The sequence below is a fragment of the Microbacterium mitrae genome (assembly GCF_008017445.1).
Lineage (GTDB): Bacteria > Actinomycetota > Actinomycetes > Actinomycetales > Microbacteriaceae > Microbacterium > Microbacterium mitrae.
In genome coordinates this window covers 57,672-115,342 of record NZ_VRSW01000004.1, presented here as the reverse complement: position 1 = coordinate 115,342, position 57,671 = coordinate 57,672, and the positions used below count along the sequence as shown (strand labels likewise).

47 protein-coding genes, 1 tRNA gene, 1 pseudogene and 1 riboswitch (2 of these 50 cut by a window edge) are annotated in these 57,671 nt (G+C 64.0%); of the genes and pseudogenes, 19 read left to right on the top strand and 30 right to left on the bottom strand.

Features of this window, described 5'->3' with window-relative positions:
* Window positions 1-84 carry the start of an FHA domain-containing protein gene (locus FVP60_RS11120; protein ID WP_147826360.1) on the bottom strand. The gene continues 651 nt to the left of window position 1, outside the view, so 84 of the gene's 735 nt are visible here — the first part of the coding sequence; its start codon is at window positions 82-84; its stop codon lies off the left edge, out of view.
* A 280-nt stretch (window positions 85-364) separates the two neighbouring features.
* Here FVP60_RS11120 and FVP60_RS11115 point away from each other — a divergent pair.
* A tRNA-Leu gene (locus FVP60_RS11115) sits at window positions 365-448 on the top strand.
* Window positions 449-543: 95 nt separating this feature from the next.
* Window positions 544-1,410 carry a CPBP family intramembrane glutamic endopeptidase gene (locus FVP60_RS11110; protein WP_147826359.1) on the top strand — a complete coding sequence of 289 codons (867 nt, stop codon included), beginning with the start codon at window positions 544-546 and terminating at the stop codon, window positions 1,408-1,410.
* A gap of 5 nt (window positions 1,411-1,415) precedes the next feature.
* Here the strand turns inward: FVP60_RS11110 and FVP60_RS11105 are convergent, their stop codons facing one another.
* On the bottom strand, window positions 1,416-2,678 hold the full coding sequence (locus FVP60_RS11105) for a tyrosine-type recombinase/integrase (protein WP_187240652.1): 1,263 nt from the start codon (window positions 2,676-2,678) through the stop codon (window positions 1,416-1,418).
* Entirely contained in the window at window positions 2,675-3,328 is a 654-nt protein-coding gene (locus FVP60_RS13090; protein ID WP_187240651.1) for a helix-turn-helix domain-containing protein, read from the bottom strand. The genes FVP60_RS11105 and FVP60_RS13090 overlap by 4 nt, the downstream gene beginning before the upstream one ends.
* A 99-nt stretch (window positions 3,329-3,427) precedes the next feature.
* On the opposite strand from FVP60_RS13090, the gene FVP60_RS11100 reads away from it, so the two are divergent.
* The 3 genes from FVP60_RS11100 (at window position 3,428) to FVP60_RS11090 (ending at window position 4,412) form a co-directional block, all read left to right on the top strand.
* Entirely contained in the window at window positions 3,428-3,652 is a 225-nt protein-coding gene (locus tag FVP60_RS11100; RefSeq protein ID WP_147826357.1) for a helix-turn-helix domain-containing protein, read from the top strand.
* Between the two features lie 112 nt (window positions 3,653-3,764).
* Entirely contained in the window at window positions 3,765-3,968 is a 204-nt protein-coding gene (locus tag FVP60_RS11095; RefSeq protein ID WP_147826356.1) for an antitoxin VbhA family protein, read from the top strand.
* 9 nt (window positions 3,969-3,977) lie between these two features.
* Window positions 3,978-4,412, top strand: coding sequence for a Fic/DOC family protein (locus tag FVP60_RS11090; protein ID WP_147826355.1), 435 nt, complete (start codon window positions 3,978-3,980; stop codon window positions 4,410-4,412).
* Between the two features lie 67 nt (window positions 4,413-4,479).
* On the opposite strand, the gene FVP60_RS11085 is transcribed toward FVP60_RS11090, so the two are convergent.
* Genes FVP60_RS11085 through FVP60_RS11070 form a run of 4 tightly spaced genes read right to left on the bottom strand, consistent with a single transcriptional unit; the run spans window position 4,480 to window position 8,989 of the window.
* Window positions 4,480-5,535: a S66 family peptidase gene (locus tag FVP60_RS11085; protein ID WP_147826354.1), complete on the bottom strand. Its 1,056-nt coding sequence runs from the start codon at window positions 5,533-5,535 to the stop codon at window positions 4,480-4,482.
* A 42-nt stretch (window positions 5,536-5,577) separates the two neighbouring features.
* Window positions 5,578-7,560, bottom strand: coding sequence for a hypothetical protein (locus FVP60_RS11080; protein WP_147826353.1), 1,983 nt, complete (start codon window positions 7,558-7,560; stop codon window positions 5,578-5,580).
* Window positions 7,557-7,886 (bottom strand): helix-turn-helix domain-containing protein, encoded by a 330-nt coding sequence (locus FVP60_RS11075; protein ID WP_147826352.1) that lies wholly within the window; start codon window positions 7,884-7,886, stop codon window positions 7,557-7,559. The genes FVP60_RS11080 and FVP60_RS11075 overlap by 4 nt, the downstream gene beginning before the upstream one ends.
* Window positions 7,886-8,989: a tyrosine-type recombinase/integrase gene (locus tag FVP60_RS11070; RefSeq protein WP_147826351.1), complete on the bottom strand. Its 1,104-nt coding sequence runs from the start codon at window positions 8,987-8,989 to the stop codon at window positions 7,886-7,888. Before FVP60_RS11070 ends, FVP60_RS11075 begins: the two co-directional genes overlap by 1 nt.
* Window positions 8,990-9,324: 335 nt before the next feature.
* Between FVP60_RS11070 and FVP60_RS11065 the strand changes: the two genes are divergently transcribed.
* On the top strand, window positions 9,325-9,618 hold the full coding sequence (locus tag FVP60_RS11065; RefSeq protein ID WP_147826350.1) for a hypothetical protein: 294 nt from the start codon (window positions 9,325-9,327) through the stop codon (window positions 9,616-9,618).
* A 47-nt stretch (window positions 9,619-9,665) separates the two neighbouring features.
* On the opposite strand, the gene mobF is transcribed toward FVP60_RS11065, so the two are convergent.
* On the bottom strand, window positions 9,666-13,130 hold the full coding sequence (gene mobF, locus FVP60_RS11060) for a MobF family relaxase (RefSeq protein WP_246132584.1): 3,465 nt from the start codon (window positions 13,128-13,130) through the stop codon (window positions 9,666-9,668).
* 174 nt (window positions 13,131-13,304) lie between these two features.
* On the opposite strand from mobF, the gene FVP60_RS11055 reads away from it, so the two are divergent.
* The 4 genes from FVP60_RS11055 (at window position 13,305) to FVP60_RS11040 (ending at window position 16,376) form a co-directional block, all read left to right on the top strand.
* Window positions 13,305-13,859 carry a TetR/AcrR family transcriptional regulator gene (locus FVP60_RS11055; RefSeq protein ID WP_147826349.1) on the top strand — a complete coding sequence of 185 codons (555 nt, stop codon included), beginning with the start codon at window positions 13,305-13,307 and terminating at the stop codon, window positions 13,857-13,859.
* Window positions 13,852-14,574: an ABC transporter ATP-binding protein gene (locus tag FVP60_RS11050; protein WP_147826348.1), complete on the top strand. Its 723-nt coding sequence runs from the start codon at window positions 13,852-13,854 to the stop codon at window positions 14,572-14,574. Before FVP60_RS11055 ends, FVP60_RS11050 begins: the two co-directional genes overlap by 8 nt.
* Complete coding sequence (locus tag FVP60_RS11045) at window positions 14,571-15,323, top strand: ABC transporter permease (RefSeq protein ID WP_147826347.1); 753 nt, start codon at window positions 14,571-14,573, stop codon at window positions 15,321-15,323. Before FVP60_RS11050 ends, FVP60_RS11045 begins: the two co-directional genes overlap by 4 nt.
* A gap of 117 nt (window positions 15,324-15,440) precedes the next feature.
* Window positions 15,441-16,376, top strand: coding sequence for a helix-turn-helix domain-containing protein (locus tag FVP60_RS11040; protein ID WP_187240650.1), 936 nt, complete (start codon window positions 15,441-15,443; stop codon window positions 16,374-16,376).
* A gap of 258 nt (window positions 16,377-16,634) precedes the next feature.
* On the opposite strand, the gene FVP60_RS11035 is transcribed toward FVP60_RS11040, so the two are convergent.
* On the bottom strand, window positions 16,635-16,958 hold the full coding sequence (locus FVP60_RS11035) for an ArsR/SmtB family transcription factor (protein WP_187240649.1): 324 nt from the start codon (window positions 16,956-16,958) through the stop codon (window positions 16,635-16,637).
* Window positions 16,959-17,042: 84 nt separating this feature from the next.
* Between FVP60_RS11035 and FVP60_RS11030 the strand changes: the two genes are divergently transcribed.
* On the top strand, window positions 17,043-18,350 hold the full coding sequence (locus FVP60_RS11030) for an NAD(P)-binding domain-containing protein (RefSeq protein WP_147826345.1): 1,308 nt from the start codon (window positions 17,043-17,045) through the stop codon (window positions 18,348-18,350).
* Between the two features lie 278 nt (window positions 18,351-18,628).
* Window positions 18,629-18,859 (top strand): annotated as a pseudogene (locus tag FVP60_RS13365) (hypothetical protein); the annotation flags it as partial.
* A gap of 206 nt (window positions 18,860-19,065) precedes the next feature.
* Here FVP60_RS13365 and FVP60_RS11025 read toward each other — a convergent pair.
* The 6 genes from FVP60_RS11025 to FVP60_RS11000 all read right to left on the bottom strand — a co-directional run bounded on the left by FVP60_RS11025 (window position 19,066) and on the right by FVP60_RS11000 (window position 26,073).
* On the bottom strand, window positions 19,066-19,467 hold the full coding sequence (locus tag FVP60_RS11025) for an arsenate reductase ArsC (protein WP_147826344.1): 402 nt from the start codon (window positions 19,465-19,467) through the stop codon (window positions 19,066-19,068).
* 1 nt (window position 19,468) lies between these two features.
* Window positions 19,469-20,431 (bottom strand): metalloregulator ArsR/SmtB family transcription factor, encoded by a 963-nt coding sequence (locus FVP60_RS11020; protein ID WP_246132583.1) that lies wholly within the window; start codon window positions 20,429-20,431, stop codon window positions 19,469-19,471.
* A complete protein-coding gene (arsB, locus tag FVP60_RS11015; protein ID WP_147826343.1) occupies window positions 20,428-21,519 on the bottom strand; it encodes an ACR3 family arsenite efflux transporter in 1,092 nt (363 codons plus the stop codon). The genes FVP60_RS11020 and arsB overlap by 4 nt, the downstream gene beginning before the upstream one ends.
* Window positions 21,516-22,490 (bottom strand): thioredoxin-disulfide reductase, encoded by a 975-nt coding sequence (gene trxB / locus FVP60_RS11010; protein WP_147826342.1) that lies wholly within the window; start codon window positions 22,488-22,490, stop codon window positions 21,516-21,518. Before trxB ends, arsB begins: the two co-directional genes overlap by 4 nt.
* Window positions 22,491-22,930: 440 nt before the next feature.
* Entirely contained in the window at window positions 22,931-24,526 is a 1,596-nt protein-coding gene (locus FVP60_RS11005; RefSeq protein WP_147826341.1) for an isocitrate lyase, read from the bottom strand.
* A 191-nt stretch (window positions 24,527-24,717) separates the two neighbouring features.
* On the bottom strand, window positions 24,718-26,073 hold the full coding sequence (locus FVP60_RS11000) for a cryptochrome/photolyase family protein (protein WP_147826340.1): 1,356 nt from the start codon (window positions 26,071-26,073) through the stop codon (window positions 24,718-24,720).
* A gap of 133 nt (window positions 26,074-26,206) precedes the next feature.
* On the opposite strand from FVP60_RS11000, the gene FVP60_RS10995 reads away from it, so the two are divergent.
* Window positions 26,207-27,451, top strand: a complete 1,245-nt coding sequence (locus tag FVP60_RS10995) for an MFS transporter (RefSeq protein ID WP_147826339.1) — start codon at window positions 26,207-26,209, stop codon at window positions 27,449-27,451.
* On the opposite strand, the gene thiD is transcribed toward FVP60_RS10995, so the two are convergent.
* From thiD to FVP60_RS10980, 4 genes are all read right to left on the bottom strand, one after another.
* Window positions 27,448-28,899 (bottom strand): bifunctional hydroxymethylpyrimidine kinase/phosphomethylpyrimidine kinase, encoded by a 1,452-nt coding sequence (gene thiD, locus FVP60_RS10990; RefSeq protein ID WP_246132582.1) that lies wholly within the window; start codon window positions 28,897-28,899, stop codon window positions 27,448-27,450. The genes FVP60_RS10995 and thiD overlap by 4 nt on opposite strands.
* Entirely contained in the window at window positions 28,896-29,594 is a 699-nt protein-coding gene (gene thiE / locus FVP60_RS13250) for a thiamine phosphate synthase (RefSeq protein ID WP_246132581.1), read from the bottom strand. Before thiE ends, thiD begins: the two co-directional genes overlap by 4 nt.
* A complete protein-coding gene (gene thiM / locus FVP60_RS10985; RefSeq protein WP_147826338.1) occupies window positions 29,591-30,379 on the bottom strand; it encodes a hydroxyethylthiazole kinase in 789 nt (262 codons plus the stop codon). The genes thiE and thiM overlap by 4 nt, the downstream gene beginning before the upstream one ends.
* A riboswitch (TPP riboswitch) is annotated at window positions 30,369-30,461 on the bottom strand. Its footprint overlaps the gene before it by 11 nt.
* Before the next feature lie 86 nt (window positions 30,462-30,547).
* Entirely contained in the window at window positions 30,548-31,312 is a 765-nt protein-coding gene (locus FVP60_RS10980) for an IclR family transcriptional regulator (protein WP_147826337.1), read from the bottom strand.
* A 116-nt stretch (window positions 31,313-31,428) separates the two neighbouring features.
* Here FVP60_RS10980 and FVP60_RS10975 point away from each other — a divergent pair, with 116 nt between their 5' ends.
* A complete protein-coding gene (locus FVP60_RS10975) occupies window positions 31,429-33,618 on the top strand; it encodes a malate synthase G (protein WP_246132580.1) in 2,190 nt (729 codons plus the stop codon).
* A 404-nt stretch (window positions 33,619-34,022) separates the two neighbouring features.
* Here the strand turns inward: FVP60_RS10975 and FVP60_RS13085 are convergent, their stop codons facing one another.
* Complete coding sequence (locus FVP60_RS13085; protein ID WP_187240648.1) at window positions 34,023-34,196, bottom strand: hypothetical protein; 174 nt, start codon at window positions 34,194-34,196, stop codon at window positions 34,023-34,025.
* Between the two features lie 266 nt (window positions 34,197-34,462).
* On the opposite strand from FVP60_RS13085, the gene FVP60_RS10970 reads away from it, so the two are divergent.
* Window positions 34,463-34,804 (top strand): LysR family transcriptional regulator, encoded by a 342-nt coding sequence (locus FVP60_RS10970; RefSeq protein WP_147826335.1) that lies wholly within the window; start codon window positions 34,463-34,465, stop codon window positions 34,802-34,804.
* Window positions 34,805-35,042: 238 nt separating this feature from the next.
* On the opposite strand, the gene FVP60_RS10965 is transcribed toward FVP60_RS10970, so the two are convergent.
* Both FVP60_RS10965 and FVP60_RS10960 read right to left on the bottom strand, forming a co-directional pair.
* Window positions 35,043-35,627: a TetR/AcrR family transcriptional regulator gene (locus FVP60_RS10965; RefSeq protein WP_147826334.1), complete on the bottom strand. Its 585-nt coding sequence runs from the start codon at window positions 35,625-35,627 to the stop codon at window positions 35,043-35,045.
* Window positions 35,624-36,061, bottom strand: a complete 438-nt coding sequence (locus FVP60_RS10960; protein WP_147826333.1) for an Lrp/AsnC family transcriptional regulator — start codon at window positions 36,059-36,061, stop codon at window positions 35,624-35,626. The genes FVP60_RS10965 and FVP60_RS10960 overlap by 4 nt, the downstream gene beginning before the upstream one ends.
* A 195-nt stretch (window positions 36,062-36,256) precedes the next feature.
* Here FVP60_RS10960 and pdhA point away from each other — a divergent pair, with 195 nt between their 5' ends.
* Genes pdhA through FVP60_RS10940 form a run of 4 tightly spaced genes read left to right on the top strand, consistent with a single transcriptional unit; the run spans window position 36,257 to window position 40,699 of the window.
* Window positions 36,257-37,435 carry a pyruvate dehydrogenase (acetyl-transferring) E1 component subunit alpha gene (gene pdhA / locus FVP60_RS10955; protein ID WP_246132579.1) on the top strand — a complete coding sequence of 393 codons (1,179 nt, stop codon included), beginning with the start codon at window positions 36,257-36,259 and terminating at the stop codon, window positions 37,433-37,435.
* The gene (locus tag FVP60_RS10950) at window positions 37,432-38,451 is read left to right on the top strand and encodes an alpha-ketoacid dehydrogenase subunit beta (protein ID WP_147826331.1); all 1,020 of its coding nucleotides are present in this window, start codon (window positions 37,432-37,434) and stop codon (window positions 38,449-38,451) included. Before pdhA ends, FVP60_RS10950 begins: the two co-directional genes overlap by 4 nt.
* Window positions 38,448-39,932: a dihydrolipoamide acetyltransferase family protein gene (locus FVP60_RS10945; RefSeq protein ID WP_147826330.1), complete on the top strand. Its 1,485-nt coding sequence runs from the start codon at window positions 38,448-38,450 to the stop codon at window positions 39,930-39,932. Before FVP60_RS10950 ends, FVP60_RS10945 begins: the two co-directional genes overlap by 4 nt.
* An 8-nt stretch (window positions 39,933-39,940) precedes the next feature.
* Window positions 39,941-40,699 (top strand): acyltransferase family protein, encoded by a 759-nt coding sequence (locus tag FVP60_RS10940; RefSeq protein WP_147826329.1) that lies wholly within the window; start codon window positions 39,941-39,943, stop codon window positions 40,697-40,699.
* A gap of 96 nt (window positions 40,700-40,795) precedes the next feature.
* On the opposite strand, the gene FVP60_RS10935 is transcribed toward FVP60_RS10940, so the two are convergent.
* The 8 genes from FVP60_RS10935 to FVP60_RS10900 all read right to left on the bottom strand — a co-directional run.
* On the bottom strand, window positions 40,796-41,320 hold the full coding sequence (locus FVP60_RS10935) for a DUF6998 domain-containing protein (protein WP_147826328.1): 525 nt from the start codon (window positions 41,318-41,320) through the stop codon (window positions 40,796-40,798).
* 27 nt (window positions 41,321-41,347) lie between these two features.
* Window positions 41,348-41,662, bottom strand: coding sequence for a hypothetical protein (locus tag FVP60_RS10930; protein ID WP_147826327.1), 315 nt, complete (start codon window positions 41,660-41,662; stop codon window positions 41,348-41,350).
* Between the two features lie 94 nt (window positions 41,663-41,756).
* Window positions 41,757-43,838, bottom strand: coding sequence for a DEAD/DEAH box helicase (locus tag FVP60_RS10925; RefSeq protein WP_147826326.1), 2,082 nt, complete (start codon window positions 43,836-43,838; stop codon window positions 41,757-41,759).
* Window positions 43,831-45,138, bottom strand: coding sequence for a BREX system ATP-binding protein BrxD (brxD, locus tag FVP60_RS10920; RefSeq protein WP_147826325.1), 1,308 nt, complete (start codon window positions 45,136-45,138; stop codon window positions 43,831-43,833). Before brxD ends, FVP60_RS10925 begins: the two co-directional genes overlap by 8 nt.
* 4 nt (window positions 45,139-45,142) lie before the next feature.
* Complete coding sequence (gene pglZ, locus FVP60_RS10915; RefSeq protein WP_147826324.1) at window positions 45,143-47,842, bottom strand: BREX-2 system phosphatase PglZ; 2,700 nt, start codon at window positions 47,840-47,842, stop codon at window positions 45,143-45,145.
* Window positions 47,839-51,480, bottom strand: a complete 3,642-nt coding sequence (locus tag FVP60_RS10910) for a BREX-2 system ATPase PglY family protein (protein ID WP_147826323.1) — start codon at window positions 51,478-51,480, stop codon at window positions 47,839-47,841. The genes pglZ and FVP60_RS10910 overlap by 4 nt, the downstream gene beginning before the upstream one ends.
* A complete protein-coding gene (gene pglX / locus FVP60_RS10905) occupies window positions 51,477-55,082 on the bottom strand; it encodes a BREX-2 system adenine-specific DNA-methyltransferase PglX (protein WP_147826322.1) in 3,606 nt (1,201 codons plus the stop codon). Before pglX ends, FVP60_RS10910 begins: the two co-directional genes overlap by 4 nt.
* A protein-coding gene (locus FVP60_RS10900) for a protein kinase domain-containing protein (RefSeq protein ID WP_147826321.1) crosses the window boundary here: on the bottom strand, window positions 55,079-57,671 show its 3' portion. It continues 1,436 nt past the right edge of the window; only the last 2,593 of its 4,029 coding nucleotides appear in the window; its start codon lies beyond the right edge, outside the window — the gene reads right to left on this strand; it ends in the stop codon at window positions 55,079-55,081. Before FVP60_RS10900 ends, pglX begins: the two co-directional genes overlap by 4 nt.

The following is a 57,671-nucleotide window of genomic DNA, read 5'->3' as shown; positions in this document are numbered from 1 at the left end:
CTGGATGCCACTGCGGAAGGTGCGAGCAAAGGCGCCATTGACGGCGCGCTCAAGCCCCTTCTCGAAGCTGTCAAGTAATCCCACGGATCTCCTCGGGCATGGTGGATCGGGTCTGAGACCTAACCGACAGAATAGACGCTAACCCTGGGCAGACCTGGAAAACGGTACCCGGATCAGCGAAAGTCATGGAACTCGCGGTGCTTTCCCGGCATGTTTTGCAGGCGCTCGCTCGCCGGCCATGGCGCGATCCTGCTGTGGAGTGATGGGGGCGGAACCAGGGTGCACGCGCCCGGGGAACGCCCGGTTTTTCGAGAGCGCGTTGTGCGTGATACGCTCGGGAGGTTCCGTTCGAGAAATCGAACACGCGCGAGTGGCGGAATAGGTAGACGCGCTGGCTTCAGGTGCCAGTGCCTGCAAGGGCGTGGGGGTTCAAGTCCCCCCTCGCGCACGCGAATGAAATGGCCCCTGACCTGGGATTTTATCTCTCGGGTTGGGGGTCATTCGCGTCGGAAGTGCTAGAAAAAGTGCTAAGGCCTTCGGAGGGTGGCCGCGGTCGCCGCTTGTGTGCGTGGGAAAATGGGGGCATGTGCTCACCTCTCCCGCCCGGCCCACTTCATGGTTGAAGCAGCGACCCTAAAGAACACTGCTGGGCGTGCGTGGCGTCTGCTGGCGGTGCGGCTGGGCCTGATCCTGGTCGTGACCCTGGTGATATGGCTTATCATTCGGGCTACCAGCGGGATCGAGTCGTTCCCACCGAGTACGACGTGGGCGACGCTCGGCCTCTTGCCCGTGAACGTGCTCTGCCTGGTGATGGTGCGCAAGTTCTATCGTGATGAAGGAGTGTCGCTCAGCGCAGCGCTCGGCATTCAGAAGGGGCGCATCGGTCGAGACGTCCTGTGGGGGCTGCTTTGGCTCTTTGTGCTGAACGTGCCGTTCATGGCAGTGGTGGCTGGCACGGTGTTCGCGCTGTACGGAAGCGATGCACCCTCCGCGTTTGCCACGATCTTCTTCGACGCGGAGTCATCTGTTCAGATGGAGCCAGCGCTTCTGCTCGTCATCTCGCTCGTGGCGGTGGTGCCGTTCATGCTGATCAATGCTCCGACAGAGGAGCTTGTCTTCCGCGGCTACAGCTTGGACGGGATCGCGTCGCGCTGGGGCGGCGCAGCAGCGATCCTCGCAACGTCACTGTTGTTCGGCGCTCAGCACATCCTTTTCGCGGCCACTGTTCCCGGCATGCTCGTCTACTTCATCGCGTTCACCGTGTGGGGTCTGTGCGCAGCGATCATCGTGCGCAGGCAAGGACGCCTGTTGCCTGTGGTGATCGCCCACTGGATCGTGAACATCATGATGTCCTCTCCGGCGATCATCCTTCCGATCCTGCAACTCTCGGGTGTCATCCCGGTGTTCTGAATCTGTCACGCGTTCCCGAGATGGGCGGCGAAGCGGGTCACTGCCGACCTCTGCATGGTCGGGGTGACGTGGGAGTAGATGTTCATTGTCGTCGTGATCGTTGAGTGACCAAGACGCTCCTGCACGACCTTGGGGTGCTCGCCGAGTTCGAGCAGGAGGGTCGCGTGGGTGTGACGCAGCCCCTTGATCGTGACGCGGTGCATGGTGTCGTGTTTCGTGGTGAGCCAGTTCATGCGGCGATCCCATCGGCTCGTCATTGCGTCGGGTGAGCGCAGCTTGCCGTCGTCGTCGCCGAAGATGTAGGCGTCGGCCTTGGCGAGTTCGAAGGCCAGTTCCGCGCGGGCGACTTTGTAGGAGGCGAGGACTTTCAGGGTGTCCTCGTCTCTGTCGATCACGCGGGCGTTGCCGGTCTTCGGGGGCTTGGTCTTCGTCCAGTCGTCGGTATCGACCGCGCGGCGGATGCTGACGCGCATCGCCTTGGTGTTGAGGTCGTTCCATTTCAGGGCGAGGGCTTCGCTGCGTCTCATGCCGGTGTAGGCGATGAGTCTCCACAGTGGGAACAGTTCGTCTTCCAGTTCGTCGCGGTTCCAGGTGAGGAAGGTCTGCAACTGCTCGGCCGTCCAGGTGACGATTTCGGGTTTCTGCGCCCGCACCTCGCTCGTGGTCGGCGGCTTGACGGTGCGCTTCTTCTTCGCCGGGTTCACCGTCAGGTGCCCATCGTCTATCGCGGCGTCGAGGATCGCACCCAACACGACATGCACCTTGTGAACCGAGTTCGCAGAGAGCGGCTTGCCCTTGCCGTAGGTGTCCTTACGGCCCGACTTCTCCAAGTCGCGGTAGTGGCGGGCGATCCTCGTGGCGGTGAGCTTGTCGAGCCGGATCGTGCCGAGCTGTGGGCGGATGTGGTTGCGGATGATCTTCTTGTACCCCTTGATCGTGGACGCCGCGAGCTTCAAGCCCGCCGCCCACTCATCGGCATAGACGCCGAGCGTGGGCACCTTGTTGCCGAACTTCTCGTTCTGCTTGCGCTGCTTCAGCGCCTCCTGCAAGGCGTCGTTGGCCTCGTCGGTGCTGGTGAACCCGGAGCGGGTGAGCCTGCGCGATCCCATCTCGGGGTACTCGGGGTCTTTCAGGACGTAGATCTGGAATCGCCACCGCCTGCCCTTATCGGTGTCGTAGGCCTGGATCGAGCCGGGCTGCCGGGAGCGGGAGCGCCGCTGCTGCTTCTCACCCCCGCCGCTCTGCTCGGCGGGCTGCTTCGTGGTCATGACAGGGTGCTCCTTGCGGTGGTCTGTCCGGGCTGGTGGGTGTCGGCGTAGTTCTCGGTGTAGTCCTTGGCGTTGAACACGCGCCCGGTCGGGTCGATCTGCACGCCCCGCTCCCGGATGGCCTGCTCGCGCGCTCTGGCGGTCTGTAGGCGCTCGGCATAGGCGGCGATGGTCTTGGGGTTCGCTCGCGGCCTCTCGGGATCGTCCGGGTCGGGCGCGGTCATGCCCGCGAGCGTGGTTTCGAGGTAGTGGATGCGGTCGGTGCAGATCACCCATTCCTGCTGCCAGTAGTTGAACAGCCCCTCCTCGGTGAGCACGAGTTCCCCGCGCATCCACCGGTCGATCTCTTCCGGCTCATACCCCTCCGGCACGCCCGTGAGCGTCGTCTGCTCATCCGGCGGCGTCAGGAGCGCGGCCGGGGTCGTGCGCAGCAGGTAGGCGATCACGGTGAGGTCGTCCACGTCCACGCGGCGATCCCCGGCCTCTAGCTTGCTGATGCCCGAGGTGGAGAGCTTGCGCCCGGCGGCTTTCAGGCCCTCGGACATGGTGCGCAAGTCCATGCCGATCGCTTGGCGGGCGGTGCGGATGTTCTGCGCGACGTGCGTGTTCGTGATGCCTGCGGGGTTGCCCCGCACTCTCTCTGTTTCCATAGTAGAAATCTACAGTGCGATACTTGACAACGCAAGTGCGATTCTCTACGGTGTTAGGAACCACATTTCTCGGCGATGACACGAACGGATGGTGTGACGATGCGGCAGAGCACCCTCGACATGGACGACCTCCGCAAGCGGCGCAGCCTCGTCATCACCCGCAAGGAAGCCGCCGAAGCACTCGGCGTCGATCCCCGCACGATCACCACGAGCATCAACGAGGGCACGATCCCGCATGTCAAGCTCGGACGGCGCATCGTGATCCCGCGCGAGAAGTTCCTCGCACTCTTCGCCAGCTCCCCGAGCGAGAGCAGCGAGTCCTGATGCTCCATCGCCCGTTGTGCCGGATCGGTACTCCCGTGCTCTGCTTCCATGTGAATGTCGGCCTAGCGCCGTAAACTAGACGAAGAACGCCGACCATAAGGAGGCACCCCGCATGGCTACGAAGACTCGCGTATCCGAGGCGCACGTTCAGCGCGTCCTCGCGGAGGTGCAGGCCGGGCAGCAGACCGCGGGCGCGGAAATGTCGCCCGAGGGCCTGGAACTGCTGGCGCGGCAGGTGCGCGGCGAGGTCACCGCTGACGAGGCCGTGGCCGAGGTGATCGCACGGGCCGAGGCTCGTTTCGCTCCTGCGCGGTAGCTCGCGCTCATGCCGGATCACTACACCTATCCGGGTTCTGATGTTCTGGTCAACAAGCTCGGCATCACGGACTACGAGCACTGGAAGTTCGTGGAGACCGAGGTCATCGGGCAACGAATGGGTGAACTGCGCGAGCACCCGATCCCTGGCGACTACGACCTCCCGCATCTCCTGGCAATCCATCGGGCGCTGACGAGCGATCTGTACGCCTGGGCGGGCGAGGTCAGAGACACCGACACGCACCCCGGCGGCACCGGCATCATTCATTGTCGCCCACAGTTCATCGTCGCGGAGGCCGAGCGCGTCTTCGGGCAGCTCGCCGCCCGCGACTACTTGCGTGGGCTGGATGCGGATGCGTTCTCCGACGGGCTCGCCTGGGTGTGGGGCGAGACGACTACCGGTGGAAGTGCATTATCCGAGCGGGAACTATTCGGCAGATTCTGAGTTGTCGTCGCGGTTGGACAGGATCCGGAGTTCTGAGCGCGTAGCCGTTTGCGCGGAAGCGGATTGCTCAGTGTTCGTAGTCTGCGGTCACGATGCGGTGTGCTCCGTCGAGCGCGATGGTGCCGCCATGTGGGACGATCCACTGCGGGCGGGTGTGTCCGAATGGCACCCCGACACAGATCACAGCATTGGGGTTGTATGTGGTGACCTGCTCGATGATCGCGTCCCGTTGTGCCTTGCGCAGGCGTGCTCGTTCTAGCGCAGGCGGCACGGGTGAGTGCAGGTCGCTGACCGGTGGCCGGGCGACGAGCACACCGGCAACAGAGCTGAGGGTCCCGCGCTCGCCCAGGGCGCGCACCCAACGCTTGACCTCGTCTGCGGACGGTGTCTCCTCACTGGTTTCCAACATGAGGATCGCACCGTCCAGGTCGGCGTTGTCAGGCATTCGTCCAGCGATGGCGATCTGGTCGATGACTTCGATGCAACCGCCCCAGGTGGGGCCTGACACGGCCTTGTCTGGCCCACCCCAGGTCCACGGTTCAGTGGTCTCGCGGTTGCCGAACTCCGTCAAGGACCGAGGATCGTCCCACGGCCATCCGAAGTCCTCAGACTCGCCGGGTTCGGTGAGATCAAGGGTGCCGCCGTCGAGCAGGGCCGCCCGCAGCGATCGCACATGGATGTCATCAAGGTGCGGGCCGGGCCCGAGGTGTACCTGGGTCGAACCGCCGTAGAAGCTTGGCACGCCGAGGTTCCACAGCAGGTTGTGCAGGTTCGTGTTGTCGCTGTATCCGAGGAATGGCTTCGGGTTCGCTGCGAGCACGGCGGTATCGATGTGCGGGATGACGGTCAGTTGGTCGTCGCCGCCGATCGTGGCAAGTACGGCTTTGATGCTCGGGTCCGCGAACGCCGCGGTGACGTCGGCGGCACGTGCCTCCGCGCTTGCGCCGAGCTGCCGCGTAGTTGGGTACTCAACCGGGATCAGGCCCGTGGCTTCGGTCAACCGTCGCATCGCTTGCTCGTGCAGCGTGAGCGAGACCGCTGGCGCGGCAAACGCTGGAGAAATCACTGCAACCCGATCACCTGGACGAGCTTTGGGAGTTGTCTCAAACGACTTCGGAGCCATACACCCATTAGAGCAGAAGCCCGCAGCGCGCAAATCGATCGGTCAGCCTGCCGGAGCTGCCCGTCGTTTGCTGACTTCTCGTAGCGCTGGGTAGTCGCCGCGGGTGCTGCCTGAGAGGCGGGCGTAGTTCTCGAAGGTTGCGACGCTGAAGTCGAGCATGTCGGCGAGGACTTTGGCTGGGACCGCGCCTGCGAGGCGGAATCGTGCGGTGCTTTGCAATTCGGAGATGGTAACGCCGAGCGGGCGGAGTCGCCGGTTGAGATACTGCGGGTCACGCGGCTGGCCGGGTCGAAGGCCGGGGAACAGCCAGGCATTGGGCGGTGCCTCCGAGAGGAGATCGAGTTGTTCTCGCGCGAGCACGGCGATCGGATCGGGGAGCGCGAGTGGGCGGTCCCCGATGAGGAGGTCGAGGGCAGCGTCTTGGTCGCGGAGCTGGTCGCGGCGCAGGATGAGAACCTTGCTGGCTGGGAGACCGTAGACCGCTATCAGTAGCGCCGCGAGACGTGCGTCGAGCGCGATCGTTTGATCCGTGGCAAGGACGCGAATGACGTGTTCGAGGTGCTCTTCGGACGTGCTGATCGTGGGAACTTGGCGAGGGAGCATCGAGATGTGGAGGTCGGGCGTGATATCTCGTTCGGCTGCCCAAGCCAGGAACTGCGGGAGCCAGCGGCGGGCGGTGCGGAGGGTGGTGAACTCCTCAATCTGTGCCTGAGTGAGAGCGCGCAGGGGTGTCTGCTGTTCCTCTGCCCAGGTGAGGAAGGCGACCAGGCCGCGCAGGGATGCTTTGACGTGCCGAGCTGCGCCCGCGGAGATGTCGCCGGAACTATCGCGACTGGCCCTGCGGAGTAGCACCCAACGCGTGTATGTGCGTAGCATCTGGTGGTGCTCGGCCGGGGCTTCGTTGATGGTCTGCGTCGCCCAGGCCATCAGTTGCCTGGTGGCCGCCGCGTCGCGGGGCAGGGCACAGGCGTCGAGGAGCAGCGTCCTCAGGTAGCTCAACGGCTTGCTCGGCCGCGGCGTGTCGAGCACCGACTCGATTGGTGTTCGGCCGGATGCGATGTCGCGCAGCAGCTCCGTGCTCGGCCCCATGTGCAGCCACTTGATGATCTGAGCCGGGCGGGGCTGCGCGGCCAGGTAGTCACGCAGTGCCCGCATCGGGGGAAGGAACTCACCGTCGGGGCCGGTGAGGATGTCGTCGCAGCGGTCGCGGAGGACGCACTTCCCGCAGAGGCGACCGTAGTGGTGCTCTTCGCTGCCGCAGCGGCGGCAGGCGTAGCGGGCAGCCTGCCCGGCGCAGTCCGCGCAGCAGGGGCGCTCGTCGGTGCCGAGGAACGCGAGGATGCGTTTCTGAGCGCATCCAGGGCAGGGTGCCGCGTTGCGGAGAATGCGATTGTGGCAGGCGAAGCAGTGCGGGCCGTGGAGCATGTTCGCGGCGATCTTCTTCTGCTGTCCGCAGGAGACGCAGCGACGCAGGCGCGGCGGCAGGCAGTTCAGGCAGACTCTTCGCCCGTTGATGCGCCCGACGGTGGTGACCGTCTTCCCGCAGTCGTCGCAGGTGAACGTCGGGATGCCTTCGGGGCCGCAGCGCTGGCAGACGCGCTGCCCATCGGCGTTGGTCGCGGTGAGCTTCTTTACTCGCAGGCACTGGGGGCACTCGGCGTAGGCGCGGCGTTGTGAACAGCGGAAGCACTCGCGCTCACCGTGCTCGTTGCGGACCTTGACGACCTTCCTGGTGCGGCATGACGGGCAGAGCGGTAAGCGAATGCCGGTTGCGCCGCCGCGGGCGAGGTTCGCCAGCAGCGCCTGAACGTGTACCGGAGTCTCACCGTCCAACGCGGTGGGATCGAACTGTTCACTGGTCAGCAGACGCAGCACCCCGTTGCGTTGCCGTGAGTCGATGAGCCGTTCTGCCGCGTCAATGATGGTCTGTTCCGGCGCGGTCCCTCCCTTGGCGCTCAACGCCGCCGCAACACGCCGCCCGAACACTCCATCCGGCTGTGGTGTGCCGCGCGGGATCGTGGTCACGGCTTTGGACGCTGGATACGCGCAGGGACGGGTCGTAGATCTCCGATGTCTTCGATCTTCCCGCCCGTCCCCGTCGCCTTCACCGACTGCGTGGCGACTTGCTCAAGGACGAGCAGATCGCTCGGGGTGCAGTCCAGGATCGTGCAGAGCGCGGCGAGGACCTCGACGTTGAGCCGTTGCGGGGTCTGCGTGACCAGCCGGAACACCTGTTCGCGGGAGAGCGCGACGCCCTCGGCTTTGAGCGGTTCGAGGAGGTCGGTGGTCTTGAACATGCCCCGCTCGGCCATCAGCGTCCGCAACCGCCAGGTGATCGTCTTCGTCGTCATCAGGTGCTTCCTTCCGGGAAGTAGAACTTGTCGATCGCCGCCGCCAGGACGCGGTTGCGGTAGTCGTCGGTCACCGAGGTGTAGATCGCCGTCGTCGACGCGTAGGCGTGCCCGACCTGGGTCTGCACGAACTGCTCTGCGTAGCCCAGTTCGATCAGATGCGTCACGTACGAATGTCGCAGGCTGTGCAGGGTCAGCTCGCTCGACAACTCGGCCTCGTCGCGGAGCTGCGCGAACCGCCGGTCGAGGTAACGGTCACCGACGCGGGTGCCGCGCTCGGTCGGCCAGAGCCCCGGATGATTGCCGGGACTGAACTTCTCCCGGACCTGCTCGACGTAGACGCGCAACCCGTCGATCGCCCAGTCGAACTCCGGCAGCGACAACACCGAGCGGCGCTTGGGGATCGACCCTTTCGATGACTTCCCGTGGCGCACGTGCAGCAGCCCGAGCCGACCCCATTGTGGTGTCTTCGCGTTCGTGCGCAGATCGACCACATCCAGCCCCAGCACCTCGCGGCGACGCAGCCCCCACGCATAAGTCGTCTTCAGTAGCTGGGCATCCCGCAGCGCGGCCAGCGCGCCCTTGCGGCCCTGCTGCCGCAGTGTCTCCACGCGGGCGTCCGCGACGGCGAACAGTGCGTCCAGTTCGTCGTAGTCCAGCGGACGACGGCCCGGCGTGCCCTCGAAGTCGACGGTGTGCGCGACCGTGTTCCACTCGAAGCACACCTGCGTCGGCACCGACCCGAACCGAGACCGACACTCCGCTACCCAGCCATAGCGCTGGTCGGTGATGAAGTCGCAGAACGCGCGCAACGTCAGGTGATAGATCCGCACCGTCGAGCGCGACAACGGTCGCGGGCCGCTGAACAGGCTTGTCGTGAAGTCCTCGACATCGCCCGGCAACCACTCCCACGGGTATGAGTCCGCGAACCGTTGGAACCGCTGCACCTGCCAGCGGCGCATCTGGATCGTCTGCTTGGCGAGGCCCCGGCTCACCTGCTGGCGGGAGAACCCATCGAGCATTCCGCTGAACACGGCCGCGTCCTCGTGCAACGGTACGACGCCCGGCTGCCGAAGCAACAGCACCTCCGCATCCTTACTCATCCCATCATTATTGCATCTAACGCAACGCTATGATGGATGACATGGCTCGCAACGCGGATCACGCCCTCGCGAAACCACACGGAATCGCGAGGCTGAGCACCAGTCGGGGGCATCGGCGCGCCCTACTCCACCGCTCAGCTCGCAAGCAAACGCGGGCTTGGCGACGCCAAAGCCCGAAAACACCCGGAAACACGGGTTGTTGCATCAGATCGAAAAGTTCTCGCTTCTCGATCCACGCGACCCGCGACGTAAACACGCGCAGTCAGCACGTCTTCTTCAACCAGCTCGCCCGCGATGCCGGATGGGTCATCGACTGGTCGCAGATTCCCGGCGACGTGTTCGCCCACGCCCGCACCCTCGCCATCGTGGAAGACCACTCCGGCCTTGACGCGCTGATCCGCCCGAACCTCCTCACCGTCGAGGACGCCGAACAACGCGACCGACTGATGGGGCTGCTACACGAGCACGCAGAGAGCTTCACGACGCGCAAGATCGTCCGCGACCCTGGCCTGCTCGACCGCGAACTGCACGCCGCACGCGAACACCGTCGCACCCTGCCTCCGCCAGATGCGTTCGAACACCACGACCCGCCCAGCGGCGGGCGCGGCGGCCCGAGCCTCGGACGGTAGCCGAGGGCAAGGGCGCGACGCGCCCGCGGCAGCCCGACCTCGCTGGCTCATAGGCCGCGAGCCGGGCCTTTGTGCCCGGGTGCGCTTCGGTGGTGCCGCCCGTAGTCGTGTGACAGGGCGCGCTCTCGCTCCGCTTGCTGGGCGTCGCGGGTGGCCTGCGCTGCGCGGGTCTGCTCGATCCTCTCTACGGCTTCGGTAGGGGTGAGTGTGCGCAGCAGGGCGGCTTCCTCTCGCGCCTGCTTCGCGGTCTTCGCGGCTCGTGCGGCCTGTTGCGCGGGGTTGGTGGCGAGGTACGCCTGCTGATTGCGGATCACCGTCTCCGCGCCGAACGCTCGCGCGTATGCCGCGAGTTGTGCGGTCTGTGCGCGCTCCGGCCGGTGCAGCAGCGCGTCGCGCGCCGCCTGGTGTTCCTGCTCGGCGTCGATCACGCGCGGGTCGCCGTCGATCCGGGGCCGGGTCACTCGCTCCACCCAGCTATCGACGCGCTCGTTCCACCTCGGCGGCTCACCCCACTTGCTCGTCAACTGCTGGTGCGCTTCGCGGGTTCGTGCCTGGGCGTTCTCGTGCTCGGTACGGGCGCGGCGCTTCCCGAACCACGACGCCGCCCGCATCTGCTCGCCCGCCGCGTTCTCGGCGGCGTTGGCCTGCTCCCATTCGGTGAGTGCCGTTCTTGCGGCCGAGACGACGGGCGCGGTGACCTCGGCGCGCACCTGCTCGGCCCGCTGCCGTGCGGTCTGCTCGGTAGCGCGTGCGTTCTCGCGTAGTGCCGTCTCCCGGTCGCTGAGGTCGGCAAGGGCGGTACTGACTTGCTGCCAGCGTGTCGCCTGCGCCTCGGCCGTTTCCGCACGCTGCACGAGGGCTGCTATCTCGTCGTTCACGAGCTGCACGGGGCCGTGCTCGGTCAGCCCGGCGACTTCCTCGACGGCGCGGCGGGTGGCGTCGGCAAGACCTCGGTCGGCGCGGTCGCGTTCCATCGCCTCGATGAGCTGCGCCCGCGCGTCGGCCAGGTTCTCCGCGGCGATGTGCAGCAGGTTCTCATTGCGGCCTCGCGTCATCCCGACATACACGCCTGCGGCGCTGGCGGCGTCGGTGAGAATCGTGTGCGACCCGGCCGCGGTCGCGCCCTGCACCCCGTAGGCGGTCGCCGCATACGACAGGTGCGCGTGCTCAGCCACATACTCGGCGGGGAGGCGCACTGTGCGCTGCCGCTTCCGCCCGTTCCCGGCCTCGCGCACGGAGAGCGCCCCATCGTCTTCGACGCGCTGCACGACCCATGTTTGGCGGTTCGCCACCCCCACATCGGCACTGTTCTTCCGCGTCTGAATCACATCCCCGGCTCCAACAGGGAGACCGTCGCTCCCGTACACGGTAGTCGTGTCGTCGACGAGCCCTTGCGAGACTCGTTCTTCGCGGATGCGGGCGTTGACGGTGCGGGCCTCGTCGTTCGTGCTGACGGTGACAGCTTCGCCGTCCTGCCGCTGCTGCGCGATGTGCTGGCGCGCATCGTCGCCGCTGTCGTGCAGGCGGATCAAGTCGAGTGCGGCGAGCTGGTCGAACACCTCGCCGGGGCTTCTGCCGTCGCGCATCCGTAGCGTGACCTCGGCGTAGGCGGGGTCGGTGAAGCGGTGTACCTCGGCCATGTCGAACGTGCCGCCCCGAATGTGCGCGGCCATGTCGAGCACCCCGCCGCGACCGACGGCCGCGAGCTGCGCACGATCCCCGACAAGCGCGACCGTCGCGCCCGCCTCGGCGGTGACGGTCAGGAGGGCGATTGCGGTGTCTTGGTCGAGCATTCCGGCCTCGTCCACGATCACCCGCTCACCCCGCGCGAGCCGTGCATCCTCGGACGGGCCGCGATAGGTGCGCCCCGTCTCCGGGTCGGTATCGCCCGGTGCGAGACGCGTCCATACGCCGTCGTTGTTCCAGCGCCAGCCGTGCGCGTGCACGAGCGCCGCAACACTGGTCGCGGGCACCCGGAGTTCTTGCTGTGCGACCTGTGCGGCGCGCAACGTCGGCGCAACTACCCGCGACACCCGCCCATGCTGCGCTGCGACCTCGATTGCGACGCCGAGCATGGTGGTCTTGCCGGCCCCGGCTGCGCCCTCAACGATCACAAGCGGTTCGGCGGAGGCGACTTCAGCGGCGGCGCGTTCCTGCCCGGCATCCAGGCCCCGCGCCTGTGCCGCCTCGCGCACGTCCGGGTGCCTTGGCTCCCGCTTCGGTACTCGTGCGGTCAGGAGGTCGTGCAGCTCCGTCTCGGCCTGCACCACGCGCAGGCTGGTCAGGTGCGCCACATGCTCCGGCGTCGGCACACCAGGCGGGAGGATCGAGAAGCAACCCTCCATCGCCAGGGCGGTGGCGATGCTGACGAACTCGCGTATCTCGGCGGGTGCGGCTTGCACGCCGTACTCGGTCATGATCCGGGTTGCGTGCTCCTGCACCGTGTGCCGCGTCCACGCCGAACCCCCTGCCGCGCAGCGATCCAGCGCCCTGCTTGCGACGGTCTGCACGGAGAGGTCATCCAGCGACGCCGGCACACGACGCACAGGCCGGCGCAAGGTCTCGGGGTCGTAGCCGGCGTCGCGTAGCTCGGTCACCCAGGCGTGTTCTTCGCGGAGGGTGGTGGGCTTCTTCGCTGGCCGCTCATACGCCCACGCTTTCGCCGCGAGCCGGGCGGAGACGACCGGCCCCATCGCCTCGCCCGGATGCGCCGCCTCCCACTCCGCTTCGAGCCGTTCGAGATGCTTGCGTACTTGCTCGCCCCGCTTGCTCATCACACCGTTGAACCGCTCGATCTCGACCACCTCGCCCGATACCGGATCGAGGGTGAGGCCGTGCCGATCCAGCACCTCCGCAAGCTCCGGGTGCGCGGCGATGACGGCGGTGCCGAGGGCGCGGATTGCGCCCTGCTGCCGGAACAACGCCGCCGTATCCAAGGCTCGCCACTTCCCGGCCGCCCACACGCGGGTGCCGACCTGGAAGTGGATATGCCGGTGCGGGTCACCCGCGCGCGACGTGCGATGCGACACCGCCACGGTCTGCAACCCCTCGACGGGCACGACCTCCTGCTTCCCGCGCGGCCCGACGCGAGTCACGGAGTGCTCGGCGAGCCACCGCTGAATCTCCGCCACCGCGTCCTGCTGCGCCCGGTCGAGCGCTGCGGAGACCTCCGGGTGCAGGGCTGCGGCGATGGAGAGCGACTTCGGGGCGTTCACCACCATCTCCGCAAACCTGGGCGATCCCCGCCGCCCCTCGCCCGGCAGACGCGGCCTGCCCATCGACTCGCCCGTGAGCGGGTTCACCCAATCCACCCACGTCGCATACGCCTCCGGGTCGAGCCCCAGCGCAGCGGTCACATTCCCCTCACTGTCGAGCGCGGTGAATGCCGCCACGGACGCATCCGCGCCGAGGTAGTAGTCATCCGCGCGGGAACGGTCGGCCTCGACATAACGGCGCGCGTCGGCTCCGGTTCCCCGGAACAGGATCACACCGCCATGCATGTCGATCACCACCTGATATTTCTTGTATAGCAACTGATGTATCTACTACGGTAGGATACGTTCATTCAGAAGAACAGGGGTGGTGTTCGGTTCGGTAGAGAGCGGGAAGCGTGGGCCAGTGGGCTTGGCGGTTAACCGTGAGGGTCTTGGTTGAGGATCTGTATGTGAGTGACTAACATTTGGAGTATGGATCGTTGGGGTCGGACGCATGAGGCTTTGAGGCAGGCGGCGTTGGAGCTGTTCACGGAGCGCGGGTATGACGCGACGGGCACGGCTCAGATCGCGGCGCGGGCCGGGGTGAGCGAGATGACGCTGTTCCGGCACTTCTCGTCCAAGGAAGCGTTGTTGCTCGCCGACCCGTTCGATCCGCTGATCGCGGAGGCGGTGCGCGCACGACCCAAGGACGAGCCGCCGATGCGGGCACTGGCCGAGGGCATCCGGCAGACATGGGCCGAGGTCGATGCCGAGAGTATTGCCGCCCTGCGTGTCCGCCTGCGGATGGTGGTGGCTGCGACCAGTCTCCGGGGAGCGGTGGAGCGCAACAGTGAGGCGACGATCACCGCCCTGAGCGGCGCGCTTTCGGATCGGGGCGTGACCCCGGTCGCGGCTCGGGTTGCGGCGACTGCGGTGATTTCCGGATTGAGCATCGCGCTGCTGGATTGGGCGCAGTCTGAGCATGCCGCTCCGGGCGACGCGCTGGCCCGCGCTCTCGACATCCTGGGAGGTGCGGCGAATGCTTGAGTTCGAGAACGTCGGCCTGCGCTTCCGAGGCGGCGCCGGCGTTGAGAACCTCACGTTCCGCGCCCTGCCGGGCGAGATCGTCGCCCTGATCGGTCTGAACGGTGCGGGCAAGACCACGCTGATGCGGCTCGCGCTCGGGATGCTCCGCCCCCAGCAGGGCACGGTACGACTGTTCGGCGAGTCACTGGAATCTGCCCCTACGTCGTCTTGGGCGGGGGTCGGGGCGTTGATCGAGGTGCCGTTGGCCTACCCCGAGCTGACCGTGCGGGAGAACTTGCGTATCGCCTGCCTCTTGCACAGCACCGACCCCGGCCGGGTCGAGAACTCGCTGGACGCCTGGCGGCTGACGCCGGTCGCTGCTCGCCGATTCCGCCGTCTCTCCCTCGGGAACCGGCAGCGCGTCGGCCTCGCCGCCGCGCTCCAACACAACCCCCGGCTGATCGTGCTAGACGAGCCGAGCAACGCGCTCGATCCCGCGTCGGTGATCCTGCTGCGCGACCAGCTCACCCGCCGCGCCGGAGAGGGTTCGGCGATCCTGGTCAGCAGCCACCACCTGGACGAAGTGGCACGGATCGCTGATCGCGTGCTGCTGATGAACGCGGGTCGCCTGATCGGGGAACTCGACACCACCGGCCCCGACCTCGAACGCGCCTTCTTCGAGCGCATCCGAGAAGACGACGAACACCATCTGACAGCAGGGGAGGTTGCACGATGAACGCGGCGATCCGTGTCGAAGCTCTCAAACTTGTGCGCTCCCCGGTCGGCACGATCGGCACCCTCGCCCTCGTCGCAGGCACGCTCGCACTGCTGGGCGGGATCACTGCGGCCCTGGCAGACGGCAACCCCGAACTGACAGCCAAGGCCGGTACTGCGGCGACGCTGGACTGGAACGGCCTGCTCGCCAGCGCCGCGCAGATCACCGCCGCCGGAGGACTCCTCGGCTTCGGCGTCGTGCTCTCCTGGATATTCGGCCGCGAGTTCACCGACGGCACGATCACCGGCCTGTTCGCGCTCCCCGTCAGCCGCAGCCGGATCGCGCTCGCCAAACTGACGGTCTACGCCGCGTGGTCGATCACGGTCAGCGTCGTGCTCACGCTCGGCATCCTCGCCCTCGGACTCCTCCTCGGCTACGGCACCCCGACCGACGACGACTGGGGAGGTCTCGCCAGGCAGGGCGCGCTCACCATGCTCACCGCCGCAATCGCCGTTCCCGTCGCGTGGATCGCCTCCGTGACACGCTCGCTGCTCGCCTCGGTCGGCGGTGCGATTGCTCTCGTCATCATCGCCCAGGTCGGAGCCCTCGCCGGAGCCGGAGGGTGGATGCCTCTCGCAGCTCCCGCGCTCTGGGCGATGAGCAGCGGCACCGCCGTGACTCCCGCCCAGCTCGCCCTCGCAATCGCGGTCGGCATCGTCTTCGCGGCACTCACCTGCGCTGCCTGGGCGCGACTCCAACTCAACCGATAACCCTCCGATCACGATGCGTCCATCATGTCCACAGGAAGCAGGCTTCGAGTAGCAGTAGCTCGTACCGATACCGGCCGCCGAGAAGTGCCGCCAGCGGCCTACGACCATGTACGGCTGGTGGTCATCCGTGACGGCTCGACGATCCTCCAAGGCGAATGCGACGCTCGGCCTATCACGGTGGGGGATGCAGCTCTTGTCGCCCCACGAGTGGTCTTCGGGCACACGCCGGAGGGCGTGGCAACCGCGACAACGCTGATGCTGGACACGGACTATCTCATTGAGCACTTGTTCTGGCAGCACCTCGATCTGATCCCCGACCGCGACGCCGCCCGCGACCTCGCCGCCAAGCTCTACCCCGAACCCCTGCAAGTGCTCCACCTCGGCGAAGCAGAACTCGCGCGTCTGGGGCCGATCCTCGATGAACTCGTGAGCCGAACCGAGACGGGGCAGGACGCGGCAGGCTACTTCCGCGCTCAGGCGCTCCTGTTCTCCGTGCTCGAAGCAGTAGCACCGCACGTCCGGCAAGTGCCGGTCGCGGTGCTGCCGCTCACGTCGCGGCAGCGGGCCGCGCGGATCGCCGCTCCGCGTTGGCAGAGGTTCCGCCCGGTTCGCCGTGAGGCGGCGCGGGTCGCCGCGCTCATGCACGACGACATCACGCAACCCTGGCGGCTGGATCATCTCGCCGCGCACGCCTGCCTCTCAAAGAGCCAACTCACCCGCGTCTTTAGGGAGTCGTTCGGAGTGACGCCGCTGGTGTATCTCTCGATGCTGCGAGTGCAGGAAATGGCGCGCCTGATCCGCGAGACCGATCTGCTCATCGCCGTCATCACCGAACGAGTCGGCTGGTGCTACCACAGCGGATGCGCCACCCGAGCATTCCGCCGCTACATGGGCGTCACCCCGATCCACTACCGCCACTACGGGCCACCGAGCGCGAGTCAGGCTGGGCCAGGTGTCGGCGCCCATCACGGCGTTAAAAGTGCTAACGAAAGTGCTAAGCAACCTGTAGGTCGGGGTATCGCGGTGGAGTTATCCACAGGTCAGATGCCGTAGATCCTTGATTTTATGCGGTAGAACGCCCTACCGAGATTCGCGGCGCGAGGGGGTCGAGGTCAGTTCAAGTCCCCCCTCGCGCACACAAGATGTGTTTAGGAAACTGAGCAAATCTGATTACGAGTCTGGCCCCGAGTTATTTAGGTAACTCGGGGCCAGACTCGTTTCCCACGCGATTTGCGGTTCGTGGAGCCGCTTCAGCCTTTAACTCCCGCTTACTGAGGAGGCTGTGCGGCGGATACTGCGCCGCAGTCTTGCCTAGATGTCAAGCGCCTGCTGGGCGTAAGCGAACCCCGCACGAGCGATGCCAAAGTACGCCCATTTGCCTCGTTGTTCACGCGTCACGAAGCCCGCTTCGGTGAGGATCTTCATGTGGTGCGAGACCGTTCCCTGAGAGAGCCCAACCGGCGCGGTGAGGTCACAGATGCAGGCTTCCTGCTCGGGGCTCGCTGCAATGAGCGAAAGCAATTTGATTCGCACCGGGTCGCCCAGCGCCTTGAAGGTGCGTGCCGTCTGCTGTGCGGACTCATCACTCATCGGTACGAGGGGGGACGTGCGGCAGCTGGTGTCGACGGTGGTCATAGCTCCATCCTAATCCTCATATTGACATTCTTCAATGTGAGGCGCAGACTGGATGTATTGACGTCAATCAATGCGAGGAGAATTGTGTCTGAGTATCCCGTTGTTGTCATTGGTGCAGGTCCTCAGGGTCTGGCTGCGGCAGCTCATCTAGTCAATCGAAACCTGCCTGTCATGGTTCTTGAAGCGGGGCTTGAAGCCGCTCCAGCCGTCCGTGAGTGGTCGCACGTGCGGCTGTTTTCAGCGTGGCCGGAACTGACCGATGCAGCAGCTCGGGAAATCTTGGAACCGACTGGCTGGAAGGCTCCGACTAAGGGTTACCCGCTCGGTGGAGAATGGGTATCTGAGTACCTAGAGCCACTGGCGCAAGCGCTCGGCGACGTCGTTCGATACGACAGCCGTGTAACCGCTGTGACTCGCCAGGGCCGCGACCGCACGGTGTCATCGACACGTTCGCGGACGCCGTTCGTACTGCACGTCACGAATGCCGACGGTGACGAATCTCGTGTTCTAGCGCGTGCCGTCATCGACGCAGGCGGCACGTGGCAGACGCCGAATCCTGCAGGTGCTGACGGATCCCCAGCGCTCGGTGAATCGGCCTTGAAGGAGCGACTGAGGCAGGATATCCCCGAAAGCGTGAAGGAGTATGCGGGCAAGCACATCGTCGTGGTGGGCGCTGGGCACTCGGCATCGCACGCAATCATTCGCCTTGCCTCATTGGCCAGACGCGACAAGGCCACGAAGGTGACCTGGCTCTTGCGTCGAAAGGCGGGCTTGGGGGTTTTTGGTGGCGGCTCTGCAGATGAATTGCCGGAGCGGGCGGCCCTGGGCAATGGTGCGCAACGCGCTGTCGAGACGGGCGCGGTAGAACTTATTCGCGGCTTCCGTGTCGCGCAGTTCGTCGAATCGGAAGGAACTCTCGCGATTCTCGGGGAAGAAGGCGAGCGCATCGAGAACGTCGACCAGGTCTTCGCCTTGACCGGTTTCCGCCCCGATTTTTCGTACTTGTCCGAAGTGCGAACATCAACGGATGAGGTTCTACAAGCGGTGTCTGGCATCGCTGCGGAGATCGACCCGAATCTGCACTCCTGCGGCTCCATCGGGGCAACCGGGGCACGCGAGTTGGTGCAGCCCGAGACTGACTTCTATATCGTCGGAGCAAAGTCCTATGGACGCGCGCCTACCTTCCTGGCGCTCACCGGGTATGAGCAAGTTCGTTCGGTAGTTGCCGCGCTGGCGGGTGATAGCGAGGCCGCTGCGCGCCGTGAGCTTGTCCTTCCCGACACTGGCGTTTGCGGAGGGGCCGGCGATTTCGGTGATGCCCCGTCAACGGGCAGCTGCTGTGCCGCCCCTGCGCCCGAATTGATTCAGTTGGGTGCCATCGGAACCCGATGAGTGTATGAGAAGCCGCGAGCACGTTGCTCGCGGCTTCTAATACGTGCAGGATGCACGCCAGAATGTGGGCATGGGTAGTCGACAACTTCCGAACTTCACGCCAGCTCAGGTCATCGCGCTCACAGATGCGCTCTTGGAGAACGCCCATAGCCTCTTCAACGCAGCCCAGCTTCTTCCTGGTCAATGAGGACTACTGGTTTGGTGTGGAGGCCGCAGACCCTGAGGCAAATGAGGCAGAACTCGGCGCCATCCGAGGGTGAACGAGCAGGCACGACCGGGCAAAACTGCGAGGCTTCTATGTCGACGTCTCAAAGACGGGCGATGTCATGAAGCCAGGTGACGTCGCAGACAAGGAGATGCTGGAACGCGTATTGGCTGCCGTGCATCAGATTGGGTGGCAGTTGCGACTCGGAGAACACATCGAGGGGAAGCGACAGGACCAGCAGGAAGAAGGCATTCCAGCGGCCTCAGCTGAGCTGATTCAATACATGTTCGAGCCTGGGGATTGACATTAACGGGCGCGAAGATGCGATTCCGGGAACCCCGTTGAGGAATGCGTCTTATCGCTTCAACGACCCTGAGAAGAAGAGTAGTGAGCCGTTTCAAAACATGGGCAAACCGGGTTATGAAGCAGAAACCCGCGAACTGCTCGCACTCATGGTGGAACACTCTGCAGATTCTGGGCCTCTGCCAGACGGGGCAGAGACCCCACAGCCTACGAACGAGGATGAAGGCTTGCAATAAGCCCTTCAATGCGCCCGCGAATTTCGTCTCGAATTACACGAACTGGCTCGATGCCCTGACCCGCCGGGTCGTCGAGTTTCCAGTCTTCGTAGCGTTTGCCCGGGAAGAACGGGCAGGCATCGCCACAGCCCATCGTGATGACGACATCCGATTCCTTAACGGCTTCGGTAGAAAGAAGCTTGGGCTGCTGTCCGGCGATGTCGATGCCGACCTCCGCCATGGCCTCCACCGCAGTGGGATTGATCTGGTCTGCTGGGATTGAACCCGCCGAGAGGACACGGATGTCGGGGGCGAGTTCGCGGAGGAAGCCGGCGGCCATCTGGGAGCGTCCGGCGTTGTGAATGCAGACGAAAAGTACAGTGGTGGCGGTCATTTCAAGCCCTTTCCAGTGATGAGATTAGTGTGTCAACGCGGCGTGCAATGTCGTCACGAATAGCTTCGACCCCTTGCGGCGAGGCAAGTGCGGGGTCACCGACGGCCCAGTCTTGGTATTGCACGCCGGGAACGATGGGACAGACATCGCCGCATCCCATGGTGATGACGATGTCAGCCGCGCGAACGGCGTCGTCAGTGAGCGGCTTCGGGAACGCGTCGTTTACGCCGTCGGGGTCGATGACCTCGACGAGCGAGCGGACATATGGATTTATGCTTCCGGCCGGGGTAGACCCTGCTGAACGAGCAACGATTCGCCCTCCTGAGCGCTGATTAACCAGCGCCGCAGCGAGCTGTGAGCGTCCGGCATTCGCTACACAGACGAAGAGCACCTGTGGCTTGGTCAGCGTCTTGTCGCGCGAGAGATCGGTCAGTCGCTGCCGTGCGAACTTTTCAGCCAGCGGCAGTATCAGAGTGGACACTGTTGCCCGCCGGGCAAGCCCTGCATAGGACTCACGGACGACAAAAGCAACGAGCTGCGCATCGAGTGAAGGGTGGGCTTCCTGCAAGTCGGCCGCGATGTGGTCGAGGCGCGCATCCACGTCAATCACCTTCGTCTCAGCCGATTCTGGAGATACCGCCGCTGGCGTAAACGAGTCGAGTAGAGCTGTCACTGCCGCCCGCTGTGATGGCGTGATGCTGTAGTACACCCACGTGCCACGGCGTTCGGATTCAAGGACGCCTGCGTCACGCATCACCTTCAGGTGGTGAGAAATCGTCGGCTGAGAGACATGCGCAAGAGCTTCGAGGTCGCAGACGCATGCCTCACCGCGCGGGTCGGTCGAGATTGCTGACAGCATCCGGATGCGAAGGGGGTCAGAGAGCGCTTTGAGCGTCGCCGCGACGGTCGCGGCAGACGATTCGCCCATAGCCGAGACCGCGACAGGCGGGCATTCCGTGGTCATTTCATTGCCTCCTGCCGGAGTGGGTCGGTGTGAAACCAGCGCCTCGCGACCCAGAGGGACACGTAGACGAGTCCGACGAGCACGGGAACCTCGATGAGTGGGCCGACGACGCCGGAGAGTGCTTGCCCCGAAGTTGCTCCAAAGGTGGCGATAGCGACGGCGATTGCGAGTTCAAAATTGTTGCCCGCTGCGGTGAACGCGAGGGTTGTGGAGCGTGCGTAATTCATTCCCAGTGCTTTGCCAAGCCCGATACCCGCGAACCACATGATGGCGAAGTAAGCGAGCAGAGGTAGCGCGATGCGTGCGACATCCCACGGATGGGAGGTGACCTGCTTACCCTGCAGAGCGAACAACAGGATGATAGTGAACAGGAGTCCGTACAGAGCCCAGGGACCAACCTTCGGGAGGAACTTTTCTTCGTACCACTCGCGTCCCCTCACCTTCTCACCGACGAGGCGAGACGCGAAGCCCGCTATGAGTGGGATGCCGAGGAAGAACAGGACGTTCAGCGCGATCTGCCAGATGGAAACGTCAAGACCCTCGCTGTCTAGGCCGAGCCAACCAGGCAACACTGTCAGGTAAAACCAGCTGAGCAGCGAGAACGCCACCACCTGGAACACCGAGTTGATGGCGACGAGCACGGCGGCCGCTTCACGGTCGCCGCAGGCAAGGTCATTCCAGATGACGACCATGGCGATGCAGCGGGCAAGACCGACGATGATGAGGCCCGTCCGATACTCGGGGAGGTCGGCCAGGAATAGCCAGGCGAGAGCGAACATCAGCGCTGGGCCGACGAGCCAGTTGAGTACCAGGGAGGAGATGAGCAGTCGTTTGTCGCCGGCGACTGCAGCGACGCGGTCGTAACGCACCTTCGCGAGCACGGGGTACATCATCACCAATAGACCAATGGCAATGGGCACCGAGATGCCGCCGACTTCCAGGAGCGCTAGCGCCTCCGAAAAAGCGGGGATGAAGCGGCCAATGAGAAGCCCGGCGGCCATAGCCGCGCCAATCCACACAGGAAGCCAACGGTCGAGCTTGGAGAGCCTGTTCCGTGTGGGTGAGGGGACAGCGGTGGTCGCGCTCATGCGAACTCCTCCTGGACCGCGCGCTGGCTGAGGGGGCCGTCGAGTGCGGCGAGGAACTGTTGTGCGTCTTGAGCGGCAGCGCATCCCGTGCCGGCGGCCGTGATGGCTTGGCGGTAGGTGTGGTCGACGAGGTCTCCAGCTGCAAAAACACCCCGAAGATTGGTGTGGGTAGACGGGTGGTCAACTCGAACGTAGCCATCGCTGTCGGTGTCGACCTGTCCGATGACAAGTTCGGAGCGAGGGTCGTGACCGATTGCAATGAACAGACCTGTCGCGGCTAGGTCGCGAATTTCACCAGTGACGGTGTCGCGAAGAGTGACCGCGCTTAGCTTTTCCGCGCCCACCAACGAGTCCACCTCGCTGTTCCACTGGATGCTGATTTTCGGATGGCTGAGGACTCGTTCAGCCATGATGCGGGATGCGCGGAACTCACCCCGGCGGTGGACCACGGTGACTTTCGCGGCAAACCGGGTTAGGAACAGAGCCTCTTCCATTGCGGAGTCGCCACCGCCGACGACAACGATGTGTTGCTCACGAAAGAAGAATCCGTCGCAGGTCGCGCACCAGGACACGCCATGGCCGGTGAGGCGGTCTTCGTCAGCCACGCCAAGCTTGCGATACGCGGAGCCCATTGTGAGGATGACGGCTTTTGACCGGTAAACATCACCGCGCCCAGTCGCGATGACTTTGGTGTCCCCGGCGAGGTCAAGATTCGTTGCATCATCAATGACGATGCGCGCACCAAAGCGTTCAGCCTGTGCCTGCATTGACGCCATGAGGTCAGGCCCTTGCACGCCGTCGATGAAGCCCGGGAAGTTCTCGACCTCGGTCGTGGTCATTAGTGCTCCACCGGCGCTGACGGAGCCAGCGATGACGACGGGCGTGAGGCCAGCTCGCGCGGCGTAGATTGCAGCAGTGTAGCCCGCGGGGCCAGACCCGACGATAACCAACTCGACATCTTGTATAGACATACTTCTATATTGAAGAACGTCGATGCGAAGTGCAAATGCTGGACGGAAGTGTTCACCTAATGGTCACGTGCGCCTCGAGAATGTGGACGAGATGGGCGTGGCATCGTTGATGCGAGATTCCGGGGCCTCAACCCCAGCTTTGGGAAAATTGCGCGCCAAACGTCGGAAACCGCGTTTTTCCGGGATTCTCGGCTCCATTAATTCGTTTGAGATCCCAGCAGAAAAATAAACACACCACAGAACAACGAGGAAGGCCCCGGATGAAAATCTGGGGCCTTCCTCATTTTTGTGTACCCGCCTGCGGTGGTCGCGACGTTGTTACGGGTTTCGCGATCCCGTAGCGCGCGTACAGCGGGCGCCACGAAGGCCAAACGAAGGGCCCACCACGTCGAAACGTGATGGGCCCGGTGAACGAGCGACTCATCGCCCGCCACCCGGACTCAGCCGAACTGGTTCATCGTGTTGTCTTTGCCACCGGCCTTGAGGGCGGCGTCGCCGGCGAAGTACTCCTTGTGGTTGTCGCCGATGTCGCTACCAGCCATGTTCTGGTGCTTAACGGTGGCGATGCCCTCGCGGATTTCGCGGCGCTGTACGTCGCGAACGTAGGTGAGCATGCCCTCGTCACCGAAGTAGCCCTTCGCCAGGTTGTCGGTCGACAGCGCAGCCGTGTGGTACGTCGGCAGCGTGATGAGGTGGTGGAAGATTCCGGCGCGAGCGGAACCATCGCGCTGGAACGAGCGGATCATCTCGTCCGCCTTGGTGGCGAGCTCAGTGTTGTCGTATTCGACGTTCATCAGCGCGGCGCGGTCGTATGCCGAGACATCCTGACCCTGCTCCGCGAGCAGGTCGTATGCCTGCTGGCGGAAGTTGAGGGTCCAGTTGAACGACGGGCTGTTGTTGTAAACGAGCTTCGCGTTCGGGATGACCTCGCGAATGCGGTCAACCATGCCAGCGATCTGCTCGACGTGCGGCTTTTCGGTCTCGATCCAGAGCAGGTCGGCACCGTTCTGCAGCGACGTGATGCAGTCGAGAACGCAGCGGTCTTCACCCGTTCCCTGACGGAACTGGTAGAGGTTGCTGGCGAGGCGGCGCGGACGCAGCAGCTTGCCGTCGCGCTTGATGATGACGTCGCCGTTGCCGAGCTCGGCCTCAGAAATCTCTTCGACGTCGAGGAACGCGTTGTACTGGTCGCCGAGGTCACCGGGGGTGTTGCTAACGGCGAGCTTCTGCGTGAGGCCGGCTCCGAGCGAGTCGGTGCGTGCGACGATGACGCCGTTGTCGATGCCCAGCTCAAGGAAGGCGTAGCGCACAGCGTTGATCTTCGCGATGAAGTCCTCGTGCGGAACCGTGACCTTGCCGTCTTGGTGACCGCACTGTTTCTCGTCGGAAACCTGGTTCTCGATCTGGATGGCGCAGGCGCCCGCCTCGATCATCTTCTTGGCGAGCAGGTAGGTTGCCTCGGGGTTACCGAAACCAGCGTCGATGTCGGCGATGATCGGAACCACGTGGGTTTCGTAGTTGTCGATTTGCGACTGAATGAACTCGATTGCCGTCTCGTCGCCGGCGGCGCGTGCGTTGTCAAGCTGCGTGAAGAGCAGGTCGAGCTCACGGGCGTCAGCCTGACGGAGGAACGTGTAGAGCTCTTCGATGAGCGCCGGAACCGATGTCTTCTCGTGCATCGACTGGTCGGGCAGCGGTCCGAACTCCGAGCGGAGGGCGGCAACCATCCAGCCGGAAAGGTAGAGGTAACGCTTGTTGGTCGTCTTCAGGTGCTTCTTGATCGAGATCAGCTTCTGCTGACCGATGAAGCCGTGCCAAACACCGAGCGACTGCGTGTAGACGGAGGAGTCGTTGTCGTACTCGGCCATGTCGCGGCGCATGATGTCTGCGGTGTACTGCGCAATCTCCAGACCCGTCTTGAACCGGTTCTGTGCACGCATACGGGCGACGTATTCCGGGTTAACGCTGTCCCAGCTGGAACCGTTCTGCTGCTTGAGCGAATCCACGGCTTCTTTGTCGTTTTGGAATGCAGTCACGATGACTCCTTCGGCGGGTGGTGACTCGGTCACTCACATTGGCGTTTGCTTATTCTCACAATGGGGCAGTGAGAAGGCTTCTTCTGACCAATCCGGAGGAGAAGTTTCGCGAAAATTTTACTGTTGTGCAGAATCCTGTGCTCGGAGCGGGCAAATCCGTCCGGCGCCGCGGTTCAACACGACCCGAAGAATCACGGGCGACCGGAACGCTTCACCACGTCATACGCCCCCAGCGCAGCCTTGCGTGTGAGCCCGAGATCGACAATCTTCAACGGTGAAGCGTCGGCGGCCCACTGCTGCACGTACAGCCCGTGCGGGTCGAACTTTTTGGCCTGTAGTTCGGGGTTGAAGATGCGGAAGTAGGGCGCGGCGTCGGCTCCGGAACCAGCCACCCACTGCCAGTTGAATGGATTGCTTGCGGCATCGGCGTCGACGAGCGTGTCCCAAAACCACTGCTCGCCGATGCGCCAGTCGATCAAAAGATTCTTAACCAGGAACGACGCCGTGATCATGCGCACGCGGTTGTGCATGTGGCCGGTATGCCAGAGTTCGCGCATGCCGGCATCGACAATGCCGAAGCCGGTGTTGCCTTCGCGCCACGCCCGCAATGCCTGCGCGTCAGGTTGTGGCCAGGGAAAGTTGTCGAACTCGGCGCGCAAGTTCGCGGTCGCGAGGTTCGGGAAGAAGAACAGTGTGTGCCAAGCGAATTCTCGCCACCCCAGTTCACTGAGAAATCGTGCCGAACCGCCGGCACCGGTGGCCGCATGCCAGGCGCTGAACGGACTGATCTCTCCCCACCGCAATCGCGGCGACAGTAAAGATGTGGCGCCAGCGGAAGGCTCGTCGCGCGCCTGGTCATACAGGGGGAGGTCGGTCGCCACGAACTCTCGCAGGCGGTCGTGCGCCGCGGGTTCACCCGGCGTCCACGTTTCGCGCAACCCCGCCGCCCAGTCTGGTGCCGTCGGCAGGAGGTTCCAATCGGCGAGGGTGTCGGAGGCAACAATTCTCTGCACACCGGCGGAACCCGGGTGCAGGAGTTGTGGTTCCGGGAGGGGGAGGCGCGGCGCAGGCAACGCCTGGCATGCTCGCCAGAACGGGGTAAAAACCGAGTAGTGCGTGCCTGCGCCGGTCTGAACGGTCCACGGTTCGAAGAGCAGCGATGCGGCGAACGACTGCACCTCGAGACCATCAGAACGCAGACCGGACTTCAGTTCGCTATCGATCGCGCGTTCCGCGCTCGCGTACCGACGGTTCCAGAAAACCGCGCTCGCACCACTCTCGCGCACGATGGCACGCACGACGACGCCCGCCGCGCCTCGCCGCAACACGAGAGGAACCCCCCGCTCGGCAAGCCGGGCACGCAGAGACTCCACCGAGTGGTGCAGCCACCAGCGACTCGCGGCTCCGAGAGGGCGCATTCCCGCGGACTCCTCGTCGAGGATGAAGAGGGCAACAATGGGGGCGCCGCGCTCGGCCGCCGCCGTCAGCGCCGGATTGTCGGCAATGCGCAGGTCATCGCGAAACCACACGAGGGTTGGCGAAGTCATGGGGCCTCTTCCATCATCCTCACCAGACTAGGCGAGCGCCGTGCAGCGGAGCCGCGACGCGTGGGCGTCTTTATGCTTGATGGTGGCGGGCGAACACGTGCTGCGCCGAGTTCGCCGTCATACCGAAAGCCTCATGAGTTCGTCTACCGCCTCGTCGCCCATCGTTCTTCCCCTGCACCCGGTTGTGACGCGCGCGCCCATCTGGCTTTTGCTGGTTGCGCTCGCGTGCGGCGGGTTCGCGATCGGAACCACGGAATTCGTCGCGATGGGGCTGTTGCCTCAGCTGGCCGCCGGGGTGGGCGTATCGATTTCGGAGGCCGGGCACGCAATCTCGGCCTACGCGCTTGGCGTTGTCGTCGGCGCTCCGGTGATGGCGTTTGTCGGCGCGCGGTGGCCGCGACGGGCGGTGCTGGTTGGGCTCATGGCGCTGTTCGTCCTGGGAAACGGGCTCACCGCGATCGTTGACTCATACCCGGCGCTCCTCGGCGCGCGTTTCATCGCGGGGCTTCCGCACGGCGCCTATTTTGGTGTCGCCTCGCTTGTCGCGGCATCGGTGGTTCCGCCACACCGTGCCGGGCGCGCGGTGGCGGGGGTCATGTTGGGGTTGAGTTTTGCCAATCTGGTGGGCGTGCCGGCTGCGACCTGGCTCGGACAGAATTTTGGCTGGCGCGCGGCCTTCTGGGTGGTCGCGGCGCTGGGGGTCGCAACCATTGTCGCGGTGATCGCTGTGGTTCCGAAGGTTGCCGGCGAGGACACGGCATCATGGCGCACCGAACTCGCCGCGCTCGGCCGGCCGCAGGTGATCTTGGCCCTCCTTGCCGGCGCCATCGGCTTTGGTGGCCTGTTTGTTGTCTACACCTACGTGGTTCCGCTCATCACCGAGGTGGGTGGGCTCCCCGAATCGACCGCACCCCTGTTTCTGTTTGCCTTCGGTCTCGGCATGGTCTTTGGCACCTGGATCGCAGGCCGACTCGTCGACTGGTCGGTGTTTCGGTCGTTGATTGCCGCCGCTTCGGCTCAGGCGTTGTTGCTGGCCGGTGTCTGGTTGTTGGCGCCGACCGGATGGGCACTTTTGCCGCTGTTTTTCGGCATGACGACGGCAAGCTCGGTCTTTGTTCTCGCCCTGCAGATTCGGCTGATGCGTGTCTCCGGCGATGCACAAACGATCGGCGCGGCCATGAATCATGCCGCGCTGAATGTCGCCAACGCGCTCGGCGCCTTCCTGGGCGGGCTTGTGATTGCCGCCGGTTGCGGCGTGCATTCCACCCCGCTGGTCGGCGTGGTGCTTTCCGTGCTCGGTCTGATCGTTGTGTTGGTGTCGCTGAGCCTGCAGCGGCGCTCGCGGCAGCGATCGTCCTGCACGGCCAACGCGCGTTAGTACTGCACCGCCAGCTCGCGCTCGAGCGGCGCGCAGAAGAACGCGAGTTCATGACGCATCGCACCCTCGAAAGCGCGCACCATGGCTGCACGTTCAGCCGGTGACGCCTGACGCGCAGCCCGGTCAACGATCGCGCACGCGCTGCGCGTCGCCTCCGCAAACTCGGGGTCTGAATAGGTGACGAGCCAGTCGCGGTAGGGGTGATCGACCGCGACATCGCCGCCAAATACGGTGCCGACTTCCGTGTAAACCCAATAGCAGGGCAGGACCGCAGCGACGATCTCCGCGTACCAACCACGGCCGACGGTCGCGAGCAGATGGTTGAGGTACGCCGTCGTGGTTGCGCTCGGCTCGGGGGCTGCGGAACCCACGTGCGTGCGATGGAGATTGGCTTCCTCTGCGAGAGCGCCCGCCGATCCGCGTGCCCAGAAGTCTTGTTCTTCGCTGGTGGGCGCAAGCATGGCGGCCGCCGCGAGCACACGGGCGTAATCGCGCAGATACACGGCGTCTTGAGCGAGGTACCAGTGAAACGCGTCGCGGGGGAGGGTGCCGTCCGCCAGCGATGCAACGAACGAGCACGTCTCGATGTCACGCTGAACGGCGGCGTTCGCGCCCCACACGTCGGCCGTGAAGGATCGACCGAGATCGATGTGGGGCCGGATCTCATGCAGGTGGTCGACCGGTCCGTTGCCGCTGCCGACACCGAGCTCGGATCCTGCTTTAATCGCGCCTAGCAGCCACGATTTAGCCCGAACGAGCGCATCGTTCCACGTGAAACCAAGCGCGCCGAGAGTCGCCATCGCCGACGACAGTGAGCAGCCGGTTCCGTGCGTGTTTGTGCTGGCAATGCGCTCACCCGGCACCTCGAAAACCGTCGTGGGGGTGACGATCGCATCGGGCGCTGTGTCGCCAGGCAAATGCCCACCCTTAACGAGAACCGTCGTGTCGTGCGTGAGGGCCAGCGCCTGCGCTTGAGCGAGCGCCTCCCTCCATGTTTGCGCCTCGGGCTGGTCAACAAGAATGGCCAGCTCAGGAAGATTGGGGGTGACCAGGTGGGTGCGGCCGCACAACGCTCGAAGCGCGGTCACGGCTGCGGCATCGAGAAGGCGATCGCCGGAGGTCGCGACCATCACCGGATCGAGAACCACCAGAGGCGGGCGAACACTCTTGAGCCAGGCATCGACCACGGTAATCACGGGAGCGGAATGCAGCATCCCGAGCTTGACTGCATCGATCACAACATCGTCACTGACCGCCTCGAGCTGTTGCTGCAAGAAGGCGAGCTCGGGCACATGAACCGCGCGCACGCCATGCGTGTTCTGTGCGACGAGTGCGGTCACCACCCCCATGCCGTATCCGCCGAAGGCATCGATCGACTTGAGATCAGCCTGCAATCCGGCGCCGCCGGAGGGGTCGGTACCGGCGATGCTGAGAATGCGGGGGATCATGCGAGTTTTCCTGACAGGGCGACGTTGGTTGGTGCGGTGTGCTGACGGCGAGCGGAACCATGCAGGGCCGCGCGTAACGCGGCCGTCGCGGCGCCGGGGTCGGGAGCGCTGAGCACCGCCGACACCACGGCGACACCAGCGGCGCCAGCCGCCGTCAATGGCGTCACATCGTCGATCGTGATGCCGCCGATCGCGACGCAGGGCAGCGGCGTCGTTCGAACCAGCGCCGCGAAGCCATCGACGCCGAGCGCATCCGGCGCGTCTGGCTTGGTGGCTGTCGGGTGAATCGCGCCCGTGCCCAGGTAGTCGAGGGTCGCAGCCGGCATTGCGGCGGCCGCCGCGACGTGCGCCGGGGTGTCGGCCGTCCACCCAATGAGGGCAGCAGGGCCGAGCAGGGCCCGGGCGGCGATAGGGGAGACGTCGCTCTGACCGAGGTGCACGCCATCGATGCGCGCCCCGGCAAAGCGTGCGGCGAGGGCGACATCGAGACGATCGTTCACGATGAGAGCCGCACGACCGTCGATCACGTGGGAGAGGGCGGCCGCAAGCGCGACCTGCTCCCGAGCCGGCTGGTTCTTGGCACGCAACTGAATGACCGTCGCACCCGCAGAAACGGCCTGGCCGACGATATCGATCAACTGGGTGTCGGCAACGGAATCATCCGTCAGCACATGCAGGGAAAGATCCCACGTCATGCTCGGGCCTCCCAACCGTCGAGGTCAGCCGGCTGCAGGGCGGCGAGTGCATCAATGAAGCCGACGGCAAACGACCCAGGGCCGGTGGCGCTCGCGGCGGCGCGTTCCGAAGCCCGCGCGTGCACGACGCTCGCCGCGACAGCCGCCGAGAATGCATCGGTGACACCTAAGAACGCGGCCATCGTGGCACCGAGAGAGCAACCGCCACCCGTGACCCTGGTGAGCAACGCCGACCCACCGGCGACCCGCACGGTGTGCTCCCCGTTTGTGATGACATCGATCGGTCCGCTGGTGGCCACGACGCAGCCAAAGCGCGCCGCAAGCGATTGCGCTGCCGGAAGTGCCGACTCAGCATCGTCGGTCGCGTCGACGCCGCGACCCCCGGTTCCGGCCCCGGCGAGGGCCATGATCTCCGACGGATTGGCGCGAACGATCGCGGGCCGATGCTCCACGAGCTCGTGCGCCAGGGCCGTGCGCACCGGCAGGGCGCCGATCGCGACCGGGTCGAGCACCCAACGCGACGTTGCGGTGGCGGCTTCGCGAGCCGCGCCCTGCTGTTCGGGCGTCGGCGTGCCGAGGTTGATCAGCACGCCATCGGCGATGCCGGCGAACAAGCCCGCCTCGCCAACGATGTCGCACATTGCCGGAGCCGCACCCAGCGCGAGCAAGACGTTCGCCGTGAAATTGGTCACCACGGCGTTGGTGATGCACTGCGTCAGAGGCGGAGTGGTGCGGAGAGCCTCGAGGGCTTCGGCGGGCGTGCGGGTAGGCAGAACAGCGCTCATATGACATTCCTTCGCGAGCATGATCTCGACAGGTTCGGCGGGTGTGATCTCAGTCCCTGGCGGGACACCCCGAGTCACCAGCCACGCTAGCAGACGCGCACGGGCGTGCCGTTCGTGCGCGCTCACGTTCTCCGCGTTGGGTGGAGCGCGCGTTAGTCGTGGTGCTTGTTAGCCGTGGTGCGTGGTGGCGGTGGCGCGCAGGTCGTCGGCCGCAGCCTTGAGGGCTTTCACGACCGACGGAACCAGTGCGCTGGTAATGCGGGTGACGGGGCCCGACACGGAGATGGCGGTGGGTTGATCGAGCCCGGGCACCGCGACGGCGATGCAACGCACACCGACCTCTTGTTCGCTGTCGTCTGCGGCGAATCCGCGGCTGCGGGAGAGCCGCAGATCGGCGAGGAAGGCATCGACCGTCACGAGCGTGGCTGGGGTGAACCGGGGGAGTCCGGTGCGCTCGACGAGCGCTTCGACGCGATCTTCCGGCATGAGCGACAGCATCGCCTTGCCGACGCCGGTGGAGTGTGGCAGCACCCGCCGACCCACCTCGGTGAACATGCGCATGCGGTGTCGCGACGGCGTCTGTGCAACGTAGAGCACGAGGTCGCCGTCAAGCACGGCGAGATTCGCGGTCTCATTGAATTCGTCTTCGAGGCGCTCCAGTAGCGGCGTCGCCGTCTCGGCGAGCGGAGGCACGGCGCGTTTGCCGAGTCCGATCAGGCCGGCGCCGAGCGCATACCGGCGCTGCTCGGTCTGGTGCACATATCCGAGTCGCTGCATGGTTCCGAGCAGGCGATGCGCTGTCGGCACCGCGAGCCCGGTGCGTTCGGCCGCGACGGCGAGCTGCAACCCCCCATCGGCGACGGCAATCGCCTCGAGGAGGGCGAAGGCGCGGGTCACGGATTGCACGGATCCGGCGGGTGCCATTTCGGTCATGATTCCACGATATGAAACTTACGCTCCGGTTTGTGGAAGATTCCGTACCGTGGAGCGCACGCCGCCGGTGGCCGTTCGCCGGCGCAGCACAAGACGTCGTACGAAGGAGTAGAGCCGTGACCGAGTCGCTCACCGCAGAGTCCCGCACCGAATACCTGACGCGCGCTGACCTTGCCGTCGCCCGCGAGATCGCCGACTTCGCGGAGTCGACGCTCGCGACCTTCGGGCTCGACGCCGACGATTTCTGGGCGGGCGTCGCGGCGATCATCCGGGACCTCACCCCGCGCAACGAGGAGCTCCTCGCCAAGCGCGACACCCTGCAACAGCAGATCGATGACTACCACCGCGCGAACCCGGGCCAACCCGACGCCGAGGCCTATCGCGAATTCCTCACGCGCATTGGCTATCTCGTGGCTCCGCCCGAGCACGTTGCGATTTCAACGACCAATGTGGACCCGGAAATCGCCACCACCGCCGGACCGCAGCTCGTGGTTCCACTGCTCAACGCCCGCTTCGCGCTCAACGCCGCCAATGCCCGCTGGGGTTCGCTCTATGACGCGCTGTACGGCACCGACGCGATTGCGCAGGAGGGCGATTTGGCCCCCGGCGCCACGTACAACGTCGTGCGAGGCGCCGCGGTTATCAGCCGTGGTCGCGCGCTGTTGGATCAGGCCGCGCCGCTCGCGCAGGGCTCGCACGCCGATGCCCGCAGCTATACGGTCGATGCCACCGGCGCGTTGGTTGTGCAGGTGGCCGACGGAACGACGGGGTTGGCTGATGCGGCGGCATTCGTCGGGTACGCGGGATCACCCTCGGCGCCCTCCGCGGTCTTGCTGAAGCACAATGGTCTGCACCTGGAGATTGTCATCGATCGCGCGGGCACTATCGGATCTACCGACCGGGCTGGGGTGCAAGACATCGTCGTGGAGTCGGCGATCACCACCATCATTGACCTGGAAGATTCGGTCGCCGCCGTTGATGCGGAGGACAAGGCACTCGGCTATCGCAACTGGCGAGGCCTGATGGATGGCACGCTCAGCGAGTCGATCACGAAGGGCGGCCAGACGATCACGCGAGTGATGGCCGCCGACCGAACGTTCGTCACGCCCGCCGGTGCAGCGCTGACGCTGCCAGGGCGTTCGGTGCTCTTCATTCGCAACGTCGGCCACCTCATGCGCACCGATGCTGTGCTCGACGCGCAGGGCGAGCCGGTGTTCGAGGGCGTGCTCGATGCCATCATGACCGTGCTGGGGTCGCTACCTGATCTCCGTGGCGAGCGCGCCGGCGCCAACTCGCGCACCGGGTCGGTCTACATCGTGAAGCCTAAGATGCACGGCCCTGAAGAGGCAGCGTTCGCCGCCTCGTTGTTCGGTCGGGTTGAAGAGCTGCTGGGGCTTGATGCGAACACCATCAAGATCGGCATCATGGACGAAGAGCGGCGCACGTCGGCGAACCTGGCCGCGTGCATTGCCGCCGCATCAGACCGTGTCGTGTTCATCAACACCGGCTTCTTGGACCGCACGGGCGACGAGATTCACACCTCGATTCACGCGGGCATCTTTCCGCCGAAGTCGGTCATTCGATCGCGCCCGTTTATGCAGACGTACGAAAACCGCAATGTGGCGATCGGGTTGGATGCGGGTCTCGACGGTCGCGCTCAGATCGGTAAGGGCATGTGGGCCATGCCTGATCTCATGCACGACATGATCGAGCAGAAGATCGGTCACGTGCGCTCGGGCGCCTCGACCGCGTGGGTGCCATCGCCGACGGCCGCCACCCTGCACGCCCTGCACTACCACCAGATCGACGCCTTCGCTCAGCGCGACGGTATCGTCTTTGATCCGGCGTCTCTTGAGCAGTTGTTGATGGTTCCGCTCGCTGTCGACGAGGAGCTGACCGCGGAGATTGTGGCGACCGAACTCGACAACAACGTGCAGTCGATTCTGGGATACGTCGTGCGGTGGATCGACCAGGGTGTTGGCTGCTCGAAGGTGCCCGACATCAATGGTGTGGCGCTCATGGAAGACCGCGCGACCCTGCGCATCTCCAGCCAGCTGTTGGCAAACTGGCTCGCGCACGGTGTGATTACCGAGGCCGATGTCGACGCCAGCTTGCGCCGATTGGCGCCGGTGGTTGATGAGCAAAACGCCGGTGACGCGGCCTACGAAGCGTTGCTCGTTTGCGATGAGCCTGGCATCGCATTCGCGGCCGCTCGTCGATTGATCATCGAGGGTGCGGCACAGCCCAACGGCTACACCGAGCCGATTCTGCACGAAATGCGCAAGGTAAAGAAGTCGCGCGGCTGACAGGCACCTGCTGACCCGCTACGTCGCGCATGGCTTGTGTGGCGTCGCGGGTCTTGGGCAGTGTTCCGTGTCTTGTACGGCGTTGCGCGTCTTGTGTGGCGCTGCGTGTCTTGTGCGACGCAGCCCCCGGAGGATGGGCTCCTCCGGGGCTCGCGCATTTCACCGAAACACATTTTGGTCGGCGAGAATCATGCGGCCAGGGTGGGTTTCGCCGACCAAAATGTGTTTCGCAGGAATTGGTAGGAAAGGGGAGGGGTTGCGGGCGAGAGGCTGCGAGGAGGGCGCTGGGGCGGGGCTGAAGGCAGCAGCATTGCTGGGGGAGCAGGGGTACAAAAGCAGAAGGCTCCGGAACCATCTGGGCACGACGTGCGGGATGGTTCCGGAGCCAAAAATGCCCAGACGCGTCAGTCGACGATGGAACCTGCCAGCACCGAGAGAGCGGAACGGCGGGCGTCGTGCCCGCGCTCGCCGCGGCGGGAGATGAACAGGTCGACGAGTTCTTCCAAGAACAGCAGCAGCGCGCCGCGCGACGTGTGGATGAGTTCGTCGTGGAACGTTTCATCCGTCGGCGGCATCACGAACGTTACTTGCCCCCGTTCACCGCGCGATCGACGCACGGTCCGTCCACGGCGGTGAATCCCAATATTGCAAGACGACGGGGTCGCTCTGGAGCCGGTAGATGTCGTCGCCGTCCGCCGCTGTGAAAGGGCGCAGACGGGGGCGTTCTGTGCGCAAACTCGGCGTTGAGACAGACATGCGCCTCACTCTTTCAGGGAACACGGCGTGCCGACAGGGTGGCCGCGTACGCTGGGGAGAGATCAACCGACTCCAGAGGACGACGACTGTGAAACTCATTCAGCTGCGACACTTCGTCGTCGTTGCCCAAGAACTGCACTTTCCGCGGGCGGCTCAGCGCCTCGGCATCTCGCTGCAGGCGCTGTATTCGTCGATCGAAAAGATCGAAGAAGAGGTCGGGCACCCGGTCATCACGCGCGGCGCCAACACCCACCTCACGCCCTCCGGAGTGCTGCTGCTCGATGAAGCTCACGCGGGGATCGCGGATGCTCCGGAACCATCCGGGCAGAAGGCGCCGGCCGGCGGTAAGGCGAAGGCAAACAAGGGCAAGGGCCGTGCGCCCGTCGTGAAGGGCCAACCGAAGCCCTATAAGAAGCGTCAGGGCCGGTAGCCCGCCACGCCGCTCGGACTCGGCGGGCTACCCCGCACGCGGAGAGCCCGGCCTACCCGCACGCACAGGCGTCGTGGGCTCCCGGCCGTTCCCGACCCGCTCCTGCCGCGAAAAACAGTTTGGTCGGCGAAAAACATGCGGCCGCGTCGTGTCTCGCCGACCAAAATGTGTTTCGGCATTTTGAAACGTGTGGAACGGCGTTGGGACTGCGGAGGAGGGCGCGGAGGACGGCGGCGGGCTAACGAACCCGTAGTCCGTCCAACCCGATCGCGACGACGTCGCGGGCCAGCTCTTCGGCATCGTCACCGCGATACCACTCGACCACCGAGTTGACGATGCCGAACAGCAGACGGGCTGCGGTGCGTGAATCAACATCACTGCGCACGGAACCTTCGGCTTGCGCTGCGCTCACCAGGCCGGCGACGCGTGCGTCAAAGTCGCGACGGCGCTCGAGAGCCGCCCGCTCGGTGGCGCTGTTACCGCGCACCCGAAGCAGCAGCGTGACCGACGCCTTCTCCCGCACTAGCAACCGCACGGCTTCGGTCATCGCGTGGGTGAGGCGATCGAGAGCGGAACCAGGTGCTTGCTCTGCGGCGGCAATCACGGTGTCGAGGCCGTCGAGAGCGACGCTGAGCGCCTCGGCGAGAATGGCCTCTTTGGAGTCGAAGTGGTGGTACAGCGCCGACTTCGTGACGCCGAGCTTCTCTGCGAGCGCGGAAATCGAGGTTCCGTCGTACCCCTGCTCGATAAAGACGGCGACGGCGGCGTCGAGGGCCTGGGTGCGGTCGTACCCTGGGCGTCCGCGGCGGGGCGCTGCTGTCATGAGGTGGCCTTTGGCTGGTGGTCTTCGAAGATCAAGAATGTTTGCGTGCTGGTGACGCCGTCGATGGACTGAATTTCTTCCAGCACCACCCGGCGAAGGTCTCGGTTATCGCGCGCCCGCACCAACACCATCACATCAAAGTCGCCGCCGACAAGAGCAACATGCTCGATTTCGGGCAGTGCGTCGAGCGCCGCACGAATCTCTTGCCAGCGGCGCTGATCGACCGACATCGACACGTACGCGGAGGAGCGAAAGCCCGCGCTGACCGGGTCGGTGACCACGCGGTAGCCGAGAATCACGCCGTCGTCGGTCATGCGTTTGATGCGCGCATACGCGTTGGCGCGGGAGATATGCACCTGCTGTGCGATGACGTTGACCGACGTGCGAGCGTCGGCTCGCAACACATCGAGGATCGCGTGATCGAGAGCGTCCACAATTCTCCTGATGATCTGTTTGTAACGCCGGTGCGGGCGAGACGTATTGCCGAACTTTGTGAGTCAAGCATAGGTAATGTCTACCGCCTATGCCATAACCGTGACTAATTGTTCTGCTCGTCGCATGCTGGGATGACGAAACGTCTACGGCGCCGATGCCGTTGGCGTGCACAACGCGACCCAAAGGCGGGAACCGTGAGTACCTCACTTGATCATGCGCAGGCCCTGCTGCCACGGGAGACGCCCGTGCGGCTGATTGACCAGAATGGCGCAGCGTTCGCTGATGACACCTACGCCCTGCCATCGGCGGAGCGTCTTGTTGCCGCGTATGGCGCGCTGGTGAATGGTCGCCGCCTGAATGATCAGTGCTCGGCGCTGGTGCGGCAGGGGCGCATGGCGGTGTATCCGTCGTCGCACGGTCAGGAGGCGTGCCAGGTCGCGGCCAGCCTCGTGCTCGGTGAGAATGACTGGCTCTTTCCCACCTACCGCGACACCGTCGCCATTGTGAACCGTGGCGTCACGCCGGAAGAGGCTCTCGTGCTGTTGCGCGGCGATTGGCACAGCGGATACGACCCCCACCGCACGCGGGTGGCTCCGCAAGCGACGCCCCTGGCGACGCAGCTTCTTCACGCCGTGGGCCTCGCACATGCCGCCACACTGCGCGGTGAAGACACCGTCGTGATGGCGCTGTGTGGAGATGGCGCCACCAGCGAGGGCGACTTTCATGAGGCTCTCAACTTCGCCGCCGTCTTCATGGTTCCGGTCGTCTTTTTCGTGCAGAACAACGAGTTTGCGATCTCGGTGCCGCTCGCAAAGCAGACCCACGCGCCGTCGCTCGCGCACAAGGCCGTGGGCTACGGCATGCCAGGCCAACGTGTGGACGGCAATGACGTGGCCGCGGTGATGGCTGTGCTCACCGAAGCAGTCGATCGCGCGCGGGCCGGTGGCGGGCCCAGCCTCGTTGAAGCCCACACCTACCGTATGCAGGCCCACACCAACGCCGATGACGACACCCGCTATCGCGAGCGCGACGAGGTCAAGGCGTGGGTGGAGCGCGACCCGCTCACGCGTATGCGAGCGTATCTCTCGACCGCCGGACTGTTGTCTGCCGACGATGAAGAAGCGCTCGCGGCAGAGGCCGAGACGATGGCCTCCGACCTGCGCGATGCGCTCAACCGCGAAGTGGAGGTCGACCCCGAAGATCTCTTCAAATACGTGTACGCCGACCGCCCCGCGCATCTGCAGCGTCAGTGGAGCCAGTTGCAAGACGAGCTCGCGCGCAGCGACGCGTGGGCCTCCGGCGCCGACGCAGAGACGAGCGGAACCCATGGTTCCGCTCAGGGGAACAACGGAACCAAGGAGCTGGCGTCATGACGTTGATTGATCACCCTGTGGACGCGAAGGCGACCGCGCAGGTCGAGACGATGACGATGGCGGCCGCGCTCAACCGCGCGCTCGCGGATGCGATGGCTGCCGACGAATCGGTGCTGATGTTTGGCGAAGATGTCGGCGCGCTCGGTGGTGTGTTTCGCATCACCGATGGGCTGACGGCGCGGTTCGGCGAGAAGCGGTGCTTTGACACGCCGCTCGCGGAGTCGGGCATCATGGGCTTCGCCGTGGGCCTCGCGATGAACGGCATGCGCCCGGTGGTGGAGATGCAGTTCGATGCGTTTGCGTACCCCGCGTTCGAGCAGGTGGTTTCGCACGTGGCGAAGCTCGGCAACCGCACGCGTGGTGCCGTGCGTATGCCCATGGTGATTCGGGTTCCGTTTGGCGGCGGTATCGGTGGTGTGGAGCATCACTGCGACTCGTCGGAGGCGTACTACGCCCACACGCCGGGCCTGACGGTGGTGTGCCCGGCGACCCCGCAAGATGCGTATTCGATGTTGCGGGCTGCTATTGAGTCGCCCGACCCCGTCGTGTTTTTGGAGCCGAAGAAGCTGTACTGGTCGAAGGGGCCGGTCGACACGTCGGTGCGCGAGCCGTTGGGTGTTGCGCGCACCGTGCGCGATGGTTCCGACGTCACGGTGATCAGCTATGGGTCGAGCGTGCAGATCGCGCTCGATGCGGCCGCCGTCGCTGAGTCGGAGGGTCGCGGCGTGCGGGTGGTTGATGTGCGCACGCTGACGCCGTGCGATGACGACACGATTTTCGCCGCCGTGCGCGCCACGGGTCGGGCGATTGTGGTGGCGGAGGCGGCCGGGTTCGCGTCGGTGGCATCTGAGCTGGTCGCGCGCATTCAGGAGAACTGCTTCTCGCACCTGGAGGCCCCGGTGCTGCGGGTGACGGGATTCGATGTTCCGTTCGCGCCACCGAAGCTCGAAAAGTACTACCTGCCCGACGTTGACCGGGTGCTCGACGCTATCGACCGGCTGGGGTGGGAGTCATGAGCCGCACGTTTCTGCTGCCCGATTTGGGGGAGGGGCTGACCGAGGCCGCGATCGTCGCCTGGCACGTTGCGGTCGGTGACACGGTTGCCGTTGACCAGGTGATTGCCGAGGTCGAGACCGCGAAGAGCATCGTCGAGCTGCCGTCTCCGTTTGCCGGGGTTGTCGTTTCTCTATGCGGTGACGTTGGTGATGAGGTGCGGGTCGGGGCGCCGTTTATTGAGGTTGGCGTCGCGGGTGGTGCGGGTGCTTCGGGTGCTGACGCCGGCGGCGCTTCGGGTGCTGGCGACGGTTCAGGCGGTGCGGGTGAGTCTGGCCCGACGACGGCCGAGATTGCGACCGTGCGGGTTCCTGATGATGCTCGGGAGCTGGAGGGGTACCGGGCTGAGGAACGTGCGGGCATCAAGGAGCCGGTGGCTGCGTCTTCCGGTTCGGGCAACGTGTTGATCGGGTACGGAACCTCGTCACACGGCGGAGCGCCGCAGCGGCGACGGGCACGGATTTCGTCTGCTGTGGGGGCGCCGGAACCGGGGGCTCGCAACGGAGCGCCCGCAGCACGGCTGGGCGGACCGGTTGCGGTGAAGTCGCCGCTTGTTCGTCAATTGGCACGCGAACTGGGCGTTGATGTTGCGCGCGTGCAGGGCACCGGCGCGGATGGCGTGGTGACACGGGCGGATGTTCTAGCTGCTTCGTCTGTCGCGTCTGTCGCGTCTGTTGCGGGGGTGAGTCGTGGTTCCGCTTCTTCTGCTCCCGCCCAGGGTGCTGGTTCCGCATCTCTGTCGACGCCGGCCGGTTTGGAGGTTGCCGCGCGTGAGCCGATGTCGATGCTGCGACGTGCGGTCGCGTCGAAGATGTCGACGTCGCGGGCGGAGATTCCCGAGGCGACCGTGTGGGTCGACGTCGACGTGACCGACCTGTGGGCGATGCGCGCGCAGATGGCGGCCGGCGACCAGCCAGCTCCGAGTCTCACGGCGCTCGCGGCGAGGTTTGTACTGATGGCGCTCGCGGAGTACCCGTTGTTGGCGTCGCGCGTTGAAGGGTCTGACTTGGTGACGTTCAATGGTGTGAATCTCGGCGTCGCGACGGATACCGAGCGTGGGCTCATGGTTCCGGTGGTTCAGCGGGCTGACGCGATGTCGGTGGGGGAGTTGGATGCGGCGTTGCGTGCTGTTTCTGCCGTTGCGCGTGAGGGGTCGTTGGCACCCGCCGAGCTGACCGGTTCAACGATCACGTTCAACAACTATGGGGCGCTGGGTGTGGACGGTTCGGCCGCGATCATCAACCACCCCGAGGTCGCGATTATTGGCATGGGGCGTGCGATTGAGCGTCCGTGGGTTGTTGATGGTGCGATCGTCGCGCGCCGGATCGTTCAGGTGTCGCTCGTGTTTGACCACCGCGTGTGTGATGGCGGGTATGCGGCTGGTTTCTTGCGTCACTTGGTGACGTCGCTCGAGAAGCCGATGGTGCGGTTCCGGGAGGTTTAGGCCTCTGGTTGCCCGCGAGAACGCGGAGCGCCCGAGTTTCAACGTGCAGGCCTCTGCTGTTCCCGGCGGCGTGGACCCTCACCGTCGAGGCCTTCTTCTACGCGCTACACCCGCTTCTCATCCGCATGATGGTTCCGCTCCGCAAGTACGGCGCCCTCGGCGTTGGCGCGCTGATCTTCGCGACGTCACTGTTGCTGAAACTCGGGGCGCTGACGTGGCCAGATAGTGTGTTCGCCGCGTTGCCGCAACCGATTTACCATGTGCCTGCCTTCATCATCGGAATGCTCGCAGCGTGGGCCTTCCGCAACGGATGGCGCCTGCGCGTTCCTGTGCTGATTCCGGGTGGTGCGCTCATTCTGTGGTTGCTGGTCAGTGTTCTTGCTGGTCGTTCGACCGGACCGCTGTCGGTGCTGAGCGCGATGACGGCCGAGGTTGTGGCGCTGCTGTGCGTCTTCGTGATCGCCGCGGCGGCCACGAGCGATATCAACGGAACCACCCGCATCGGTAGCTGGCGTCCGCTCGTTCTGCTTGGTGAATGGTCGTTCGCGTTTTACCTGATCCACGCAACGTTCATGTACGCGGCGATCGAGATCTTTGGTGGCCAGCACGGCTCGTACTGGCGCACGCTCTTCTGGGGCGGCCTCCTCCTCGGCCTCTCAATTCTCGGCTCGTGGTTCCTGCACCGCTTCGTCGAGAAGCCTGTGGAGAAGAAACTCCGCGGCTGGCAGGACCGTCGGTTGCGTGCGAAGGCCGTCAAGGTTTCCTGATTTTCCAACCGCGTCGCCCTCCGGTCGTTGAGCGAGACCCGGTCGAGATCTCCTACCGCTACTTCATGTAGATTGACGCGAAGGGGCTCTACGAACTTAGGCGGCGTCGATGCCCGCGTAGGCTGCCTGCATTTCGGCGGTGATGTCCGTCCCAAATGTCCGCACCTGTGTGAGGCTAGGCTGCCGGCCGGCGACATGAGGGATGAATCGCACGTTCTCCTCGATGAGGTCGGACTTGACCTCGAACGCCTCCACGATGTCGAACTCCGCATCAAACACAAGGAAAACCGCGGTGTCATAGTCCGCGCTCCGGAACGGGCTGAAGCGCGCCGCGGATCCGGCCGCTCGATTGGCCATCGCCTTCACCTGGATGCGATGCCCCGACGCCGTCGTAATGTCGTGTGATTTGGTCGAGTTTGGTTCGAGCACACCGCCTCGCGCTAGCCAGACAACGTGTTCGGCGATGTCACCGAGAGGCTTGTTATTCGTCCGCACCAGATCGCGCCGCCGCAGTTCCCTAACGACGCTTGCCTCCAGCCTCAACAGGTTCTTCACGGATAAACGACTCACATCGGGCAGGGCTGCTGCTTGACTCGCATCGTGGTTAGAAACGTCATTCATAGGGACCCATCCTCCAGGGGCAGGCCGTCAAAGCCGATCAATCCAGGTGTCTTCCTCCCGGTCGTCCCAGGAGTTCCCGGTCTGCTGGCGCCCGGCGCTGGCAGCGCGCGAAGTCAGCATCTTGATGAGGATGTTCGCATCGGATGACGTCAATTCGCGGACCGACGAGATGCGCGCGCCGGTGAGTTCTGCGACCACCGCAAACTGCCCCTTCGCATCGTTCACGCCGATCCGAGCGAACAGGTCGCGAATCGTCGCTCGTTGCACATCCGACATCGGCGTCGGCGCCGACTGCGGAGAGTTGTCGTTCGGGAGATCTACCTCAAAGAGTCCGTGGTCCACATATCTATTCTGCTCTCCCATGGATAGAAGCCACCTCAGCCGCGCGAACCTGCTCGCCGAACAGCCTGCGGCGCTGTACTCGCAGAGGGCGCAGCTAGCCGCTTTTAGACAGGACAATTCGTTTCTGTTTCTGAACCTCGCTGGCACCGGCCCGATCAGCGAATCGCTCCCCAAGTGTTGTGACGGCCATCGCCAGTGGAAGTGCCTGAGAGAACTTGAGGCCGTCAACAGCTTCGGGGGAGATGCGGGGAACTGCGCCGGATACTGAGGCTTCATCCAAGAGCTGGAAGTCGAAGTCGGGACAGAAATGCATGGCGTCGTTCGTGGTGCTGATGACACTCGTCGCGGGGAGAGCAGCCGAAAGAGTTTCGTGTGCGCGCAGACCCGCGAAGCTCCACAGCACTGAATCGTTCTGGCGGCGTTCCACAACGGAATACTCACGGTCAACGAGGAGAGCCCATTCATCCCGGCATTTGGCCAGCTGATTCATTGCGCGACGCGACAAATCAGCGGGTGGGTTTGCGCCGAGAAGAACATCGCGACGAGCACGCACCAAGTCGAATGATTCGGGCAGGGATTCGGAGGCCCATCGCGTCTTCCCCTTGGAATGGTCCTCCGAGACCTGGATGACGCGTCGATCCCATGAGATGTCACTGACGAGCCACGACCGGCCACCGAGCAAAAGCGGTTGGATCCCCTGCTTGACGGACGACGTCAGCGATAGCGCGGAGACAGTACCGATCTCCTTGGTTCCCTCTCTGACCGCGAAGTCGAGCCCGGTGATAAACGTGCTGAGGAGCTCCATAAAATGGCGGCCGCCGAACTCTTGTTCAGCCCGTGGCCCGAGGAAATACCAGTCCCCGTCGCGGGCGAGGAATTGCTCGTCGATCAGGTAGTCGAGAATCACGTCCGACTCTGCCATCACCGGGCTGCCTGAGAACCATGACTTGATGGCCGAGCGCGTGATCCGCCCCTCCTGAAGCGTCAGCGCGAGCACCTGCTGTGCGGTGATATGGCGAGGGTGCGGCGGAGGTTCGATCTCTTCGACGAACCCCCGTCCCCAGAGGCTCAAGAGCGCGGCGGCGCTAAGCAGTGTTTCTTCGTCTGTCGAGAGAAAGAGAGCGTTCCTTGTTGCTCCGGGTCGCCGACCTGTTCTCCCGAGGCGCTGGAGAAAAGATGCGACAGTGCGGGGAGAGTCGAGTTGGATCATCCGGTCGAGATCACCGATATCGATACCGAGTTCGAGAGTTGACGTTGCGACGATCACACAGTTCTGGGCCTCGGCGAACGCACGCTCGCTCTGGCGCCGCTGATCAAGCGACAGACTCGAATGGGAGACGAAAGTAGTCACCCCGCGTTGGCGAAGGGCGAACGCCAACTCCTCCGCTGACGAACGGGATTCACAGAATACGAGTCGCTTCTCACCAGGGTGGAGAGCAGAGATCACGGTCGCAGCGTTCTCCACGGATCCCACATAATCGAGTGCAATGACGGGATCTGCTGGCGGAACTCCCGCCGATACGACCTCACTCGCGCGCCGTGCTGCGTTTGAACCTTGGAACCATTGAAGTACCGACTCGGGGTTCCCCAACGTCGCAGAAAGGCCGATGCGTTGGATGGGTGTGTTTGCAAGTCGCTGGAGACGTTCCAGCACCGCAACCAGATGCCACCCGCGATCGCTCCCTGCAAAGGCATGAATCTCATCGGCGACGACTGCTCGAATATCTCTGAAGAGGAGGCGATGATCGATCCTTCGCGACACGAGCATCGCTTCGAGAGATTCGGGCGTCGTCAGCAAGATCTCCGGCGGGTCACTCAGGATCGCGCGGCGGGCGGAGTCACCGACGTCACCGTGCCACAGCGCCACGCGTCGTCCGAGCCAGCCCGCATATTGTTCGAGGCGAGGTAAAAGGTTGTTCAAGAGCGCTTTGAGCGGCGCAACGTACACGACGCTGAGGCCCGACCAACCTTCATCGATCATTCGAGACAGCACGGGAAATACCGCTGCTTCGGTCTTGCCGCCAGCGGTTGGGGCGATGAGGAGACAATCCTTGTCAGCACGGACAGGGCTGATCGCCGCTTCCTGGAGCGGCCGCAACGATGACCAGCCGAGCGTATTGACGACGTGGTACTGGAGCCCGGAGCTGAGCTGTGCAGCGGCGTGCTGGTCAGACATCGATGTCGATCGCGTCGAGCCCGGTCGCGGCGCGTTCATCGTCGTTCAGTTCTGCAACGGCGATCGGAACGACGCCAGAATGATCGGGCGTGAAATCCGGGAACTGGTCGATGCGGTCGAGAATATCGACGAGCTTTCTGAGGAACACTCGAGGAGCAACGCCCACGCGACCGCCCAGCTGCCCAGCAATCGATTGCGCCAAGCGTGCGACATACTCGTCGGTCACAAGAGCCGAGATGCGGTCGTGCGCGCGACTGTCCGACGCGTAAATGTCTCGCACCCTGCGACCGAGTTCGACCAGGCTGTCTTGCTGAAAGCCAAGCAAACGAATCTGTGGAGCGCGAGGGTTGTCCCACCGTGGGGCGCCAGTGAAATCGACGGAAATACGTGAGGCGAGCGGTGGTAGCCGCTGCACGCCCTGCGTTCCTTCGAAGAACGCTGGTGTGCCTGTGATCAATACGTAGAGGCCGGGAAAGCGGCCGGCGTCCACCTCATCGAGGAGCTGACGGAGCGCATTCAACGACTTCTCTCGCACATCACTGCGGACTCGTTGCAGGGTCTCCACTTCGTCAAGCACGAGAACGAGCCCTGCATAGTCTGAGTCTCGCAAGACAGCGAGAAGTCCTTGGAGAAATCCAAACGCCGCGAAGTGATCGATATCGCCGCGCACGCCGGCGGCACGTCGCACTGTGGCAGCCACGGACGGCTGCCCTCCGAGCCAGGCGACGAGGCCATCGGCAGTTGCAACGTCGCCATCGCGCAGCGCCGAGTGATAACCGCGCAGGGCAGCAGCAAAGGCAGGTGCGGTGCGGCTTACCGTCGCCAGGCGCTGCTCCAAAAGCCCCGCCGTTTTGGATTCCAGGTCGTCGGGGGCAGACAGATTTGCCCCTGCGGCGATGGCATCCTCTTCAAGCACCCGGAACCAGCCGTCAATGACCTCGCGAAATGCACTCGCGGAGATGGCTTCGGTGGCGAGGTTTTCGGTGATGCGTCGGTAGATCGTTTCGAGTTTGTGGAGCGGCGTTTCCGTCTCGGAGATCTGAATTTCGGCGGTCGCGAACCCTCGCTGTTTGGCCGAATCAGTGAGCCAACGTGCAAAGAACGTCTTACCCGACCCGTATTCGCCGCGCACTGCTTTGAAGACGCCGCCGCCCGCCGCGACGGTGGTCAGCTCTTCATTGAGTGTGGCCTCGAATCGATCGAGGCCAACGGCCATGACGTCGAGCCCTCGCTGTGGCACGGTGCCGCGACGCAGCGCATCAATAATCTCCCGACGTCGGCGAGGGCTGACTGTAACCATGGGGCTATCTTCCCAGGCCGAACTGCTCGCGAAGAAGCTGCTCGTCAAGGATCACGGTGACGCGATCTGGATCGACCCGAATGACCTCATACCCATCGACGTTAAGGGCGCGGCGTAACGCGGTGAGAATTCCGCGGAAGCTATGCGCTGGTACGCCCAGACGTGTTGCCAGGGTGTCCTGGTGGGCGCGTCCCCCGCCCGCGAGGAGCGCGTCGATGACGGCAATCGTGTCTATGTCATCGATCGGATGACGACCGCCTGCATCGCGACGCCGGCCGTATTCGGCCGCCTGCGTCAGTCGTTCGCCCAGGGATGCGCCGGGCTGTGCAACAGCATCGCTGTTGGTGGGTTCATCGACGGTGTCGAACAGCGCGACTGCTCCCGAAACGCTTGGAGTCTTGCTGGACTTACGTGGTTTCGGAGCAACCGGAACCACGCGGTCCGGTTCTTGCACATCACGCAATGGCTCATTCCACCAGGTCGGCTCTTGCGGGGGTGCCTCTACCCAGCCGTCCGGCGAAGCAACCCCTTGAGGCTGAAGAACAGAGATGGGGATGACGAGTTCAGCCAGTGATGCGCCGCCGTGATAGCCAGCCTTCTTGGAGGCGTAACGCAGCCCGTCACTCACGGCAAGGACCGCTTGGCCTGCAGAGGAGAGCACACGCGGCCCCTGAACCAACACTTCGTCTTGAGCAACTGGACCACTTTCAGGAGTGCGCCAGCGCGCCGGAGAGCTCGGGATATTGCGTAGCTCCCCTCCGCGTTCCACAACGTGGCCGTGGTCCGAGGTCATGATCACAGTCCGGCCGCTCCGCGCCGCCTCGTTGAGCAACGCTCGGAGGTAGGCGATGGATGACGCATTCCACTCCAACGCGTCGACGTCTGCACTCGCGAGGGAGTCATCGATTGTGTTGAGCACCGCGGCGACAATCTTCTGCTTCGTGTCAGAGATTGTTGATGTGACAAGTGGCGGGAGCGCATGCCCTGCTTCCGACCGCAGGTCATCCTTGTGGAAGACCATGCCCCGACACATGGCAGCGAAGCGCGACTTCTCTGTCTGCTGGTTGCCGGCCATCGGCTCACCTGCAAACAGCGAAGTACGCGAGAACTCAGTCACCGTCGGCAACATTGCCACTGCAACGTCACGCTTCTTGGATCCCGCACGAACGATCTCGCCCCACCCGGACTGAGTAAGTTCCGAGATGAGTGCCGATGCTGTCGGCACGCTCATCCCATCGAGGACGAGCAGCAGTACGTTGGTCTGCGACGACAGCGGAACGACGTGCTGAGCCAGGATTGCTTCGATCGGGAAGAACTCATCGCCGTGGAACGCTGCGCCCGACAACATTTCCGCGGCACGAGCGTCGTCTTCGCGACGTCGAGCCTGGATGGCATGGGCCAGGTCGCGGTAGGAGCCTGCAAGCACGGGGTCGGTGTCTCCAGACCACAGGCGTCCAAGTGCACGCTCCGCCCAGGCGCCATCCGTCGCGAACGTTGTGACCGCAGATCCAAAAGAGTGGGGGACGGTGTTTGGTGATGCAAGCCAACGCGTGGCGCGCACGGCCGTCGCGGCGGTATCCAGCGCGTCGCCTAGGGATGCGCTCGCATCATGCGACTTCAGCACGGCGAATGCCTTGTCCACGGCGATAGACGCGAGGGTAGAACGATCCTGCGCTGCGTCGCTGACGCGAGCGGCAAACGTTTCGACTCGGAGACGCAGACCGGCAAGAAGGAACGATGACGCGGCCGCGCCTTCTGTCCATCCAAGGTCGGCACAGATGGCTTCCGCTTGAGCCAATACGTTTCGAGCATCCGTCGAGTTGGACACGAGCCACCGAGAGGTGACGGTTCGTGCCGCAGCTCCGTAGCGCGAGGCGGCCGTGGCGCTGGGGTTTGTGCCGACGTGTCGTTCGATACGAACGCGCGCTGCCGCGGTTGGAGCACTCACCGTCGAGGGTGCGGTATTCCCGGCGACAGCACTCGGCCACAGCTCAGCGAGTACGAGGCCTACGGCAACGGGAGAGACAGCTCCTGCTCGTCCCGCAGCGCGAAGTGCGAGGCCGAGGCTGGGATCAATCTCCGCACTTGTCGCACGGATCAGGCCATCGAGAACCTCAGAGTCGAGCTGCCGAAGACAAGCTTTCACAGCATCGCCATCAAGCGGCGTCAGCGCTGTGGAGAGCACTTCGAGATCATCGATACGGGCTAAGCCGAGGAGTGCGGCGAGAAGACCGCGCACGACGTGACGAGCGGAGAGTATTCCACCGGGCGCGGGTAAGTATCCACGCTCCGGCCTCCACGCCGCCAAGACGTCCGGTACCCAGCTCCCAAGCGCACGAACGGGGGGCGGAACCTGCCGATCGCGGACTCCGAAATAGCCGGGGACGCTGTCCCACTCATCGAGAGTTGCGACCTCGTGCCGTTCTGCCTCGACCCAGACCGCTGACCCAAGCTCGGCAGCACCCAGGCCCGTGAGGACGACGACAAACTCGTCGGCAGGAGCCTGGCGGATCGCGTCGAGAGCGGCGAGTCCAGACACCCCCTCCGCAACGTGCACTCGTTGGCCGGCGATGCTGAGGACGGACTCTCCCGTCCACACGGGCTGCGCGCGCACCAACTTCACTCGGGCCGTGCGGCGCGGATTTTCGAGCCACTCAGCGATGTGATCGCGGAGCGCGCGCTCGGGGGCAACTGGCAGGTTCATGATTCATCGACCTGCCAGGTGATCGTGACGCGGTCGGTGTCACGAGCCTGAGTCTCTGAGCGAATAGCCTTGCCGAGCTGTGCGAGCGCCGCATCCAGCTCGGCCACCGTGGTGTGGGTGGTGTGGCCGGTGAGACTGATCTGCGATTGTTCAGGTCGCGCCGATGGCTCCGGTTGCGGCGCCGGTGCGGGTGCTGGCGGGGTCTCGGGTCCCGAGGCATTCATGAGGAGTGCGCGCGCATCGGCTGCGAGCTGGTGCAACTGAGGCTCGAGCTTGGCGATGGACTCGTCCACGCGGGCGGTTTCTTGGAGTGCCGTGACCGTCGCTCCAAACTTCGCATCGTTTCGACTCAGCGCGGCCGTGACCATATCCCAGTCGAGCCCGCTCAAGTGCTGGACGATGTGTTGGGCCGTCGCGTGCGTGGCAGCGAAAGCCGTCAGTTCGTCGGGTAGATCGAAGCTCGCCAGCGTCTCGATGAGTGCGGTATCGGTCAGATTTCCGCTCAACGCGGCCGTCAAGCCGCGCAGGCGCCGCGCGGTAGCGAGACGCCCGAGCAGAGCGGCAGTATCCAGGCCGAGCACGTCAGCGTGGGCTTCCAGTTGGCCCACAAGGTCGGAGAACGTGCTGGTCGTTGCGCGTGCACGAATGTTGTCGGCAAAGCGTGACACCGCGCGCACCGTGCGGTTGTGCTCGGGGGTGATCCCAAAGATTGTACCGGCACGGGATCCCGCCAGGCTCCAGTCCTCTTCACTCGGGATGTCCGCCAGACGGGGTACGGCTCCGGAGCCGAGGCCGCCGATCGTGAGCGTGCCGGTGCTGCCAAGATCGTAGTTGCCGAGCAAGGCCCAGGTGATCAAGACGGCGTCTTCCATGTGTCGGGTCATACCCCATTTGTGCATTTTCTCGCGCAGGCGGTCGATCGTGATCGATTCGCCGAGTTCCCCCTCCCATCGCGCGAACTCGCTGCTCCACCCGAAGTTTGCTCGGTCGACGACGAGCACGTTTTCATTCACGGTTCCCAGCTTGAGTTTGGAAACCACCTCACGTGCGACACGCTGCTCCGCGAGTGTGAGGCCCTGCCTTCGTCCACCGGCTTCGACGGTGGCGGTCACGAGATCGACGGCTTCGGTGAGACGTCGCACCGTGACTTCGTCGGCGCCGAGATCTGGATGATCGGGAAACTCTGCCGCCCACGCGGTATCGAGCGCATGGTGAATTCCTTCGAGGAGGGTGCCGGTCGGCGGCGGGGCGATGGTCACGCCAGGGAGGAGAACCTGGAAGATCTCGCTGCCACCAAGTTCGTGGCTGACGTTGACTTCCTCCGGGGTATTGACGTGGTACGCCTGGCGGATGGCGCCAGCGATGACTTCGCGCAGGGTGCGACGCTGTGCCTCCAGATTCTGCCGTGCCGGGCCGCGGTCAGCGACGGGGAGGTGAATTGCGTTTTCGTCGAAGTGGTTGCCTTTCAGCAGGAACTCCAGCTGAACGAGCTTGCCGAGATCGGTTTGACGCGGGTCGGATAGGAAGTTCGGCACCCAGGCGATCGTGTTCGCCCGTCGATCGTCGTCTTTCACCTGTCGGAGTCGAGCCAGGTCGTCGGAGGGCCGGCGATCCCCGCTGTCGTAGGGGAAATCAATGATCACATGCCAGTCGGCATCGCTGTGGACGAGGTCGCTGTCGAGGACGTCGCTGGTGTCGCGCACGTTTCCGAACTTCACGACCACATTTCGCTTCTGACCGCGCCACACATGCGAGAGGCGGCGCCCGACCAAGCTTTCGGAGCTGAGGTTCAGTTCATGCGCGATCATTTTGCGCACGAGTTCGCGTCGCGCTTGAGGGTTGTCTTCAGTGACCACGCGTTGAAGGATCGAGTCATAATCCACGCCGCTGAGGGTTGCCGTGATGATCGGGTCGGCGCCGTCACCGACGCTGACCTCACCGAACTCACTCGCCCATTCGCGCACGAGCGTCAGAGCTTGGCTGGCTTCTTGTCCGGGGATAAACGCGTCGATAGTGCCGTAATTGAGCGCAGCCAGTTTTGCTGCCGTGAGATTCGATAGCGACTTGGCTTCTGGGGCAAGAGCCGCAATCAGTACGGTTTTCGCCAGTCGATCTTCAGTCACGAACGCATGGTTGCGGTCGAGTGCTTCGGTCGTGGCTTCGGTGAGCGAGTGCTTCCGAAGCAGGTACGGACGCATCTTCTTCAGATAGAAGTCAGACGAAATCTGGAAGTGCTGCTTCATTTCATCGGTGAGGGGCTGTGACCCACCGAGAACGACTGGAGCGTACAGATCACCGACCGGAATAACATCCGACACCCGAAGCGTGTTGCGTCCGTCACGGAGCAACTCGGCCATCAGCTTGAGTGCAGTACGTTCGCGTTGCATGAGGCTGGAGAGCGCCACCATCGTATCGACGAGCGCGGGTGAGAATGGGTAAACGTCGCCGAATGCCTTCTCGTCTGAATGCGCATCGTCTGACAGCAGATAACCCCAGGCTGCATAGTCGCGCTTGACCTCGGTGAGTGCCGACTGCAGTGTTGCTGCGGCCGCCGGGTTCTTGGGCTGCAACAGACGCTGTTTCACGATTTTCGGGAGGTCTGCAGCCTGCAGCTTGATCTTGGAGAAGCGTTCTTCCCAATACTCGAACACCTGAGCATGCGCCGCGCGCTCGGCCCCGGAAGCATGGGTGCCCAGGAAGTCGCGGAGGTCACGCTGACGGGCCAGGAAAGACGTGATTGGGATGGGCAGGTTCGCGGCCGCATTCTCTGCGAGCTGTACGACCTTTTCGGTCTCGGTGCGGACCCAGTCTTCGTTGGTGAGGTGTTGCCCTAGCCAGAGCACAATCTCGTCGATCATGAAGACTAGTCCCTGATATCCGAGTGACTTTGCATGGGCTGAGAGGGCCTGCAGGCCATCTTCCATGGGTAGCCACTGGCCGGCGCGCGCATATCCAGAGAAGTAGCTTTCGATGAGATCACCGACCAGGCGATCTCGATCAGGTGAGCCCGGACGCTGGGTGCTCGCGGCGTCGAAACTTGCAGCATCCCAAGCGCTCGCGAGTGCACCCCACGCCGAGTCACCGCTCCCGAGCCCCGCGAAGAACGCGTCGTCTCCCATATGGGCTCGCATGTTCCGCGCGTCGACCAGCAATGCGTCACTGGCGTGCAAAATTGGTGCCGGGGCATCGGGATGCTTTTCCGCGACCGTCTTGAGGTACCCCTTGAATATTGCATCCTCGAATGAGGTGGCGCCGAGCAGGTTGTAGTCCAGAGCGAGGAGTTTGTGCCCGAGGAGGTCCTGGCGTGCCGCGATCGTTGGAGCCAAACCAGGAATCTGCCGTGCTTCGAGGCTGCCAGTGAGAAGCAGGTGCAACACGGCCATGTAGTGCGATTTACCGGAACCAAAGGAGCCGTCAAGGAATGCGCCGCGTGAAGACTGCCGTGCAAGGGAGGCCGCCACGAGGTCGAGTCCCTCGCCGATGGCCTCAGCGATAGCGTCGGTGACGACATAGTCCTTCACTGTCTGCGTGTGACGGGCCACTCCCTCATCGAGCTTGATGACGAAGTCGGCGGCTTCAACGCGCTCCGGGATCTCAATGAGGTCACGAAGCGGTGATTGCTGTGTGAATTCGGTCATGCGCGATTCCTTCCACGCTTGGGGGCTGACGGTCGCCAAGAGAGCACTTCGTCACGCCCCGTGTTGAGGCGCGCGAGCAGTGTATTGGTCGTTTGTTGGATCGCCGTAGAAGGTTTGATTCCGCGGCTGTCCATGTCGTTGTGCCACTGATCGAGCCAAGGCTGTAGTTCGATGAGTGCTCCGAGGAGCGGCACCAACTGGTCTTGATCTGCGTCTGACACCGACGGCGCCACCTGCGTGGCGAATCGAGCGATCGCCTGACCACGCTCACTGTGGTTCCACCCGGCCCAGCCGTAAACCGCCGTTCCGTCCTCCGCATACGTGCTGCCAGGGAAAGCGATGAAGCGTTCCTTTGGCACGTCGAGCTTGCCGCGGGCGCTCCAATAGCTCTGCTTGAGGAAGTCGGCTGGTTTGTACTTCGGCGGCACCGGCACATCAACCTGCTCGCCCCGATCTTGAGCGCGCTGCAGCTCCCACGTTTGTTCCCAGGCGCGGAACTTCTCGATGCCCGCGGGCTTATAGCGAAGCGGAGCGAAAGCCGGAACTGCTTCATCCTGCATGAGCTTCCCGAGCTCCACGACGAGGTCGTAGTCTCGCGAGCCCGTGTGAATCGTCATGAGCTCGCGGAGCCGTTCGTCATGGCGCAGTTCATCGGCGATCTGCGCGACCGAACGTACGAGAGGGCGTTCCGCCGAGTCGGTCCACAACTCCAGTGATTCAAGATTATCGAGCATTGCGTCGCGCACAGCTGCCGCGAGCAATTCGTCCCAACCTAATCCTGCCCATCGGCGCTTGTAATCGGGCTGCTCCAGCAATCGAAGGTCTCGGCTTCGGGAAATTGCAGTGAGTCGTCGCTCAACTAAATCGCGATACCAGCTGGGCCAATCCGACGATACGGCAGTGACTGGCGTGCGGTGATGGCGATCAAACCAGGATGTTACGACCCTGCCTCCAGAGAGATCTCGGGCGAGCGCGATTTCGAAGGGCCGGGCGGCTGGCTCAATTGCCAAGCGCGATGTAGCCTCGGGTGCCAGGCTCGCATCCACAAGTCCGTACGACTCGTAAGTGTGCCAATCAAGTTCTTCCTGCAACCAGACGAGCTCCCCCCCGAGCTGTTCCCACCTTATGCGCCCCTCCGCCAATGAAGAAGCATCGGCCTGCTGTTCGATCAGTGTTGCAGGCTCGACGGTCTGACGCTCTCTTGCGGCGTCATCAATCTGCCGAGTGAGTTCTCGAGAATTCCTTGCAGGGAGTGGAAACTCCTTTAGTTTTGTGCTGGTGAACTCATACGTGTCGAAGGCAGGGTCGCCAGTCACTCGCGCACCGCGGCTGTCGGTCGAGTCTCCCTTGTTGTGGCTGACCTGTTTAAGCCAGAAGCAAGCGGTGGACGAATTGAGCACTCCGAGCAAGTCGTAGTGGTCGTCCTCCGACGCGCCCTCCGGTAGCTTGATAACCGGCGCGGATTGCTTGAAAACTTTGCCGCCCCGATCGAGCACAAAGTGATTGTGGGTGGCCACGAACGCAAAGGTAATCGACAGGGGCGTGGCGTAACGCTCACCGACCCACCTGTACCAAGCCCACCACGCAGAGTTCGTGTCAGCCATGGTCTCCGAGCCGAATCCCTTGGTTGAAGCTAGCGTTGCTCTGAAGCGCCAGAGATGTCGGGCCCAAGCCGAATCGGCAACCAGTTTCGCAACGGTAGAGTCAGGGTTTCGCGGCGCAAGTGCGACTACTCCACCTGTGACATTCCAGTCGCGGACATACTCCCCAATCACGAGCGGTTTGCCGTAAAGTGACGAGTCAGTATTGCGGTTAAACCATGCGCGATCCAAGAAGAACGGTTCGTCATTTCCTGGGAAGCTCGCGAACCCGATTGGCATTGGCAAGTGCGAATGGAGCGTCGTCGAAGCCGCAGCTTCAATTCGGGTCTTCAGCTCGCTCGCGCCGCCTCCGGACATGGACCACGGGTATGTGGAATATGCGTCACGCGTCGCATCGATAACCGATACGTATGGGCCGTCGTAGCCCGGCGCGTCGAGGTGGTCGACGATGTCGCGCCAAACCTTGCCGTCGGCGGGAACCGCAGGCTGACCGGGTTCACCGCGCACGCCGAGCACTGCGCGCACGGTGTCGAGCTGTGGTTTCTGCGGTCGTCCGACAAGAATCACAGTCGGTGTGCCATGTCCCGGAATATACGCGCCCGAGGTGTCGATGATGTGGGTGAGATCTACATAGTCCGGTGTGACGCTGGTGTATGTGCCGGACAAGAAATTATGAATGAGCTTCTTGCCGAACTCGCGCTTCATGAACGAGTTGGCGGTGATTTGGCCAACGTACCCGCCGCCAGCCCCCGTTCGAGCAGGCTTGGCGAGGCGGAAGAGTAACTCCATGAAGGGAACTGACAGTGCGTACTTGCCATGGCAGGTCGAGTACATGGCCCGGTAGCGTTCGCTGAGCTTGCCGTCTTTGACGGTGATATATGGCGGGTTCGCCACCACAACGTGGTACTGACCGTTTTCGAGGATGCCCGAATACTCTGTGAGGTCTTCGGTGTTGTAGGGAACGTACTCGCCGTCACCCAAATCCAGATGCACGCTACTGGCAGAGCCGCCGAGCAATGAGTCACCAATCGCGAGGTGGAACTTAAATGCAGGCGCGTTGACGAGTGAACCGATTCTGGCTGCGCGAAGGGCAGCGACCGTGAGCCGGAATCGGGCGATCGCGATCGCGAAGGGGTTGAGGTCCACGCCATGAATTGAATCGAGCGCGCGCTGCACTCGTTCGCCGCGATCGGCGCCGGGCGCGGCCGCATCCCACGCATCGACAAGGCGATCGAATGCACCGAGAAGGAAGTGCCCTGAGCCGCAGGCCGGGTCAATGAGCTTCAAACCGGTGAGACCGAACTCCTGAATTGCCGGTGTGAGCGTCTGGTCGAGAATGAACTCTTCGACAAAGTCTGGTGTCTGCAGCAGAGCGAACGTCTTCTTCGCGTAGTCAGACAGGTCTTGGTAGAGGTCGCCGAGAAAGCGGGTGCCGAGATCAGCGTCCGAGAAATCGTGTATCAACTCGCCTTCAGCGTCAACCCTGCGGAAGAACGCAAGAAGGCGGTCGGCGGCGGAGGCAGAGATCGGTGCATTCCACACCGGAGAGTGCTTGGGGTCGACGAGAGTTCGGCCCGCCGGCAGCTCCGCGAGAGCGTCGAAAGCAACTTGCAGCCAATCGCGACCGGTCATCGTGGGGGTGGCGGTGTAGAACGCCGACTCGTTCTCTACCGCACGTTCGAGCCCGTCTCCGGGAGCGGCGATCCAGGGCTGCGGCAGAACGCGGCCATCTCGCTTTGCACCCGAAAGAAGCCGGTTGTCTTCACAGAAGCGGATGAAAACGGTCGCAATGATCCACGCGACCGCCGCTTGGGCGACTTCACCGTTGCGCCAATCAATCCACGAGAGCCCGGTGCGGTCACGATCCTTCGCGCGGTCGTACTCCTCACGGAGCTCTGCCCCCCACGGCGCACCGGAGTTTTCTGCCAGCACGGTGAGGTCTTCCTCCAGGGCCGAAAGCTCTCGCTTGAGATCGGATAGCAATGACTTCGAGTCAATCATTGTGCGGCGGCCTTTCGAGCAGGAGCAGATGGCGCGGGGAGGAGAGGGAGTTCGAGCGGCAGGTTTGTCCAGCCGTCGGCACCAAACGGCATGGGGATCCCGTCCAGATCAGGGGCGCGTCCCGACTGCGGCTTGGGAAGCAGAATCCATCGGGCCGCCGCTCGCGGAGTTGCCAGGTCACACAGGTGCGCAACCAAGTCCGTGAGCCCGAGTCGCGCGAGCACAGCGGTATTTATGAGCAGGAGCGGTTCTGCGGTCGCCATCAACTCTTGCCAACGGGGGCTGACGGCCATTCTCGCCAGTTGCAAAAGGTTCCGACGATTCTGCGTGCCCTCACCCTCTGAGTCAGCGCGGAGCACAGCATCCCATGAGACGCCGTTCTGGTCGGCCGTGCTCTTCAACGCGTTCAGCGTGAAATCGGCCAGGTCAATAACGCGAACACCAGTGCTTGCAGCCAGCACGTCAGCAGCCTGACGTAAGGAACGGTGACGCACGGATGTCGCGAACACGAGCGCGCTGTGGTCACGCAATGACGCGGAAAGCTTCGTAGCGAAGGCAGGGTCGCTACCGGTCTCCGCCATGCTCGTTGACGAAGCCGTGTACGTCGACGACGTGTCATTGATTTCGCGAAGCACATACTTGCTTTGTTCCGCACGCCATTCCAAGTGCGGGAGTGCTGCGCGCACTGCGTCGTCAAGCTGAGGGCGGGACGGAATGACGGTGACGTTGGGGAACCGCGAGCGCACGCGCTGTTCAATCGTCACCATTGCGAGTTCGCGCGTCGCCGCCCCGCGCAGCGCGACTTCTACGGCGCGGGATGCATCGAGATCGCTTCGGTACGCCTCGCCCATCGATGAAATTCGGCCAGCATTAGACAAGCCAATCGCGATCTGTGCGATGCGCGCATCAGGAAGGGAAAGTGACTCTTGAGCTTGCGTCACGAATGCTTCACGCAGCGCGAGCGCAGGAATGATTTCGGTCTCGCTGAGCAGTGAATCAACCTTGTGCGCGTGACGCACGAGGGCCTCGATGTGGGTCTCGGCGGAGTCAAAGCTCAGCCCCTCGCCGCTATCAGGGGTGAAGGCGATGACCGCTTCGCCGGTGTCTCGCATTCTTTGGGTGAGGAATCGGGGTGACTGGGCGCGAAGATCGAACTTGATGAGCGCATCGATGATGCCCCGCGCGGCGTCTTGCCGGGGGCCATCGCCGAGCGTCGATCCATATTCTCGAAGCAGCTTCGTGGCCAATTCGGAAACGGTCGCGACGTGACCAAGTTCTGCGATCCACGTAGAGACGTCATCGATGGGTTGACGGAGGAGGCTCTGTTTGCGGATGCGCGCTCGCCACTGTTCGTCAGTTTCACCGTGCTTCTGCGTGAGAGGGCTGATGAACTTTTCGACAGGGCGACGGCCCGGGACGTTGGAGGTTTCGCTGACTGTGGTCGTCTGGGACAGCCGAGCACGCCACTCCCGGATGCGAGAACTGATTTCGCGACGTACCTGCTCACCGAGGCCGCGGATTTGGTTGATGGCCATTGGCGGAACACCGAGGAGTTCGCCGACAGTCGTTGCACCCGATCGGGAGAGCGCAGAAAGTGCGCGCGCGCTCAAGCCAGATTCGCGAAGCAAGGTCGAGAGTTCTGCCTGCTCCGCCTTTTGATCATTAGCAGCGAAATCGCCGTCACCAATCTCGGCCGTACTTAACGCGTGTGCCCAAGCCTTACGCATGGCTTCGAGCGACGGGTGGCGCGCAGCCGCGGATGGGTGAAGCGCGGTGCGGAAGAAATCAACCATCGCCTCGGCGATGCTGGACTCGAACTGACTCAGTTCAATGACCGGAGGGTCTGTGGGGCGAGCGGGACGGTCTCCTTCTTCCCACCACAGCGCGTCCGCGCTCGCAAGCTCGAACAGGGTCGCCGCAATGGCGAAGCGCTCCGCCGCACTGTCGTACTGGGGGCGCTCCCGAGAGCCCAAGTAGGGATCGAGGTATGGCTTGGAGCCCGACTTGATGTTCGCGACCGGTTCGTCGGACAACGAGAAGTCGAAGAGCTGGAGATGCGGCTTGCGTGTGCCGGGGTCTGGCTTGACCGCGAGGTTCGACGGCTTGATGTCACGGTGGAAGATGCCACGTTCTTCGATATGCGCCATTGCGGAGAACAGGTCATCACCGTATCGCTCGAGCTGTTCGAGGGTGGCTCGTCCCTCAAGCCGGATTCGGTCAGCAACGGTTTCGGCGCCGGCGTCCGTCATGACGATCGCTTGACGGGTACCGACAGTCAGCGGGCCGTCGACGCGCTTGACGATACGCGGATGATCGAGGCGGTCGAGCGTGGCCGCTTCGGCATGAAGCCGCGCGGCAGACGCATCGTCTTTCGCGAGCTTGAGAATCACGCCTTCGCGATCAAGGGTGTAATCGTCGACTTCAAGCGCGATACCGGTCGACCCTGATCCTCTGCGCTTCACGATCTCGAACCGCTCGCCGACGATGTCACCCGGCGCAGCCTCAAGAGGATCGATATCCGTGTCGGCGGGAGTCAATGCCGGTGCCGAGCGGGCATTCGAAAGGTCATCGAGCAACGCGCCCATGTCA

What these genes read in the sequence shown, in the direction of transcription:
- FVP60_RS11105 (WP_187240652.1), bottom strand. Translation starts at nt 2,678, where the DNA reads ATGACCACGAAGCAGCCCGCCGAGCAGAGCGGCGGGGGTGAGAAGCAG.
- FVP60_RS13090 (WP_187240651.1), bottom strand. Translation starts at nt 3,328, where the DNA reads ATGGAAACAGAGAGAGTGCGGGGCAACCCCGCAGGCATCACGAACACG.
- FVP60_RS11100 (WP_147826357.1), top strand. Translation starts at nt 3,428, where the DNA reads ATGCGGCAGAGCACCCTCGACATGGACGACCTCCGCAAGCGGCGCAGC.
- FVP60_RS11095 (WP_147826356.1), top strand. Translation starts at nt 3,765, where the DNA reads ATGGCTACGAAGACTCGCGTATCCGAGGCGCACGTTCAGCGCGTCCTC.
- FVP60_RS11090 (WP_147826355.1), top strand. Translation starts at nt 3,978, where the DNA reads ATGCCGGATCACTACACCTATCCGGGTTCTGATGTTCTGGTCAACAAG.
- FVP60_RS11085 (WP_147826354.1), bottom strand. Translation starts at nt 5,535, where the DNA reads ATGGCTCCGAAGTCGTTTGAGACAACTCCCAAAGCTCGTCCAGGTGAT.
- FVP60_RS11075 (WP_147826352.1), bottom strand. Translation starts at nt 7,886, where the DNA reads ATGACGACGAAGACGATCACCTGGCGGTTGCGGACGCTGATGGCCGAG.
- FVP60_RS11070 (WP_147826351.1), bottom strand. Translation starts at nt 8,989, where the DNA reads ATGAGTAAGGATGCGGAGGTGCTGTTGCTTCGGCAGCCGGGCGTCGTA.
- FVP60_RS11055 (WP_147826349.1), top strand. Translation starts at nt 13,305, where the DNA reads ATGGATCGTTGGGGTCGGACGCATGAGGCTTTGAGGCAGGCGGCGTTG.
- FVP60_RS11050 (WP_147826348.1), top strand. Translation starts at nt 13,852, where the DNA reads ATGCTTGAGTTCGAGAACGTCGGCCTGCGCTTCCGAGGCGGCGCCGGC.
- FVP60_RS11045 (WP_147826347.1), top strand. Translation starts at nt 14,571, where the DNA reads ATGAACGCGGCGATCCGTGTCGAAGCTCTCAAACTTGTGCGCTCCCCG.
- FVP60_RS11035 (WP_187240649.1), bottom strand. Translation starts at nt 16,958, where the DNA reads ATGACCACCGTCGACACCAGCTGCCGCACGTCCCCCCTCGTACCGATG.
- FVP60_RS11025 (WP_147826344.1), bottom strand. Translation starts at nt 19,467, where the DNA reads ATGACCGCCACCACTGTACTTTTCGTCTGCATTCACAACGCCGGACGC.
- FVP60_RS11020 (WP_246132583.1), bottom strand. Translation starts at nt 20,431, where the DNA reads ATGACCACGGAATGCCCGCCTGTCGCGGTCTCGGCTATGGGCGAATCG.
- arsB (WP_147826343.1), bottom strand. Translation starts at nt 21,519, where the DNA reads ATGAGCGCGACCACCGCTGTCCCCTCACCCACACGGAACAGGCTCTCC.
- trxB (WP_147826342.1), bottom strand. Translation starts at nt 22,490, where the DNA reads ATGTCTATACAAGATGTCGAGTTGGTTATCGTCGGGTCTGGCCCCGCG.
- FVP60_RS11000 (WP_147826340.1), bottom strand. Translation starts at nt 26,073, where the DNA reads ATGACTTCGCCAACCCTCGTGTGGTTTCGCGATGACCTGCGCATTGCC.
- FVP60_RS10995 (WP_147826339.1), top strand. Translation starts at nt 26,207, where the DNA reads ATGAGTTCGTCTACCGCCTCGTCGCCCATCGTTCTTCCCCTGCACCCG.
- thiD (WP_246132582.1), bottom strand. Translation starts at nt 28,899, where the DNA reads ATGATCCCCCGCATTCTCAGCATCGCCGGTACCGACCCCTCCGGCGGC.
- thiE (WP_246132581.1), bottom strand. Translation starts at nt 29,594, where the DNA reads ATGACGTGGGATCTTTCCCTGCATGTGCTGACGGATGATTCCGTTGCC.
- thiM (WP_147826338.1), bottom strand. Translation starts at nt 30,379, where the DNA reads ATGAGCGCTGTTCTGCCTACCCGCACGCCCGCCGAAGCCCTCGAGGCT.
- FVP60_RS10980 (WP_147826337.1), bottom strand. Translation starts at nt 31,312, where the DNA reads ATGACCGAAATGGCACCCGCCGGATCCGTGCAATCCGTGACCCGCGCC.
- FVP60_RS10965 (WP_147826334.1), bottom strand. Translation starts at nt 35,627, where the DNA reads ATGACAGCAGCGCCCCGCCGCGGACGCCCAGGGTACGACCGCACCCAG.
- FVP60_RS10950 (WP_147826331.1), top strand. Translation starts at nt 37,432, where the DNA reads ATGACGTTGATTGATCACCCTGTGGACGCGAAGGCGACCGCGCAGGTC.
- FVP60_RS10945 (WP_147826330.1), top strand. Translation starts at nt 38,448, where the DNA reads ATGAGCCGCACGTTTCTGCTGCCCGATTTGGGGGAGGGGCTGACCGAG.
- FVP60_RS10935 (WP_147826328.1), bottom strand. Translation starts at nt 41,320, where the DNA reads ATGAATGACGTTTCTAACCACGATGCGAGTCAAGCAGCAGCCCTGCCC.
- FVP60_RS10925 (WP_147826326.1), bottom strand. Translation starts at nt 43,838, where the DNA reads ATGTCTGACCAGCACGCCGCTGCACAGCTCAGCTCCGGGCTCCAGTAC.
- brxD (WP_147826325.1), bottom strand. Translation starts at nt 45,138, where the DNA reads ATGGTTACAGTCAGCCCTCGCCGACGTCGGGAGATTATTGATGCGCTG.
- pglZ (WP_147826324.1), bottom strand. Translation starts at nt 47,842, where the DNA reads ATGAACCTGCCAGTTGCCCCCGAGCGCGCGCTCCGCGATCACATCGCT.
- FVP60_RS10910 (WP_147826323.1), bottom strand. Translation starts at nt 51,480, where the DNA reads ATGACCGAATTCACACAGCAATCACCGCTTCGTGACCTCATTGAGATC.
- pglX (WP_147826322.1), bottom strand. Translation starts at nt 55,082, where the DNA reads ATGATTGACTCGAAGTCATTGCTATCCGATCTCAAGCGAGAGCTTTCG.